At 70.0% G+C, this 55,233-nt stretch carries 60 protein-coding genes and 1 pseudogene (2 of these 61 only partly in view); 45 read left to right on the top strand and 16 right to left on the bottom strand.

The annotated features are described in order from the left end of the window. From rpsP to AB0A63_RS15895, 14 genes and pseudogenes are all read left to right on the top strand, one after another. Positions 1-311 carry the 3' portion of a 30S ribosomal protein S16 gene (gene rpsP / locus AB0A63_RS15960; protein WP_360390990.1) on the top strand. It extends 133 nt beyond the left edge of the window, so only the last 311 of its 444 coding nucleotides appear in the window; the start codon falls outside the window, past its left edge; the stop codon is at positions 309-311. Next, complete coding sequence (locus AB0A63_RS15955; RefSeq protein WP_030468017.1) at positions 308-547, top strand: RNA-binding protein; 240 nt, start codon at positions 308-310, stop codon at positions 545-547. Before rpsP ends, AB0A63_RS15955 begins: the two co-directional genes overlap by 4 nt. Positions 548-564: 17 nt before the next feature. Beyond that, a complete protein-coding gene (gene rimM, locus AB0A63_RS15950) occupies positions 565-1,080 on the top strand; it encodes a ribosome maturation factor RimM (protein ID WP_360390988.1) in 516 nt (171 codons plus the stop codon). Next, positions 1,070-1,816, top strand: coding sequence for a tRNA (guanosine(37)-N1)-methyltransferase TrmD (gene trmD / locus AB0A63_RS15945; RefSeq protein ID WP_360390985.1), 747 nt, complete (start codon positions 1,070-1,072; stop codon positions 1,814-1,816). Before rimM ends, trmD begins: the two co-directional genes overlap by 11 nt. A 153-nt stretch (positions 1,817-1,969) precedes the next feature. Next, entirely contained in the window at positions 1,970-2,329 is a 360-nt protein-coding gene (gene rplS / locus AB0A63_RS15940; protein ID WP_360390982.1) for a 50S ribosomal protein L19, read from the top strand. Between the two features lie 3 nt (positions 2,330-2,332). Beyond that, positions 2,333-3,064 (top strand): annotated as a pseudogene (gene lepB, locus AB0A63_RS15935) (signal peptidase I); the annotation flags it as partial. Between the two features lie 16 nt (positions 3,065-3,080). Continuing rightward, the gene (gene lepB, locus AB0A63_RS15930; RefSeq protein WP_360390980.1) at positions 3,081-3,947 is read left to right on the top strand and encodes a signal peptidase I; all 867 of its coding nucleotides are present in this window, start codon (positions 3,081-3,083) and stop codon (positions 3,945-3,947) included. Continuing rightward, complete coding sequence (locus tag AB0A63_RS15925; RefSeq protein ID WP_360390977.1) at positions 3,944-4,735, top strand: ribonuclease HII; 792 nt, start codon at positions 3,944-3,946, stop codon at positions 4,733-4,735. The genes lepB (AB0A63_RS15930) and AB0A63_RS15925 overlap by 4 nt, the downstream gene beginning before the upstream one ends. Then, positions 4,735-5,058, top strand: a complete 324-nt coding sequence (locus AB0A63_RS15920) for a DUF2469 domain-containing protein (RefSeq protein ID WP_030468024.1) — start codon at positions 4,735-4,737, stop codon at positions 5,056-5,058. The genes AB0A63_RS15925 and AB0A63_RS15920 overlap by 1 nt, the downstream gene beginning before the upstream one ends. Positions 5,059-5,209: 151 nt before the next feature. Beyond that, complete coding sequence (locus AB0A63_RS15915; RefSeq protein WP_360390974.1) at positions 5,210-5,587, top strand: YraN family protein; 378 nt, start codon at positions 5,210-5,212, stop codon at positions 5,585-5,587. Between the two features lies 1 nt (position 5,588). Further along, positions 5,589-7,103 carry a YifB family Mg chelatase-like AAA ATPase gene (locus tag AB0A63_RS15910; RefSeq protein WP_360390972.1) on the top strand — a complete coding sequence of 505 codons (1,515 nt, stop codon included), beginning with the start codon at positions 5,589-5,591 and terminating at the stop codon, positions 7,101-7,103. A 1,035-nt stretch (positions 7,104-8,138) separates the two neighbouring features. After that, positions 8,139-9,287 carry a DNA-processing protein DprA gene (gene dprA, locus AB0A63_RS15905; RefSeq protein ID WP_360390969.1) on the top strand — a complete coding sequence of 383 codons (1,149 nt, stop codon included), beginning with the start codon at positions 8,139-8,141 and terminating at the stop codon, positions 9,285-9,287. 303 nt (positions 9,288-9,590) lie between these two features. Then, positions 9,591-10,568: a tyrosine recombinase XerC gene (locus AB0A63_RS15900; protein WP_360390966.1), complete on the top strand. Its 978-nt coding sequence runs from the start codon at positions 9,591-9,593 to the stop codon at positions 10,566-10,568. Continuing rightward, on the top strand, positions 10,543-11,550 hold the full coding sequence (locus AB0A63_RS15895; RefSeq protein WP_360390963.1) for a FliA/WhiG family RNA polymerase sigma factor: 1,008 nt from the start codon (positions 10,543-10,545) through the stop codon (positions 11,548-11,550). The genes AB0A63_RS15900 and AB0A63_RS15895 overlap by 26 nt, the downstream gene beginning before the upstream one ends. Positions 11,551-12,133: 583 nt before the next feature. On the opposite strand, the gene AB0A63_RS15890 is transcribed toward AB0A63_RS15895, so the two are convergent. Further along, positions 12,134-12,610, bottom strand: coding sequence for a M23 family metallopeptidase (locus AB0A63_RS15890; protein ID WP_360390960.1), 477 nt, complete (start codon positions 12,608-12,610; stop codon positions 12,134-12,136). A 368-nt stretch (positions 12,611-12,978) separates the two neighbouring features. On the opposite strand from AB0A63_RS15890, the gene rpsB reads away from it, so the two are divergent. The 5 genes from rpsB (at position 12,979) to AB0A63_RS15865 (ending at position 17,098) form a co-directional block, all read left to right on the top strand. Then, complete coding sequence (gene rpsB / locus AB0A63_RS15885; RefSeq protein ID WP_360390957.1) at positions 12,979-13,842, top strand: 30S ribosomal protein S2; 864 nt, start codon at positions 12,979-12,981, stop codon at positions 13,840-13,842. Positions 13,843-13,912: 70 nt separating this feature from the next. Further along, positions 13,913-14,728 (top strand): translation elongation factor Ts, encoded by an 816-nt coding sequence (tsf, locus tag AB0A63_RS15880; protein WP_360390954.1) that lies wholly within the window; start codon positions 13,913-13,915, stop codon positions 14,726-14,728. Positions 14,729-14,810: 82 nt separating this feature from the next. Then, the gene (pyrH, locus tag AB0A63_RS15875; RefSeq protein ID WP_360390951.1) at positions 14,811-15,557 is read left to right on the top strand and encodes a UMP kinase; all 747 of its coding nucleotides are present in this window, start codon (positions 14,811-14,813) and stop codon (positions 15,555-15,557) included. Positions 15,558-15,618: 61 nt separating this feature from the next. Next, positions 15,619-16,176 carry a ribosome recycling factor gene (gene frr, locus AB0A63_RS15870; protein WP_360390948.1) on the top strand — a complete coding sequence of 186 codons (558 nt, stop codon included), beginning with the start codon at positions 15,619-15,621 and terminating at the stop codon, positions 16,174-16,176. Between the two features lie 67 nt (positions 16,177-16,243). Continuing rightward, on the top strand, positions 16,244-17,098 hold the full coding sequence (locus AB0A63_RS15865; RefSeq protein ID WP_360390946.1) for a phosphatidate cytidylyltransferase: 855 nt from the start codon (positions 16,244-16,246) through the stop codon (positions 17,096-17,098). A gap of 7 nt (positions 17,099-17,105) precedes the next feature. On the opposite strand, the gene AB0A63_RS15860 is transcribed toward AB0A63_RS15865, so the two are convergent. Continuing rightward, the gene (locus AB0A63_RS15860) at positions 17,106-17,924 is read right to left on the bottom strand and encodes a VOC family protein (RefSeq protein ID WP_360390943.1); all 819 of its coding nucleotides are present in this window, start codon (positions 17,922-17,924) and stop codon (positions 17,106-17,108) included. Between the two features lie 94 nt (positions 17,925-18,018). On the opposite strand from AB0A63_RS15860, the gene AB0A63_RS15855 reads away from it, so the two are divergent. From AB0A63_RS15855 to AB0A63_RS15845, 3 genes are read left to right on the top strand one after another with little or no spacing between them, the layout of a single operon-like run. Then, complete coding sequence (locus AB0A63_RS15855; protein WP_360390940.1) at positions 18,019-18,762, top strand: class I SAM-dependent methyltransferase; 744 nt, start codon at positions 18,019-18,021, stop codon at positions 18,760-18,762. Positions 18,763-18,796: 34 nt separating this feature from the next. Further along, a complete protein-coding gene (locus AB0A63_RS15850; protein ID WP_360390937.1) occupies positions 18,797-19,036 on the top strand; it encodes a hypothetical protein in 240 nt (79 codons plus the stop codon). Between the two features lie 10 nt (positions 19,037-19,046). Beyond that, positions 19,047-20,024 (top strand): aldo/keto reductase, encoded by a 978-nt coding sequence (locus AB0A63_RS15845; RefSeq protein WP_360390935.1) that lies wholly within the window; start codon positions 19,047-19,049, stop codon positions 20,022-20,024. A 1-nt stretch (position 20,025) separates the two neighbouring features. Here the strand turns inward: AB0A63_RS15845 and AB0A63_RS15840 are convergent, their stop codons facing one another. Then, the gene (locus tag AB0A63_RS15840) at positions 20,026-20,421 is read right to left on the bottom strand and encodes a PadR family transcriptional regulator (protein ID WP_360390932.1); all 396 of its coding nucleotides are present in this window, start codon (positions 20,419-20,421) and stop codon (positions 20,026-20,028) included. A 185-nt stretch (positions 20,422-20,606) separates the two neighbouring features. Between AB0A63_RS15840 and rlmN the strand changes: the two genes are divergently transcribed. The 3 genes from rlmN to AB0A63_RS15825 all read left to right on the top strand — a co-directional run bounded on the left by rlmN (position 20,607) and on the right by AB0A63_RS15825 (position 22,459). Further along, entirely contained in the window at positions 20,607-21,713 is a 1,107-nt protein-coding gene (gene rlmN / locus AB0A63_RS15835; protein WP_360390929.1) for a 23S rRNA (adenine(2503)-C(2))-methyltransferase RlmN, read from the top strand. A 78-nt stretch (positions 21,714-21,791) separates the two neighbouring features. Next, on the top strand, positions 21,792-22,037 hold the full coding sequence (locus AB0A63_RS15830) for a plasmid stabilization protein (protein ID WP_360390927.1): 246 nt from the start codon (positions 21,792-21,794) through the stop codon (positions 22,035-22,037). After that, positions 22,034-22,459, top strand: a complete 426-nt coding sequence (locus AB0A63_RS15825; protein WP_360390925.1) for a type II toxin-antitoxin system VapC family toxin — start codon at positions 22,034-22,036, stop codon at positions 22,457-22,459. Before AB0A63_RS15830 ends, AB0A63_RS15825 begins: the two co-directional genes overlap by 4 nt. A 103-nt stretch (positions 22,460-22,562) precedes the next feature. On the opposite strand, the gene AB0A63_RS15820 is transcribed toward AB0A63_RS15825, so the two are convergent. Together AB0A63_RS15820 and AB0A63_RS15815 are read right to left on the bottom strand one after the other, a co-directional pair. Then, a complete protein-coding gene (locus AB0A63_RS15820) occupies positions 22,563-23,054 on the bottom strand; it encodes a carbonic anhydrase (protein ID WP_360390923.1) in 492 nt (163 codons plus the stop codon). 159 nt (positions 23,055-23,213) lie between these two features. After that, the gene (locus tag AB0A63_RS15815) at positions 23,214-23,600 is read right to left on the bottom strand and encodes a helix-turn-helix domain-containing protein (RefSeq protein ID WP_360390921.1); all 387 of its coding nucleotides are present in this window, start codon (positions 23,598-23,600) and stop codon (positions 23,214-23,216) included. 79 nt (positions 23,601-23,679) lie between these two features. On the opposite strand from AB0A63_RS15815, the gene AB0A63_RS15810 reads away from it, so the two are divergent. Beyond that, positions 23,680-24,582 (top strand): NADP-dependent oxidoreductase, encoded by a 903-nt coding sequence (locus AB0A63_RS15810; protein WP_360390918.1) that lies wholly within the window; start codon positions 23,680-23,682, stop codon positions 24,580-24,582. Positions 24,583-24,589: 7 nt separating this feature from the next. Here the strand turns inward: AB0A63_RS15810 and AB0A63_RS15805 are convergent, their stop codons facing one another. Next, the gene (locus tag AB0A63_RS15805; RefSeq protein ID WP_360390916.1) at positions 24,590-24,847 is read right to left on the bottom strand and encodes a DUF2631 domain-containing protein; all 258 of its coding nucleotides are present in this window, start codon (positions 24,845-24,847) and stop codon (positions 24,590-24,592) included. A 155-nt stretch (positions 24,848-25,002) separates the two neighbouring features. Between AB0A63_RS15805 and AB0A63_RS15800 the strand changes: the two genes are divergently transcribed. Further along, positions 25,003-26,142: an ABC transporter ATP-binding protein gene (locus AB0A63_RS15800; protein ID WP_360390914.1), complete on the top strand. Its 1,140-nt coding sequence runs from the start codon at positions 25,003-25,005 to the stop codon at positions 26,140-26,142. Next, the gene (locus AB0A63_RS15795) at positions 26,135-27,274 is read left to right on the top strand and encodes a spermidine/putrescine ABC transporter substrate-binding protein (protein ID WP_360390911.1); all 1,140 of its coding nucleotides are present in this window, start codon (positions 26,135-26,137) and stop codon (positions 27,272-27,274) included. The genes AB0A63_RS15800 and AB0A63_RS15795 overlap by 8 nt, the downstream gene beginning before the upstream one ends. On the opposite strand, the gene AB0A63_RS15790 is transcribed toward AB0A63_RS15795, so the two are convergent. Beyond that, positions 27,261-28,391: a cytochrome P450 gene (locus AB0A63_RS15790; RefSeq protein ID WP_360390908.1), complete on the bottom strand. Its 1,131-nt coding sequence runs from the start codon at positions 28,389-28,391 to the stop codon at positions 27,261-27,263. The two genes, AB0A63_RS15795 and AB0A63_RS15790, sit on opposite strands and share 14 nt — an antisense overlap. A 98-nt stretch (positions 28,392-28,489) precedes the next feature. Between AB0A63_RS15790 and AB0A63_RS15785 the strand changes: the two genes are divergently transcribed. The 4 genes from AB0A63_RS15785 to AB0A63_RS15770 all read left to right on the top strand — a co-directional run bounded on the left by AB0A63_RS15785 (position 28,490) and on the right by AB0A63_RS15770 (position 32,459). After that, the gene (locus AB0A63_RS15785) at positions 28,490-29,329 is read left to right on the top strand and encodes an ABC transporter permease (protein WP_360390905.1); all 840 of its coding nucleotides are present in this window, start codon (positions 28,490-28,492) and stop codon (positions 29,327-29,329) included. Next, the gene (locus tag AB0A63_RS15780) at positions 29,326-30,132 is read left to right on the top strand and encodes an ABC transporter permease (RefSeq protein ID WP_360390903.1); all 807 of its coding nucleotides are present in this window, start codon (positions 29,326-29,328) and stop codon (positions 30,130-30,132) included. Before AB0A63_RS15785 ends, AB0A63_RS15780 begins: the two co-directional genes overlap by 4 nt. A gap of 75 nt (positions 30,133-30,207) precedes the next feature. Beyond that, on the top strand, positions 30,208-31,812 hold the full coding sequence (locus AB0A63_RS15775; protein ID WP_360390900.1) for a histidine kinase: 1,605 nt from the start codon (positions 30,208-30,210) through the stop codon (positions 31,810-31,812). After that, positions 31,809-32,459: a response regulator transcription factor gene (locus tag AB0A63_RS15770; RefSeq protein ID WP_360390897.1), complete on the top strand. Its 651-nt coding sequence runs from the start codon at positions 31,809-31,811 to the stop codon at positions 32,457-32,459. The genes AB0A63_RS15775 and AB0A63_RS15770 overlap by 4 nt, the downstream gene beginning before the upstream one ends. A gap of 172 nt (positions 32,460-32,631) precedes the next feature. Here AB0A63_RS15770 and AB0A63_RS15765 read toward each other — a convergent pair whose 3' ends face one another. Further along, a complete protein-coding gene (locus AB0A63_RS15765) occupies positions 32,632-32,898 on the bottom strand; it encodes a GlsB/YeaQ/YmgE family stress response membrane protein (protein ID WP_360390895.1) in 267 nt (88 codons plus the stop codon). 135 nt (positions 32,899-33,033) lie between these two features. Here AB0A63_RS15765 and dxr point away from each other — a divergent pair, with 135 nt between their 5' ends. The 6 genes from dxr to map all read left to right on the top strand — a co-directional run bounded on the left by dxr (position 33,034) and on the right by map (position 40,387). After that, positions 33,034-34,164, top strand: a complete 1,131-nt coding sequence (gene dxr / locus AB0A63_RS15760) for a 1-deoxy-D-xylulose-5-phosphate reductoisomerase (protein WP_360390893.1) — start codon at positions 33,034-33,036, stop codon at positions 34,162-34,164. An 8-nt stretch (positions 34,165-34,172) separates the two neighbouring features. Then, positions 34,173-35,381, top strand: a complete 1,209-nt coding sequence (locus AB0A63_RS15755; protein ID WP_360390891.1) for a site-2 protease family protein — start codon at positions 34,173-34,175, stop codon at positions 35,379-35,381. Positions 35,382-35,427: 46 nt separating this feature from the next. Next, positions 35,428-36,558, top strand: coding sequence for a flavodoxin-dependent (E)-4-hydroxy-3-methylbut-2-enyl-diphosphate synthase (ispG, locus tag AB0A63_RS15750; protein WP_360391496.1), 1,131 nt, complete (start codon positions 35,428-35,430; stop codon positions 36,556-36,558). A gap of 198 nt (positions 36,559-36,756) precedes the next feature. Further along, entirely contained in the window at positions 36,757-37,608 is an 852-nt protein-coding gene (locus tag AB0A63_RS15745) for a GNAT family N-acetyltransferase (RefSeq protein WP_360390888.1), read from the top strand. A gap of 19 nt (positions 37,609-37,627) precedes the next feature. After that, positions 37,628-39,412 (top strand): penicillin-binding transpeptidase domain-containing protein, encoded by a 1,785-nt coding sequence (locus AB0A63_RS15740; protein ID WP_360390886.1) that lies wholly within the window; start codon positions 37,628-37,630, stop codon positions 39,410-39,412. A 117-nt stretch (positions 39,413-39,529) separates the two neighbouring features. Next, complete coding sequence (gene map / locus AB0A63_RS15735) at positions 39,530-40,387, top strand: type I methionyl aminopeptidase (protein ID WP_360390883.1); 858 nt, start codon at positions 39,530-39,532, stop codon at positions 40,385-40,387. On the opposite strand, the gene AB0A63_RS15730 is transcribed toward map, so the two are convergent. Continuing rightward, positions 40,374-41,036: a hypothetical protein gene (locus AB0A63_RS15730; protein WP_360390880.1), complete on the bottom strand. Its 663-nt coding sequence runs from the start codon at positions 41,034-41,036 to the stop codon at positions 40,374-40,376. The genes map and AB0A63_RS15730 overlap by 14 nt on opposite strands. A 46-nt stretch (positions 41,037-41,082) precedes the next feature. Between AB0A63_RS15730 and AB0A63_RS15725 the strand changes: the two genes are divergently transcribed. Further along, complete coding sequence (locus AB0A63_RS15725) at positions 41,083-42,582, top strand: cobyric acid synthase (RefSeq protein WP_360391494.1); 1,500 nt, start codon at positions 41,083-41,085, stop codon at positions 42,580-42,582. On the opposite strand, the gene AB0A63_RS15720 is transcribed toward AB0A63_RS15725, so the two are convergent. Beyond that, entirely contained in the window at positions 42,506-43,399 is an 894-nt protein-coding gene (locus AB0A63_RS15720; RefSeq protein WP_360390878.1) for an EamA family transporter, read from the bottom strand. The two genes, AB0A63_RS15725 and AB0A63_RS15720, sit on opposite strands and share 77 nt — an antisense overlap. 73 nt (positions 43,400-43,472) lie before the next feature. Here AB0A63_RS15720 and AB0A63_RS15715 point away from each other — a divergent pair, with 73 nt between their 5' ends. Further along, positions 43,473-44,372, top strand: a complete 900-nt coding sequence (locus AB0A63_RS15715; RefSeq protein ID WP_360390876.1) for a LysR family transcriptional regulator — start codon at positions 43,473-43,475, stop codon at positions 44,370-44,372. On the opposite strand, the gene AB0A63_RS15710 is transcribed toward AB0A63_RS15715, so the two are convergent. Genes AB0A63_RS15710 through AB0A63_RS15700 form a run of 3 tightly spaced genes read right to left on the bottom strand, consistent with a single transcriptional unit; the run spans position 44,347 to position 47,259 of the window. Then, complete coding sequence (locus AB0A63_RS15710) at positions 44,347-45,444, bottom strand: winged helix DNA-binding domain-containing protein (protein ID WP_360390873.1); 1,098 nt, start codon at positions 45,442-45,444, stop codon at positions 44,347-44,349. The genes AB0A63_RS15715 and AB0A63_RS15710 overlap by 26 nt on opposite strands. Beyond that, positions 45,441-46,544 carry an epoxide hydrolase family protein gene (locus AB0A63_RS15705; RefSeq protein ID WP_360390870.1) on the bottom strand — a complete coding sequence of 368 codons (1,104 nt, stop codon included), beginning with the start codon at positions 46,542-46,544 and terminating at the stop codon, positions 45,441-45,443. Before AB0A63_RS15705 ends, AB0A63_RS15710 begins: the two co-directional genes overlap by 4 nt. Before the next feature lie 43 nt (positions 46,545-46,587). Then, a complete protein-coding gene (locus AB0A63_RS15700) occupies positions 46,588-47,259 on the bottom strand; it encodes a FadR/GntR family transcriptional regulator (RefSeq protein ID WP_360390867.1) in 672 nt (223 codons plus the stop codon). A gap of 105 nt (positions 47,260-47,364) precedes the next feature. On the opposite strand from AB0A63_RS15700, the gene AB0A63_RS15695 reads away from it, so the two are divergent. Further along, positions 47,365-48,552: an MFS transporter gene (locus AB0A63_RS15695; RefSeq protein WP_360390865.1), complete on the top strand. Its 1,188-nt coding sequence runs from the start codon at positions 47,365-47,367 to the stop codon at positions 48,550-48,552. 54 nt (positions 48,553-48,606) lie between these two features. Beyond that, positions 48,607-49,011, top strand: coding sequence for a VOC family protein (locus AB0A63_RS15690; protein ID WP_360390862.1), 405 nt, complete (start codon positions 48,607-48,609; stop codon positions 49,009-49,011). Positions 49,012-49,107: 96 nt separating this feature from the next. Here the strand turns inward: AB0A63_RS15690 and AB0A63_RS15685 are convergent, their stop codons facing one another. After that, entirely contained in the window at positions 49,108-50,478 is a 1,371-nt protein-coding gene (locus tag AB0A63_RS15685) for a mycothione reductase (RefSeq protein ID WP_360390859.1), read from the bottom strand. A 104-nt stretch (positions 50,479-50,582) separates the two neighbouring features. Beyond that, the gene (locus AB0A63_RS15680; protein WP_360390856.1) at positions 50,583-51,110 is read right to left on the bottom strand and encodes a YbhB/YbcL family Raf kinase inhibitor-like protein; all 528 of its coding nucleotides are present in this window, start codon (positions 51,108-51,110) and stop codon (positions 50,583-50,585) included. A gap of 89 nt (positions 51,111-51,199) precedes the next feature. Here AB0A63_RS15680 and AB0A63_RS15675 point away from each other — a divergent pair, with 89 nt between their 5' ends. Together AB0A63_RS15675 and AB0A63_RS15670 are read left to right on the top strand one after the other, a co-directional pair. Beyond that, positions 51,200-51,967 carry a polysaccharide deacetylase family protein gene (locus tag AB0A63_RS15675; protein WP_360391492.1) on the top strand — a complete coding sequence of 256 codons (768 nt, stop codon included), beginning with the start codon at positions 51,200-51,202 and terminating at the stop codon, positions 51,965-51,967. Positions 51,968-52,073: 106 nt separating this feature from the next. Beyond that, complete coding sequence (locus AB0A63_RS15670) at positions 52,074-52,541, top strand: hypothetical protein (RefSeq protein WP_360390854.1); 468 nt, start codon at positions 52,074-52,076, stop codon at positions 52,539-52,541. A 59-nt stretch (positions 52,542-52,600) separates the two neighbouring features. Here the strand turns inward: AB0A63_RS15670 and lon are convergent, their stop codons facing one another. Beyond that, positions 52,601-54,952 carry an endopeptidase La gene (lon, locus tag AB0A63_RS15665; protein ID WP_360390851.1) on the bottom strand — a complete coding sequence of 784 codons (2,352 nt, stop codon included), beginning with the start codon at positions 54,950-54,952 and terminating at the stop codon, positions 52,601-52,603. A 162-nt stretch (positions 54,953-55,114) separates the two neighbouring features. Between lon and AB0A63_RS15660 the strand changes: the two genes are divergently transcribed. Next, positions 55,115-55,233, top strand: partial view of an SAM-dependent methyltransferase gene (locus AB0A63_RS15660; RefSeq protein WP_360390848.1) — the start only. Its footprint extends 679 nt past the window's final position; only the first 119 of its 798 coding nucleotides appear in the window; it begins with the start codon at positions 55,115-55,117; its stop codon lies off the right edge, out of view.

Below are 55,233 nucleotides of genomic sequence, written 5' to 3'. Positions count from 1 at the left end.
AGCCGTCGTTCATCGCGGTCGACTCCGAGCGCGCGCAGTACTGGCTGGGTGTCGGCGCGCAGCCGACCGAGTCGGTCCAGCGCCTGCTGGAGATCACCGGTGACTGGCAGAAGTTCAAGGGCCTGCCGGGCACCGAGGGCACCCTGAAGGTCAAGGAGCCGAAGCCGTCGAAGGCCGACCTGTTCGCCGCCGCGCTCGCCGCCGCGAACGAGGAGCCGATGACCGAGGCCACCACGCCGAAGGCGAAGAAGGCCAAGAAGGCCGACGAGGCCCCCAAGGCTGACGCCGAGGCCACCAAGGACGAGGCGTGAGTTTGTTGGCTGACGCCCTCGAACACCTCGTTCGCGGCATCGTCGACCACCCGGACGACGTCCGGGTGAACCTCGTCACGACCCGCCGCGGCCGCACCCTCGAGGTCCACGTCCACCCGGACGACCTCGGCAAGGTGATCGGTCGCGGCGGTCGCACCGCGACGGCTCTGCGCACCGTGATGGCCGGCATCGGCGGTCGTGGTGTGCGGGTCGACGTCGTCGACACCGACCGCTGAACGAACTTCAAGGGCAAATGGACGTCGTTGTCGGCCGTGTGGCCAAGGCGCACGGGATCACCGGCGAGCTCGCCGTTGACGTGCGCACTGATTCACCCGAACTGCGGTTCGCGCTCGGAGCCACGCTCCAGGCCAAGCTGCGTGACGGCACGTCCCGAAGCCTCACCGTGTCAGCCGCCCGGCCTCATGCCGGGCGGCTGCTCGTGCGTTTCGCCGAGGTCGTCACCCGCGACGTCGCCGAGGCGTTGCGCGGCACGTTGCTGCTGGGCAGCACCGACGACCTGCCGCCGAACGACGACCCCGACGAGTTCTACGACCACGAGCTCGAAGGGCTCGCGGCGGAGCTCGTCGACGGCACGAAGCTCGGCACGGTCAAGGAGGTCCTGCACGGACCCGGCGGTGAGCTGCTCGTCGTGCTCCGCGACAGCGGTGAGGCGCTGATCCCGTTCGTGCGCGAGATCGTGCCCACCGTGGACGTGCGCGGCGGCCGTGTCGTGATCGACCCGCCAGAGGGCCTGCTCGATGCAGATTGACGTCGTCACGATCTTCCCGGAGTACCTGGCGCCGCTGCGTGCCGCGTTGCTCGGGAAGGCGATCGACAAGGGCCTGATCAGCGTCGGCGTGCACGACCTGCGCGACTGGACCCAGGACGTGCACAAGGCTGTCGACGACAGCCCGTACGGCGGTGGGCCCGGCATGGTCATGAAGCCGGACATCTGGGGCCACGCGCTCGATGACGTGTGCACGGACTCCACGCGCCTCATCGTCCCGACGCCGGCCGGACGCCCGTTCACGCAGGCGCTCGCCCACGAGTACGCGAGCGAATCGCACCTCGTGTTCGCGTGCGGCCGTTACGAAGGCATCGACCAGCGTGTCGTCGATGACGCCGCACGGCGCGTGCGCGTCGATGAGGTGTCCATCGGGGACTACGTGCTGGTGGGCGGTGAGGTGGCGGTGCTCGCGATCGTGGAAGCGGTCGCACGGCTGCTGCCCGGCGTGCTCGGCAACCCGAAGTCGCACGCCGAGGACTCGTTCCAGGACGGCCTGCTGGAGGGCCCGAGCTACACGCGGCCCGAGGTGTGGCGCGAGCTGGCGGTACCGGACGTGCTGCGCTCCGGCAACCACCGGCTGATCCACCGCTGGCGGCGTGACCAATCGCTCGCCAGGACCCTCGAAAGGCGTCCTGACCTGCTGGAGGCGTTGCCGGCGGACGCGTTCGACAAGCACGACCGGGCCCTGCTCGCACGCCTGCGCGAGGGCGGGGAGTAGCCCGATTTCGTCCCGGAGTGCCTGGTCTGGCACACTGGACCAGTTGCCGCAGCCGGTGTCACATCGGCGTGCGCACCAAGCCGACCCCCATCATGTCGTGCACAGCCATGGAACATGCTCTGGGGAGTTCACAGACACACGTGAGGACCACCGATGAACATCCTGGACGCACTTGACGCCCAGTCGCTGCGCTCCGACGTCCCGGCCTTCCGCGCCGGCGACACGCTGAAGGTCCACGTCCGCGTCATCGAAGGCCAGCGCGAGCGCGTCCAGGTCTTCCAGGGCGTCGTGATCCGTCGCCAGGGCGGCGGCATCCGCGAGACCTTCACCGTCCGCAAGGTCTCCTTCGGCGTCGGTGTCGAGCGCACCTTCCCGGTGCACTCCCCGAACATCTCGGAGATCGAGGTCGTCACCCGCGGTGACGTGCGGCGCGCCAAGCTGTACTACCTGCGCGAGCTGCGCGGCAAGGCCGCCAAGATCAAGGAGAAGCGCGAGGCCCGTCCGGTCTCCTGATCGGTGGCTTCAGGCCCAGAAGACTTCGAGGACGCCTCCGCACCGGATGAACCGGGGCGGGGGCGTGCTCTTGTCTGGAGGGATGTTCTCCACGTCGTCGTGACGGCGGTCGTGCTGACAGTGCTGATCCAGGCGTTCGTGGCGCGGGTCTACGTGATCCCCTCGGCGTCGATGGAACGCACGCTGCACGGCTGCTCCGGGTGCGAGAACGACCGCGTGCTGGTCGACAAGCTCACCTACCGGTTCAGCGACATCGAGCCGGGCGAGGTGATCGTGTTCCGCGGCCCCGAGGCGTGGGGGACGAACGACTTCCGCGGCGCCCCGCCGTCGACGAACCCGATCGCGCGCGCTGTGCGCAACGTCGGTTCGCTGGTGGGCATCGCGCCCGCGAACGAACGCGACTTCGTCAAGCGCGTCATCGCGTTGCCTGGTCAGACCGTGGAGTGCTGCGACGCGCAGCACCGCGTGGTGGTCGACGGCAAACCGCTCGATGAGCCCTATGTGCATTGGCAGGCGGGCACGTCGCCGGCCGACCACGAACCGTTCGCGCCGATACGAGTTCCGGATGGGCGCCTGTTCGTAATGGGCGACAACCGCATGAACTCCACCGATTCGCGCAAACAGGGCGGCGGGGGCGTAGCGGGCACAGTGCCCGTCGAGAACGTCATCGGCAAGGCGCGGTACGTCGTTTTCCCGAAAGAACGGTGGCGTGCGGTGTCCGACCACAACCCTCAGCCCCTAGGCTGATCTCGTGGTTGACGTCGATCCAGAGCACACGCCGTCCAGTGACGAGCCGACTTCGGACGCTTCGGGCGAAACCTCGAAGAAGAAGAAGAAAAAGGGCAACTTCTGGAAGGAACTGCCGGTTCTCATCCTGGTCGCGTTCGGTCTCGCGATCGGCATCCAGGTCTTCCTCGGCCGCGTCTACATGATCCCGTCGGAGTCGATGGAGACGACGCTGCACGGGTGCACCGACTGCTACGGCGACCGGGTGCTCGTCGACAAGGTCACCTACCGCTTCAGCGAGCCAGCGCCCGGCGACGTGATCGTGTTCCGCGGGCCGCCTGCCTGGCAGAACGACTTCCTCGTCGACGAGCCGGGCAACCCGGTCTCGGAGGGCCTGTCGTGGCTCGGGTCGCTGGTCGGCCTGCCGTCGGCCAACGAGGAGGACTTCGTCAAGCGCGTGATCGCCGTGGGCGGGCAGACGGTGAAGTGCTGCGACGAGCAGAACCGGGTGCTCGTGGACGGCAAACCGCTCGACGAGCCGTACAAGCACTTCGACGAGGGCACCGAGGCGGTGCAGGAGTCGTTCGAGGAGCTCAAGATCCCCGAGGGCAAGCTGTTCGTGCTCGGCGACAACCGCAACCACTCGTGCGACTCGCGCTGCCAGGGGCAGGGTGGCCTGAACGGCCTGGTCCCGGTGGACGACGTGATCGGCAAGGCGCGCGTGATCGTGCTGCCCCCGTCGCGGTGGCAGGGCGTGTCGGACCACAACCCGCAGGTCGTGTCGATGGGTGCGCCGGGATGGCAGGAAACCGTCCCGATGGGCCTGGGTATCGTCGCCGCGTGGCCGCTTCTGTTGCTCGGACGCCGACTGCGGGACCGATTCCGCCGATGACGATGCTGATGCCGCCCCGTGCGGTCGTACGCGGCTCGTCGGGGAACTGGGCGCTGCAGAGCACGCTGGAACGCCGTGGCCTCGGTCCGGTCGCCGGTGTCGACGAGGCGGGGCGCGGGTCGTGCGCGGGGCCGCTGGTGATCGCGGCGTGCGTGCTGCGGCCGGGTGACGCGGCGCGGTTCGAGGGCCTGAACGACTCGAAGCTCATGACCGCGGCGGCGCGCGACCGGATGTACGACCTGGTGCGCAAGCGTGCTTTGGATCACTCCGTCGTCGTGGTGTCGCCGGCCGAGATCGACGCGTTCGGCATCCACGTCATGAACATCGAGGGCATGCGCCGGGCCGTGGCGCAGCTGTCGACGCAGCCCGGGTACGTGCTCACCGACGGTTTCAAGGTGCCGGGGATGCCCGCGCCGAGCGTCGCGGTGATCAAGGGCGACCAGGCGGCAGCGTGCGTGGCGGCGGCATCGGTGCTGGCCAAGGTCACGCGGGACCGCATCATGGCCGAGCTGCACGAGCGGTGTCCGGAGTACGCGTTCAACGTGCACAAGGGCTACTGCACGGCCGAGCACACGGCTGCGTTGATGGAGCACGGGCCGTGCGCGGAGCACCGCTGGTCATGGGTGAACGTGGCCGCCGCGGCACAGAAGCACGGTCTCGCCGCGCCGCACAGGGTGGCGCGCAGCATGGCCGCGACGGCCGTGGTCCAGAATGGGGCTTCCCCGGAGAACATCGGGGAGCTCGCGACGAGGGAGGGCGCGGAGCAGATGAACCGCGCGGAGGCGTAATGAGTGCAGAGGATCTCGAGAAGTACGAGACCGAGATGGAGTTGTCGCTGTACAAGGAGTACCGCGACATCGTCAGCCAGTTCTCGTTCGTCGTGGAGACCGAACGGCGGTTCTACCTGGCCAACTCGGTGGACGTGCAGGTGCGCAACGCCGACGGCGAGGTGTACTTCGAGGTGCGCATGTCGGACGCGTGGGTGTGGGACATGTACCGGCCCGCGAGGTTCGTCAAGAACGTTCGTGTCATCACTTTCAAGGACGTGAACGTGGAGGAGCTGGACAAGCCGGACCTGCGCCTGCCGGAGAGCGGGCCGTTCCCCACGTAGCACACCCCACCGACAACTCCGCCGTTTCAAGATCCACAACGGCCGACTTGTCCACAGCCACCGAGTTGTCCACAGATTCCCCTCGGCCCCACCACCCGCCCCGCCCCACCCTGCAAGGTCGTACCCAACGACCCGCAGGGAGGCGAAGGCGATGGAAGCACCGGTACTGGTCCGCAGGCGGCCGCAGCAGGACCTGGCCCGCAGGGGTGAGGACCTGGCGTGCAGGTACCTGGAGCAGCAGGGCCTGGTGGTCCTGTCGAGGAACTGGACGTGCCGCGACGGAGAGCTCGACGTCGTCGCGGTCGACAGCGGCCAGCTGGTGGTCGTCGAGGTCAAGACGCGCACGGCGCCGGCCTGGGGGCGTCCGGACGAGGCGGTCGACGAACGCAAGCTGAGCCGCTTGCGGCGCACAGCGCTGCGCTGGCTCGGCGCGCACCAGGTCGGGTGGTGCCCCGTGCGGGTGGACCTGATCTCGGTGCTCTGGCCACCGGGCGGCGAACCGCAGGTGCAGCACCTGCGAGGGGCCTGACGTGGGCCTCGCGCAGGCGTGGTCGGTGTCGCTGTACGGCGTCGACGGCCTCGTGGTCGAGATCGAGGCGGACGTGGGGGTCGGCCAGCCGCGCACCCACCTGCTCGGGCTGCCCGACGCCGCGTTGCACGAGTCCAAGGAGCGGGTGAAGGCCGCCGTCCGCAACACGCGGGAGGAGTGGCCCAAGCAGCGCATCGTGCTGGGCCTGTCCCCGGCGGCGCTGCCGAAGGGCGGCAGCAGCTACGACCTCGCGATCGCCTGCGCCACCCTGTCGGCCGCCGGCTCGGTCCCGCCCGACCGCCTCGGCAGCACCGTGCTGCTGGGCGAGCTGGCGCTCGACGGCCGGGTCCGCGCGGTCCGCGGCGTCCTGCCCGCCCTGCTGGCCGCCCGCCGCGCCGGCCTGCGCACCGCCGTGGTGCCGGTGGACGCGCTGCCGGAGGCCGCCCTGGTCGACGGCGTGGAGGTGCACGGCGCGCAGACGCTGGGCGAGGTGCTCACGTGGCTGCGCGGCGACGTCCCGGCGCTGGCACCCGTCCCCGAGCTGGCCGACCCGCCACCGCCGCAGGTCCCCGACCTGACCGACGTCGTGGGCCAGCCCGAGGCGCGCTGGGCCCTGGAGGTCGCCGCCGCGGGCGCCCACCACCTGCTGCTGACCGGCCCGCCGGGCACCGGCAAGACGATGCTCGCCGAACGCCTCGCCGGCCTGCTGCCACCCCTGAGCCGCCAGGACGCGCTGGCCGTCACCGCCGTCCACTCGGTGGCGGGCGTGCTGTCGAGCAACGCGCCGCTGGTGTCCAGCCCGCCGTTCGTGACGCTGCACCACACGACCTCCATCGCCGCCCTGGTCGGCGGCGGCAGCGGCCTGGCGAAACCCGGCGCCGCCTCCCGCGCGCACCGCGGCGTCCTGTTCCTCGACGAGGCCTGCGAATGGGGCCAGAAGGCCATCGAGTCCCTGCGCACCGCCCTGGAGGACGGCGAGATCCGCATCGCCCGCCGCGACGGCACCGCCCGCTACCCGGCCCGCTTCCAGCTGGTGCTCGCCACGAACCCCTGCCCCTGCGCCCCGCCGAAGGAGATCGACTGCTGCTGCACCCCGGCCGTGCGCCGCCGCTACCGGTCGCGCCTCTCCGGCCCCCTGCTCGACCGCGTCGACCTGCGCGTCCGCATGCGCCCGATGACCGCGATGTCGAACGCCGACGCCACCCCACCCGAACCCACCGCCACAGTGCGAGCCCGCGTCCTCGCCGCCCGCACCCGAGCCGCCGCCCGCTGGTCCGCCCACGGCCACCCCTGGCAGACCAACGCCGACGTCCCCGGCCCCTCCCTCCGCCGCGAGTTCGCCCTCCCACGCCCCGTGACCGCCCTCCTGGACCGCGCCCTGGCCACCGGCGCCCTGACCGGCCGCGGCGCCGACCGCTGCCTCCGCGTCGCCTGGACCCTCGCCGACCTCTCCGAGTCCGCCCGCCCGACCTCCGACCACGTGGCCGCAGCCCTCTCCTTCCGCGACCGCTCCTAACCCACCCCCCAACCCCACCCGCCCACGACCCACCCGCCCACAACCCACCCACGGTCCACAACCCACCTCGCCCGCGCGGGCAACCAGCCCCAGCAACGCCACCGCCCGCCCCACTGCGGCGACCGCCGCCCCACCTCCCACCCCACGGCCACCGCTGCCACACCGCTGCTGCCACACCGCTGCCCCACCACACGACCACCGCCGCCCCACGGCCACCGCCCCACGGCCACCGCCCCACCGCCACCGCTCCAGCACGGTTATCACCGCACATCGAGGGCGGCGCCTGCCGAAGCCAAAGCAGCGTCCGCCAGGCCCAAGGCGGCGTCCGGCAAGCCCAAGCCCTCTGTCCTGATCCGCCCAGCTCAATCAGCTCAGTCCCGCCCGACCCCGTCCGGCCGAATCCCGCCCGGCCGAGTCCCTCCCCGACCCAGCCCGACCGGGCTCGCCCGCCGCCCAGGACCGACACATCCCCGGCCCGAACTACGCCGTTCGACCCGCCCCGTTCGACCCGCCCCGTTCGGCCCGACCCGTTCAACCCGCCCCGACCCGCCCCAACCCGACCCGGCGCTGGCCGCTGCCCACTTCCCGCCGCATTCCGCCACCACCAGACCGCTGGGCGCGGAGCCCACTCCCACTCCGCGCCCGGCCCCACCCCCCGCCCCTCCGAAACCGCACAACCCCCAGACAGCCGGACGCAGAGCGTTCGAGCCCCGGCTCTGCGTCCGGCCCCACAGGCGGGACGCCCGCCCCTCCCCGGCGGGCGTCCCGCTCTCCCCGCAACGCCGCCCACGCGCCTCCAGTCCTCCTCAGCCCGTCCTCTCCCGAACCGATCAACTCACCCACCTCAGACATCTCAGACAGGAGCCCGACCGTGAACCTGTTCTCCGCCTCGCCCGCCCTGGCCATCGCCGCCTCGCCGACCGCAGGCCTGCCATCCCTCCGGCTGCCCTCGGTGGTCCGCGGCCGGACTCCTGCCACCAGTCCGCCGTGGTGGCCACATCCCTGGCAGCGGTGGCTTCCCTGGTGGTGGTTCCAGTGAGCGGCACCGCGCCCGACGACGTTCGTCTTGCCAGGGCATACCTCTCGCGTGTTGCTGAACCGCATGCCGGGGCGCTGGCCGGGCTGGTGTCGGAGGTGGGGCCGGTGGAGGCGGCGCGGTTGGTGCGAAGCGGCGAAGTTTCGCCGTCGGTGGTCAGTCAGACGTCCGCGCGCAGGGCCGAGGAGCGGGCGCATGAAGACCTCGAGCGCATCGCTGGGCGGGGCGGGCGGTTGGTGGTGCCCGAGGACGCGGAGTGGCCGGGGTGGCCGTTCATCGCGTTGACGATGGGGCAGGCGCGGCGGTTGCGGTGTGGTGGTGAGCCGTTGGCGTTGTGGGTTCGGGGGCCGTACGACCTGGGGGAGGTCACCGAGAAAGCGGTGGCCGTCGTCGGGTCGCGGGCTGCCAGCGGGTACGGCGAGCACGTTGCCGCCGAGTTCGGGTACGGGCTGGCGCAGGCCGGGGTGACCGTTGTTTCCGGTGCGGCGTACGGGATCGACGGTGCGGCTCACCGGGGTGCGCTCGGCGGTGGCGGGGTGACGGTCGCGGTGCTGGCCTGCGGGGTGGACATCGCCTACCCGGCCGGGCACCAGGGGTTGCTCGGGAAGATCGCGAAGGAAGGACTGGTGATCAGCGAGTACCCGCCGGGGGTGACGCCGGCGCGGCACCGGTTCCTGACGCGCAACCGGCTCATCGCGGCGTTGGGGGTCGGGACCGTCGTGGTCGAGGCGGGGCGGCGCAGCGGGGCCAAGAACACGGCGGCGATCACGGTGGCGTTGGGGCGGGTGCTCATGGTCGTGCCGGGGCCGGTGACGTCCGCGAGCTCTGCCGGGTGCCACGAGCTGCTCAGGGACCGGCAGGCGGAACCGGTCAGTTCCGTTGCGGAGGTCGTGGAGTCGGTGGGGCGGTTCGGGGACGATCTCGCCACCCAGCCCGCGCAGAAGCAGAGCGAGATCGGCGCACCGCAGGGCGAGGCGATGCGGGTGTACGAGGCGCTCGGGAAGCGCAGCGCGGTCAGTGCCGAGGTCGCGTCGGTCGAGTCCGGGGTGGCGTTGGAACGGGTGCGGGCGTTGTTGCCCGAGCTGGAGCTGGCCGGGTTGGCGCTGCAGGCCGACGGCGGCTGGCAGCGGGTGGAGGTGCCGCGGTGATCAGGCGACCGATGACCTGCGCTTCTCATCTGTCCATTGTGGAGTCAAAATGAATCTGTCAGCGGTTCTGGTGTTAGGGCTTCATTCCACGTCGAGAGGGAAGAAGGTGGGCCTTCGGCCGATTGGGCGGTCGTGGTGGCCGTGAACGCTACTCCGAAAGGTGATCCGTGGCCGTTGTTGTGCCGATTGTCGTCACGGGGAGTGGGAACGTTACCGGCTGAACGATCATGAGAGCGCTCCCAGACGGCGTGGGGGTGTGGCGAGACTTGACCAAACGCCCCGACTGGCGCAGCGTCTTGGCCTATGTCCCCGCCGCCGCATGGTCGGACACGCCGTGTCGATCTCGTTCGCCTGCGCGAAAAACTGCCGACCAACGTCGCGGAGGCGTTGCGGCAGTACGAACGGCACCTCACGTTGGAGCGTGATCTCTCGCCGCACACGGTGCGCGCGTACATGGGAGATGTCGTCGCGCTGCTCGGACACGTCGCGGGGGACACGCCGGAGAACGCCGACGTGGGCCGGATCGACCTGACCGGGCTGCGGTCGTGGCTCGCTGCTCAACGCGCGGAAGGGTCGAGTCGCACGACCCTCGCGCGGCGTGCGGCGGCGGCGCGGACGTTCACGGCCTGGGCGCACCGGGCCGGGCACCTCGCCGCAGACCCCGGTCCGCGGCTCGCCGCGCCGCGGCCGCACCGCACGTTGCCGGCGGTGTTGCGGGTGGATCAGGCGAAGGACGCGATGGAGGCCGTATCCTCTGGCGCTTCCGAGGGCGATCCGGTTGCGCTGCGTGATCAGGCCGTGGTGGAGTTGCTGTACGCCACAGGTGTCCGCGTGGCTGAGCTCTGCGGGCTTGACCTCGACGACGTCGACTACTCCCTAAGGGTGATTCGAGTTCTTGGCAAAGGTGGACGCGAGCGCACCGCACCGTTCGGCGTTCCGGCCGAGCGAGCGTTGCGGCGTTGGCTCGACCAAGGCCGGAATGCCCTGGTAGCAGCCGATTCACCGCCGGCGCTGTTCCTCGGCGCCCGCGGCGGCAGGCTCAACCAGCGGGCCGTTCGCCAGCTGGTGCACGAGGTCGTCGCCGTGGTGCCGGACGCACCGGACATCGGGCCGCACGGGTTGCGCCACTCCGCTGCGACCCATTTGCTGGAAGGAGGAGCGGACCTGCGCACCGTCCAAGAACTGCTCGGTCACGCTACGCTCGCAACGACTCAGCTTTACACACACGTCACTGTCGAACGGCTGAAGGCGATCCATGACCGAACCCACCCCCGTTCCTGACGCCGCAGGGGGAGGATCGCGTACGGCGACCGTGCCCCCTGAACCCATCGTGCCCGCAACCGCCATCAAGCAGGCGAGCAACGGTCACCGTCAGAACGGCGCGCCGCGCACTGAGGTGAGCACCGGGTCGGCCCCAGAACCCGGTGCGGACACGCACGTCAACGGCACGCCCGTGGCCGCTCCGACCGCGGTGACGCGCGCGGACGTGCGGTCCGGTGACGACGTCGAGGCCGGCATCGTCGCGCTGTGGCGCAGCTACGGCGGGTCGCGCGACCAGAACGAGCGCGACCGCCTCGTCCTGCACTACGCGCCGCTGGTCAAGTACGTCGCCGGTCGCGTCGGAACCGGCCTGCCCGCGCACGTGGACGTGGCCGACCTGATCCAGTCCGGCATCTTCGGCCTCGTCGACGCCATCGAGAAGTTCGAGCCGGAACGCGGCCTCAAGTTCGAGACCTACGCCATGCAGCGCATCCGCGGTGCGATCCTCGACGACCTGCGCTCGCAGGACTGGGTGCCGCGCTCGGTCCGCAGCCGCGCCCGCGACGTCGAACGCGCCCTCGAACGCCTCGGCGCCAAGCTCCAGCGCACGCCCACCGACCGCGAGCTCGCCGCAGAGCTCAAGATCGGGCTGGCCGAACTGCGCGAGCTCTACGGCCAGCTGCAGCTCACCAGCGTCGTCGCCCTCGACGAGCTGATCGCGCCGAACAAGGGCGGCTCCTCGCTCGCCGAGTCGCTGCCCGACGACGCCGCGGAGGACCCGGTCGCGAGCCTCGTCGACCAGGACAGCCGCCGGCAGCTCGCCGACGCCATCGCCCAGCTCGCCGAACGCGACCGCGTGGTCGTCACCCTGTACTACTTCGAGAACCTGACGCTTGCCGAGATCGGCAAGGTCCTCGGCGTGACCGAGTCTCGCGTCTGCCAGCTGCACACCCGCGCCGTCCTGCGCCTGCGCACGAAGCTCAACGAGCAGTCCGAGGCCTAGACCGCCTCCTTTACGTCGCAACCTGGTCCGCACCGGGCTGCTGCTGACGCGCACCTGTGGTCTCGCCGCCAGAACACGACCGCTAGACCAGGGTTGATCGATTGGGGTGGGTGGTGGCCTGAGGCCGCCTGACCGGGCTGGTGGACTGAGCCTGGTGGGCCTGAGGCTCGTAGACCCGAAGCCGCTGGACCGGGCTGGAGGAGCTGGGGTTGCGGACAGGGTGGGCCGGGGCTGGTGGACAGGCTGGTCCACCAGGGACTGTCGGACCGAGCTGTGGTTCGTGCTGCGCACCCGCCGCCCGAACGGGGCATCTCGCCGCTGCCCGATCGGGGCCGTGGCTCACCACCCCTCGCCCGGAACGTGCCCGAGTCGTGGTCCCCCTGTCGTGTCGGAGGGCGCCACGAAGGGGCGGCTTGAGGTCTCGAAGAGGTGAGTGGGGCTCGGAAACGAGGGTGAATCGAGCCTCCCGGAGGGGTGTCTGGGGCAATTCACTCGATCGAGTGGCGATCGGTTGCGCAGTGAAATCGGGGTGCGCGAGCGGCCCGTGCGGGCGGTGAGCGGAGGGCGGGTCACGTGCTGCGGATCACGGGCTGCGGGCCGTGGACGGCGGGGGTGTGGGGAGCAGGCGGACGCGGCCGGAGGAGAGCAGGCGGAGCGGGTCGACGTAGTCGTGGCCGCGGCGGGCGCCCCAGTGCAGGCACGCGGCCGGGCAGTGGCCGGGCTGGAGGTGGCCGATCACCTCACCGCGGCGAACGGTGCTCCCGGCGGTGACCGCGGGCGTGATCGGTTCGTAGGTCGTGCGCAGGGGGCCGCGGTGCTGGAGCGAGACCAGGGTCCTGGCGGCGACCGCGCCCGCGTGGGCGACGGTGCCGTCGGCGGCTGCCAGCACCGGTGTGCCGGCGGGGGCGGCCAGGTCGACGCCGCGGTGGCCGGGGCCGAACGGTGTGGCGGGGGCGGTGAACGCGCGCACCACGGGGTGCGGCGGGGGCAGGGGCCACGAGCAGCGCGTGGTGGCCGGGGTCAGGAGGGTCGCCAGGAGCAGGGTGGTGGGGAGGAGCATGGGGACAGCTTCGGGTGGGGGATGTCCCGGGGACCACCGGCGAGCTGGGAACTGTGGACAACTCGGGGGTTGTGGACAAGTGCTCCCTCCGGCTACCTGCCGATTGGAGGTTTGTCGGGGGTGGGGCGTAGACTGTCGGGCGCGTCCCGTCTGTGCGGGACGACTTCGCGTGCCAACGCAGATCCGACCTGCTGTCGCTAGCTGGGTCGAGTCACGACGTCCGACGGTCCTGACGGTGCAGAGATGCTCCGCGGGTGCGGGCGACGGCTACGGCACCAGGGCCGACGGCCACCCCGGCCGGAGGCGTCAACCGAACCGACGCGCAAGGTGAGACCTGGCGCGTCCGACAGATGAGGTGCGAACCGGCCATGGCCGTCGTAACCATGAAGCAGCTGCTCGACAGCGGCGTGCACTTCGGGCACCAGACCCGCCGCTGGAACCCGAAGATGAAGCGCTACATCTTCACCGAGCGCAACGGCATCTACATCATCGACCTGCAGCAGACGCTGACCTACATCGACCGGGCTTTCGAGTTCGTCAAGGAGACGGTCGCGCACGGCGGGTCGATCCTGTTCATCGGCACCAAGAAGCAGGCGCAGGAGGCCATCGCCAACGAGGCGCTCCGCGTCGGCATGCCCTACGTGAACCAGCGCTGGCTGGGCGGCATGCTCACCAACTTCTCGACGGTCCACAAGAGGCTCCAGCGCCTCAAGGAGCTCGAGTCGATGGAGCAGACCGGCGGTTTCCAGGGTTTCACCAAGAAGGAAATCCTGATGATGAACCGCGAGAAGGACAAGCTGGAGCGCACGCTCGGCGGTATCCGCGACATGTCCAAGGTGCCCAGCGCCGTGTGGATCGTGGACACCAAGAAGGAGCACATCGCGGTCGGTGAGGCTCGCAAGCTGAACATCCCGATCGTGGCGATCCTCGACACGAACTGCGACCCGGACGAGGTCGACTACCCGATTCCGGGCAACGACGACGCGATCCGTTCCGCCGCCCTGCTGACCAAGGTCGTGGCCGAGGCCGCCGCCGCTGGTCTCATGCAGCGCTCCGGTGCCCGTCGCGACGCCGCCGAGGGCCAGGACAAGCCCGAGGTCGCTGTCGACGAGCCGCTGGCGGAGTGGGAGCAGGAGCTCCTCACCAACACCTCCGCCGAGGCCAGCACTTCTGCCGAGGCCAGCACCTCCGCCGAGGCCCCGGCCGCGGCAGAGCAGCCCGTCCAGTCCTGATCTCCCACGCGGCGCCCGCACACCAGCGGGCGCCGCGTGACTCAAGCGCGTACATCGCAGAAGGAAAACGATGGCGAACTACACCACCGCGGACGTCAAGAAGCTCCGCGAGCTCACCGCCGCCGGCATGATGGACTGCAAGAAGGCCCTGGACGAGGCTGACGGCGACTTCGAGAAGGCCGTCGAGATCCTGCGCATCAAGGGCGCCAAGGACGTCGGCAAGCGCGCCGAGCGCACCACGTCCAACGGCCTCGTCGCCGTCAAGGACGGTGCCATGGTCGAGCTGCGCTGCGAGACGGACTTCGTCGCCAAGAACGCCGACTTCATCGCGCTGGCGGACGAGATCGTCGCGATCGCCAAGGCCAACAAGGTCGCGGACGTCGAGGCCCTCAAGGCCGTCGAGGTCGACGGCAAGACCGTGGACGCGCTGGTCCAGGAGTTCTCCGCCAAGATCGGCGAGAAGCTCGAGCTGGCCAAGGCCGTCGACTTCGACGGTGCCGTCTCGACCTACCTGCACAAGCGCGCCGCCGACCTGCCGCCCGCCGTGGGCGTCCTGGTCGAGTACACCGGCGACAACGCCGAGGCCGCCAAGGGTGCCGCGATGCAGATCGCCGCGATGCGCCCGAAGTTCGTCACCCGTGACGAGGTCCCCGAGGACCTGGTCGCCAACGAGCGCCGCATCGCCGAGGAGACCGCTCGCGAGGAGGGCAAGCCCGAGGGCGCGCTCCCCAAGATCGTCGAGGGTCGCGTCAACGGCTTCTTCAAGGACGTCGTGCTCCTGGAGCAGGCTTCCGTGACGGACAGCAAGAAGACGGTCAAGGCCCTGCTGGACGAGGCCGGCGTGACGGTCACCCGTTTCGCTCGGTTCGAGGTCGGCCAGAGCTGATCACGGTGAGGGCGGGGTTGCGAGAAGACGGCGACCCCGCCCTTGCTATGTCCTGACCAATGGCGCTGAGGAGGACTGACCTGTGAGCGAAGAAGGTAGCCACGGCTACAACCGGGTGATGCTCAAGCTCGGTGGCGAGATGTTCGGCGGTGGTGGCGTCGGGGTTGATCCCGATGTCGTCCAGACAGTCGCCCGGCAGATCGCTGCGGTAGTCCGGTCCGGCGTGCAGGTGGCCGTCGTCATCGGTGGTGGCAACTTCTTCCGCGGCGCGGAGCTGCAGCAGCGCGGCATGGACCGCTCGCGCGCCGACTACATGGGCATGCTCGGCACGGTCATGAACTGCCTGGCGCTGCAGGACTTCCTCGAGCGCGAGCACGGCATCGACACCCGCGTGCAGACCTCCATCCAGATGACGCAGGTCGCCGAGTCCTACATCCCCCGCCGCGCGATGCGCCACCTGGACAAGGGCCGCGTCGTGATCTTCGGTGGCGGCGCGGGTCTGCCGTACTTCTCCACCGACACCACCGCCGCCCAGCGCGCGCTGGAGATCGGCTGCGAGATCGTGCTGATGGCCAAGGCCGTCGACGGCGTCTACACGGCCGACCCCAAGATCGACCCGGACGCGCTGATGTTCGACAACATCACCCACCGCGAGGTGCTGGAGCGCGGCCTCAACGTCGCCGACGCCACGGCGTTCAGCCTCTGCATGGACAACAACATGCCGATCCTCGTCTTCAACCTCCTCACCGAGGGGAACATCGCGCGCGCGGTCCGTGGTGAGAAGATCGGCACCCTGGTCAACACCCCCGGTGGCCGGCCCGCCTTCTAGACCTGGTGGGATCAGACCTGGACCGGGACAAGGGCACGAACACGCAGAGCAAGGAGCAGTCGTGATCGACGAGACCCTCCTCGACGCCGAGGAGAAGATGGAAAAGGCGGTTTCGGTGGCGAAGGAGAACCTCGCCTCCGTGCGGACCGGTCGAGCGACTCCCTCGATGTTCAACCGCATCAACATCGACTACTACGGCTCGATGACGCCGCTGAACCAGATGGCCAGCATCTCGGTCCCCGAGGCGCGCATGGCGGTCGTCAAGCCGTACGACGCGAGCCAGCTGAACGCGATCGAGAAGGCGATCCGGGACTCCGACCTGGGCGTCAACCCGAGCAACGACGGCACCGTCATCCGCATCGTCATCCCGCAGCTCTCCGAGGAGCGCCGCCGGGACATGGTGAAGGTCGCCAAGCAGAAGGGCGAGGACGCGCGCGTCTCCGTCCGCGGTGTCCGCCGCAAGGCGAAGGAAGAGATCGACAAGCTCGTCAAGGACGGCGAGGTCGGCGAGGACGACGGCGCACGTGGTGAGAAGGAGCTCGACGCTCTGACCCACAAGTACACCGCGCAGGTCGACGAGCTCGTGAAGCACAAGGAAGCCGAGCTCCTCGAAGTCTGATTCCCCCTGATGGTTCGCCCGGCCGAGTCGCGGCAGGCGTGATTGCCCTGGCCGGGCGGAGGTCGTGATGGGAGCACAGGTGGCAGGCGGTCCCGCGGACGTGCCCGCGTCGAAGCCGTCGCGGGCGGGACGTGACCTGAGGTCGGCGGTCCTGGTCGGCGTCGGCCTCGGCGCGGTGATCATCGCGTCGCTGCTGACCGTCAAGGAGACCTTCATCGGCATCGTCGCGGCCGCCGCGGCGGTGTCGACGTGGGAGCTCGCGAACGCCTTCAAGAAGGGCGGCATCAACGTCGCCCTGTGGCCCGCTCTCATCGGCGGCCAGGCGATCATCTGGCTGTCCTGGCCGCTGGGCCGCGACGGCATGATGACCACGCTCGTGGTCACCGTGCTGGTCTGCATGTTCTGGCGGTTCCGCGGCGGTTCCGACGGTTACCTGCGCGACCTGAGCGCGTCGGTGTTCACCGTCGTCTACGTGCCGCTGTTCGCGGCGTTCGCGGCCATGCTCGTCGTCCCCGACGACGGTGCGGGCCGCGCGTTCGCGTTCATCATCGGCGTGGTGCTGTCCGACGTGGGCGGGTACGCGGCCGGTGTGTTCCTCGGCAAGCACCCGATGGCGCCGACGATCAGCCCGAAGAAGTCCTGGGAGGGCTTCGCCGGTTCACTGGTCGCCGGCGTGGTCGGTGGCGCGATCACCGTCACCACGCTGCTGGACGGCCAGTGGTGGCACGGCGCGCTGTTCGGTGCCGCGATCGTCGTCACGTCCACCGCGGGCGACCTGGTCGAGTCGCTGATCAAGCGCGACCTCGGCATCAAGGACATGGGCACGCTGCTGCCCGGCCACGGCGGCATCATGGACCGGATGGACTCGCTGCTGCCGTCCGCCGTCGCCTCCTGGCTGCTGCTGCACCTGTTCGTGCAGTGACGCCCCACTAGTCGTCGAACGGATCGTCCACCGCGGTGCGCGGCTCGGCCTCGACGACGCGGGACGGGTCGATCACGGAGAACGCCATTCCCGCGTGGTCCTCGACCACGGTGATGCGCCCGAACGGCGTGTCGTAAGGCTCCACGGTGACCCGTCCGCCGAGCTCCAGCACGCGGTAGGCCACGGAGTCCGTGCCGATCTCCGGCGCGGCGTTGAAGTACACCATCCAGTGCGAACGCTCGCCGTAGGGGAACTCGCGGCCCATCTTCTGTCGGCCGAAGACCTCGACGCCCTCGATGGACCACGACGCGTAGTCCAGCCGCTGCCCGTCGCCGATCTGCGTGATGTCGAAGCCGCACAGCTCGCCGAAGAACTCGTCGGCCGCCGCGCCGTCGCGGGTGTTGAGCTCGGCCCACGCGTAGGCGCCGTGCCCGTTCATGCCGAACCGCCAGTCCTCCGGTACGTGCCGGAACCCGACGACGGCGCCGGTCGGGTCGCTGATCACGGCGCTCTGGGTGTGGTCCGCCCCGTCCTCGGGGTCGCGCAGCACCGAGCCGCCGAGCAGGAGGGCCTTCTCCGCTGTGGCCCGCGCGTGCGGCGTGACCAGGTACAACCGCCACGGCTCCGGTTCACCCTGCGGTAAGCCGGCGACGGGGACGCCGTCGACCATCGCCACCGTGCAGCCGTTGTCGTCGGCGTAGTGCCAGCCGAACAGTCCGGTGTAGAACTCGATCGTCGCCCGGAGGTCGTCGACGGAGCGTTCGACCCAGCACGGGCTGCCTCCGAGTAAAGGCGCGAGCTGGGGTGTGTTGGGCGCGATCGACACTGCCGCCTCCTGCAGGGAAGGAATGCGGTCACGCTACGCCGTAAGTGGACGAATTCGTACGGTCACCGGCAAATAGAGGTCTTACAGTGGCTGCGTGAGGGGATTCGTGCGGGCGGCGCTGGCGGCGGTGCGCCCGGTGGACGTGGTGCCGAGCCCGAACATCTGGCATTGGCCCGAGGTCTACGAGGTCGAGAACCGCGCGCAGGACGTGCACGGCGCGATCTGGGCCGCGTTGCGCGAGGAGTGCCCGTTCGACGCGGCCGACGTGGTCGACGTCGGCTGCGGTGACGGTTTCCACCTGCCGATCTTCGCCGCGTCCGCGCGTTCGGTCGTCGGCGTGGAACCCCACCCGCCGCTCGTCGCGCGGGCTGGCCGACGGGTGGCCGGGCTGCCGAACGCCCGCGTCGTGTCCGGGCCCGCCCAGCGGTTGCCGCTCGACGACGCCTCGGCCGACCTGGTGCACGCGCGGACGGCGTACTTCTTCGGTCCCGGATGTGAACCGGGGCTGCGGGAGGCGGACCGCGTGCTGCGGCCGGGTGGCGCAATCGCGATCGTCGACCTCGACGGGTCGGCCGCGCCGTACGGGCCGTGGTTGTGCGCGGACGAGCCGCGGTACGACCCGGCCGCCGTGGAGAAGTTCTTCACGGACAACGGGTTCTCGTTGCGCCGGGTCGTCGCCGAATGGCGGTTCGAGTCGCGCGAGGCCCTGGAGTCGGTGTTGCGCATCGAGTTCTCCGCCGGGGTCGCCGAGCGGGCGATCGCGTCCGTTGAGGGGGTGAGCTTTCCGGTGGGGTATCGGCTGCACGTGCGGCGCAAGCCGACCGGGCTGATCGTGTGAGCTGGGGAGCGTGGCTCCCCTGGGACAGGTGATCATGGCCAAGTTCAAGTGCAAGTGCGGCACCGTCACTCGGGATGACGACCCCGACCACGGCTTGCTGATGTTCCGGTCGCGTGACTACGAGGACGACGCGGTTGCCGGGCTGGGTGACTTGTTGGGGAGGTGCATGCAGGTCATCGACTGTCCGACATGCGGTCGACTGTGGGTCTGGTGGGAGCGCCGGGGAGACGCTCCGCCGACGCAGTACACGAGGCAGCCGCCGGATCCGGACTAGGCTTCGGTTCGTGGAGAAGCGAAACGCAGGCAGGTTGAACCGCCAGGTCGGCGTCGTCGGGCTGGGGTGCTGGCAGCTCGGCGCCGACTGGGGCGAGGTGGACGAGAGCGAGGCGCTCGCGCTGCTGCACGCCGCCGCCGACACGGGGGTCGACTTCTTCGACACCGCGGACGTGTACGGCGACGGGCGCAGCGAGACGCTCGTCGGGCGGTTCCTCAAGGAGCGCAAGGACGACGGCGTCTTCGTGGCCACCAAGATGGGGCGGCGGCTGCCGGCGCAGACCACGGAGGGGTACAACCGCGAGAACTTCCTCGCGTGGAACGACCGCAGCCGCCGCAACCTCGGGGTGGACACGCTCGACCTGGTGCAGCTGCACTGCCCGCCGACGCCGGTGTACGGCCGGGACGAGGTGTACGACACGCTCGACGAGATGGTGGAGCAGCAGCGGATCGCTGCTTACGGCGTGTCGGTGGAGAAGGTCGAGGAAGCGCTCGAGGCGATCAAGCGGCCGAACGTGGCCAGCGTGCAGATCATCCTGAACGCGTTCCGGCTCAAGCCGCTCGAAGAGGTGCTGCCCAGGGCGGCCGAGGCGGGGGTCGCGATCATCGCGCGGGTGCCGCTGGCGTCCGGGTTGTTGTCCGGCAAGTACAGCAAGGACACGCAGTTCGGCGCGGACGACCACCGCAACTACAACCGCAACGGTGAGGCGTTCGACGTCGGCGAGACCTTCTCCGGGGTGCCGTTCGAGGTGGGGCTGGAGGCCGTGGAACGGCTCCGGCCGCTGGTGCCCCAGGGCGCGTCCATGGCGCAGTTCGCGCTGCGGTGGATCGTGGACCAGGCCGGTGTCACCGTGGTGATCCCGGGTGCGCGCAACGTGGGGCAGGCGCGGTCCAACGCGGCGGCGGCTGAGTTGACCGGAGTGGACCAGAAGGCGGTCGAAGCGGTGTACGACGAGCTGATCAGGCCGCACGTGCACGACCGGTGGTAGGTCACTCCTCGGCGAGGATGGCGTAGAGCTTGCGCCGCAGCTCGTTGTAGAGCTCGACGGCACGGGCCTTCTGCTCGGGCGTGCCCGCGTGGGAGATCTGCTCCATCGCGCTGCCGAGCAGCCGGATCGCGGTGCGCAGCTCGCCGTCGACCGGGTCGAGCTGGAAGTTGATGTCGCGCCAGGGCGGGGCCGTGTGCTCCGTCCTGCCGTGCTCGGTGAGGGTGAACAGCTTCTTGCCTCCTTCTTCTGCGGAGGAGATCAGGCCCTCGTCGGCCAGCATCTGCAGTGTCGGGTAGACCGAGCCGGGGCTCGGGCTCCAGCCGCCGCCGGTGCGCCGGGCGATCTCCTGGATGATCTCGTAGCCGTGCATCGGGCGTTCTGCCAGCAAGGACAGCACAGCCGCACGGACGTTGCCGCGCCGTTGGCGGCCGCCCCTGCCACCGCCTCCGAACGGGCCGTGGCGGTGCCTGTGAACGCGGTTCCTGTGGTGTGGTCTCATCATCATGTCGTTAACGATATATCGGAAGCTATCGCGATGCAACGGTCTTGTGTTGGCGAAGTTCGTGGGACACTGGATGTGCTATGACCTCGCTTCCCCTCGTCTTCGACGCGCCCAAGCGCGGCCTGCCGCCGCGCCACCTGGTCGACCTCACGCCCGCGCAACGCGCCGAGGCGGTGTCCGCCCTCGGTGAGAAGCCGTTCCGCGCCAAGCAGCTGTCGAACCACTACTTCAGCCGCCTGACCGTGGACCCGGCCGAGATGACCGACATCCCGGCCGCCACGCGCGACAAGCTCGTCGCCGACCTGATGCCGCCGCTGTTCACGGTCGTGCGCAAGGTCACCACCGACGAAGGCACGACCGCGAAGACGCTCCTGCGCGCGCACGACGGCACGCTCATCGAGAGCGTCCTCATGCGTTACCCGGACCGCGCGACGCTGTGCATCTCCTCGCAGGCCGGCTGCGGCATGGCCTGCCCGTTCTGCGCGACCGGTCAGGGCGGTCTGCAGCGCAACCTGTCGACCGCGGAGATCGTGGACCAGGTGCGCCTGGGTGCCGCGGCGATGCGCGACGGCGAGCTGCCCGGTGGGCCCGGCCGGCTGTCGAACATCGTGTTCATGGGCATGGGTGAGCCGCTCGCGAACTACAAGCGCGTGATCGAGGCCGTGCACCGCATCACCGCGCCGGCGCCGGACGGGCTGGGCATCTCGCAGCGCACCGTCACCGTGTCGACGGTCGGACTGGTGCCCGCGATCAAGAAGCTGACCGAGGAGAAGCTGCAGGTCAGGCTTGCGGTGTCGCTGCACACGCCGGACGACGAGCTGCGCAACACGCTGGTGCCGGTCAACACCCGCTGGGACGTGGCCGAGGTCCTGGAGGCAGCCCGCGGGTACGCCGACCAGACCGGGCGCCGGGTCAGCATCGAGTACGCGCTGATCCGCGACATCAACGACCAGGGCTGGCGGGCCGACCTGCTCGGCAAGAAGCTGCGCAAGCACCTCGGGCAGCTCGTGCACGTGAACCTGATCCCGCTGAACCCGACGCCGGGCTCGAAGTGGGACGCCTCGCCGAAGCCGGTGGAGCGGGAGTTCGTGCGGCGGGTGCGGGAGCAGGGTGTCGAGTGCACCGTGCGGGACACGCGCGGGCAGGAGATCGCGGCGGCCTGCGGTCAGCTCGCCGCTGAAGGCTGACCTGTCGGGCGGGCATGACCACAACTACGAGCCTTTGAGTGCTAGCATTGACTGCAATGACAGCATTGGAGGTGGGTCATGGCGGTCCTCACGATCCGTGACTTCGACGAGAGCCTGAAGGCGAAGCTGAGAATTCGTGCGGCTGAACACGGCCGATCGATGGAAGCTGAGGTGCGTGCGATCCTCGCCGCTGTGTTGACCAAGTCCGACTCGGGGCCTGGTATGGGAACGAGGATTCGGCAACGCTTCACCGATATCGATGAAGTCTCGTTCGAACTGCCCCGGCGTGCTGAGTCGGCGCGAGCGGCGGAGTTTCCCGAGTGATCGTTCTTGACACCAACGTCGTTTCCGAACTCATGCGGCAGGTTCCGAACGACGAGGTGGTCCGCTGGGTGGATCGGTACCCGGCCGACGAAGTCTTCATCACCGCCGTCACAGCTGCCGAGCTCGCGTACGGCGTTGAGCGAATGCCGGACGGTCAACGTAAATCCGCGCTCGCGGTCAAGGTCTCAGAACTCCTGGCTGAGGATTTCCAGGGGCAGATCCTGCCGTTCGACGGCGTGGCGGCCACGTACTACGGCGAGATCGCAGCGGAACGCGAGGAACAAGGCTCCCCGATCAGCATGGCGGATGCGCAGATCGCCGCGATCTGCCGCCGCTTTGCGGCGTGCTTGGCCACCCGCAACATCAAGGACTTCGCAGACACGGGGATCACCTTGCTGAACCCGTGGCGCGACGCCGACTGACCGTGCGAGACACGCGGGCAGGAGATCGCCGCGGCCTGCGGCCCGCACGCCGCTCGGCCCGGACCGAGGTCTCGGCCAGGGCCTGGCCGGCAGCGTCGGAGGTCTACGGTTCCACCTCGGTCAAGGCCCCGGTGGCCACGTCGAACACGAAGCCTCGTACGGAGTCCTTGACCGGCACGAACGGATTGCCGGTGATGCGCGCGATCGACTGGCGGACGTCCTCCTCCAGGTCGGCGAACGCCTCGGCGGCCCAGGGCGGCTTCACGCCGACGTCCTGCTGGATCGAGCGCTTGAAGTCGTCGTCCGTGAACGTCAGCATGCCGCAGTCGGTGTGGTGGATGAGGATGATCTCCCTGGTTCCGAGCAGCCGCTGGCTGATCGCGAGCGAGCGGATCTCGTCCTCGGTCACGACGCCGCCGGCGTTGCGGATCACGTGCGCCTCGCCCTCGTTCAGCCCGAGCACGCGGTAGACGTCGAGGCGCGCGTCCATGCACGCCACCACGGCGACCTGCTTCGAGGGCGGTAGGGGCAGAGGGCCGGAGAACTGGGCGGCGTAGGTGGCGTTGTGGGCGAGCAACTCGTCGGTCACCGACATGATCTGGTCCTTTCACCTGGACGTATGTCGATGAGCCAACTGCCGCATGCGCATACCTGCAACAGTGCCCATGGGCTGGGAATGGCTCCGCAGCAGAAAGAGCGGAGACCGATCAGGTCGGGGACAGACCACCTCGCGGACGCGACGGCTGCTGACCCCTCAACGGGTGGTGGCGGGCTCCAGGCCGACGGGCGCGGTGTTGTCGAACGTCTCGCGCGCCTCGGCGACCGAGTCGTAGTTCTGCTGCGCCCACACCCGCAGCGCCGCGAGCGGTTCGATCACGCTGCGGCCCAGTTCGGTGAGCTCGTACTCCACGCGCAACGGCACCGTGGGGTACACCGTGCGCGTGACGAGCCCGTCGCGTTCGAGCGCGCGCAACGTCTGCGTGAGCATCTTCTGGCTGATGCCCTCCAGTTCGCGCTTCATCTCGCCGAAGCGCACCGGTCCGTTCTCCATCGCGCCGATCGCCAGGGCCGTCCACTTCGACGCGACCATGTCCAGCAGGTCGCGGCACGGGCACATCTTCGAGTAAACGTTCCTGATCACGGCTAGTTTCTATCAGGTACCCAGTGCACAAACTAGTGCCTGATTGCGAACGGTGACCAGGTCACGCAAGCTTGTGCACATGCGAGCGATCAGCCAGACCGAGTTCGGCGGACCAGAGGTCCTGACCCTCATCGACCTGCCCAAGCCCACGCCCGTTCCGACGGAGGTGCTGGTCAGGGTGCACGCGGCCGGCATCAACCCGGTCGACTGGAAGACCCGCGCCGGCGGTGGCATGGCCGGGTTGCAGACGTTCCCGCTCGTGCTGGGCTGGGACGTGTCCGGCGTGGTCGAGGAGGTCGGCTTCGGCGTCACGACCCTCAAGCCCGGTGACGAGGTCTACGGCATGCCGCGCTTCCCGCACGCCGCGAGCGCCTACGCCGAGTACGTCACCGCCCCGTCGCGCCACTTCGCGCGCAAGCCGCAGGGCCTCACCCACGTCGAGGCGGCCGCGCTGCCGCTCGCCGCGCTCACCGCGTGGCAGGTCCTGGCCGACACCGCCGACGTCCAGCCGGGGCAGAAGGTGCTGGTCACCGCGGCGGCCGGGGGAGTGGGGCACCTCGCGGTGCAGATCGCGAAGGCCCGCGGCGCGCACGTGATCGGGACGGCACGGGCGCAGAAGCACGCGTTCCTGAAGGACCTCGGCGTGGACGAGGTGGTCGACTACACGGTCGCCGAGTACGGGGGCCGCGACGTCGACGTGCTCGTCGACCTGGTCGGCGGCAGCTCGTCGGCACCGGTCAAGCCCGGTGGGCTCTTCGTCGGCGTGCCGTCGGGGGTCGCCGTCGGCCACCGCGACGACATCAGGACCAGCCCGATCCTCGTCGAGCCGGACCGCGCGGGCCTGGAGGCGATCACCGCGCTGGTCGAGTCCGGTGCGCTGCGGGTGCACGTCGACGCGACGTTCCCGCTGGAGGAGGCCGGACAAGCGCATGCCCTGGGCGAGAAGGGTCGCACCCGGGGCAAGCTCGTGCTGGAGGTCTGACGGGGGACTAGCGCCGCCAGGACGTCTTGCGGCGCGCCATGTCCCACACCAGCAGGGCGATGATCACCACGCCGGTGGCGACGAGGTAGATGTTCTCGATGCGACCGTGGTGGTTGCCGATCAGCATCAGGAAGCAGAAGATCGCGGAGAGCCAGCCGGCGATCCGGGTGCCCTTGGGCAGCGTGCCGTGCCAGCCCCACTCGTGCGACGGCTCCTCGTGAGGGTCGACGGCAGGACGCTTGTCCAGTTCCGAGGACGAAGCCACGGTTTCCTCCACTGCTCATCCGGTTACCTGGTCATCGTCGCACACGGGGACGCGCGCGGATGTGTGAGGTCGCGCGCGCACGCCTTATCAGCGGGGTCGTGCACCGTTACCGTTAGCGCGGCCCACCCGTCCCACCCTGCGAAGGCGCCACCGACTTGACCGGCTTCTCCCCCGCCGAGGGCTCCACCCCGGACACGTCCGCCCCCGTCGAGATCGGCCTGCACGGGGTGCGCAAGCGCTTCTCCGACCAGGTGGCGGTCGACGGGATCTCGCTCGACGTCCACGAGGGCGAGTTCTTCTCCGTGCTCGGCCCGTCCGGCTGCGGCAAGACCACGGTGCTGCGCATGATCGCCGGATTCGTCGACCCGGACGAGGGCCGCATCGAGCTCGACGGCAACGACATGGTGGGCGTCCCCCCGTACCGGCGGGACGTCAACACCGTCTTCCAGTCGTACGCGCTGTTCCCGCACATGTCCGTGTGGGACAACGTCGCCTACGGCCTCAAGCGCAAGAAGCTGCGCGGCGAGGAGCTGCGCAAGCGCGTCGGCGAGCACCTGGAGCTCGTGCGGCTGTCGCAGTTCGCGCAGCGCAGGCCCGCCCAGCTCTCCGGCGGCCAGCAGCAGCGCGTCGCCATCGCGCGGGCGCTGGCGGCCGGTCCGCAGCTGCTCCTGCTCGACGAACCGCTCGGCGCGCTCGACGCGAAGCTGCGCAAGGAGCTGCAGATCGAGCTGATGCGCATCCAGCGCGAGGTCGGCACGACGTTCCTCTACGTCACGCACGACCAGGAGGAGGCGCTGGTCCTCTCGCACCGCATCGCCGTGATGAACGCCGGCAAGATCGAGCAGGTCGGCTACCCCGAGGACGTCTACGAACGCCCCGCCACCCGGTTCGTCGCCGGGTTCATCGGCACGTCCAACATCCTGGACGCCGAGGTGTCCGGAGTGGACGGCGGCTTCGCCGAGCTGACCGCTCCCGGCGCCACCCGGTTGCGCGCGCGGCTGACCGGCAGCGCCGCCCACGGGCAGAAGGTCGCCGCGACCGTGCGCCCGGAGAAGGTGCACCTGTTCAACGAGACCGCGGAACCGCCCACGGGCTGGTGCGTGCTCCAGGGCGTGGTGCACGACGTCGTCTACACGGGCGTGTCGACCCAGTTCGTCGTGGACACCCCGGTGGGAGAGCTGGTGGCGTTCGTGCAGAACGCCCAGCGCATCGACGACGCGGGCGCGCCGGGACAACCGGTGCGGATGGCGTGGGACCCCGAGTTCACCGTGCTGCTGGAGAAGGCTGATGACTGACAAGAACGTCCGGATCGCCCGTCTGTGGGACAACGACTCAGCGCGGGTGACCCGGCGCACGATGCTGGGCTCGATGACGTTCTTCGCGCTGGCCGCCTGCGGTGTCGGTGAGGCGCCGACGACCGGCGGTGCCACCTCGGCCGCGGCGAAGGCCAAGAACCTGAAGGACGAGCTCAAGCTCAACTTCTACAACTGGACCGACTACATCGCGAAGGACACCCTGCCGGGCTTCCAGACCGCGACCGGCATCCAGGTCACCTACGACAACTTCTCCACCAACGACGAGATGGAAGCCAAGATCGCTTCCGGCTCCGCGGGCTACGACCTGGTGGTGCCGTCGGACAACTTCCTGCGCCGGTTCCTGCGCTCGGGCCTGCTGCAGCCGCTGGACCACTCGTCGCTGCCGAACCTGAAGAACCTGGAGAAGCGGTTCGTCGAGGCCGACTACGACGCCGGCAACAGGTACTCGGTGCCGTGGGCGTGGGGCACGACCGGTCTCGCGTACTCGAAGTCGCAGATCGGCGGCGACGTCACCGGGTTCTCCGCCTACGACCTGCCGAACGCGCAGGGCCGCAGCACGATCCTCGACGAGGCGCGCGACGGCATGGCGCTGGGCCTGCTGGGGCTCGGTCACGACCCGAACACCACCGACGCGAAGCAGATCGACGACGCGGCGAACTTCTTGCTGTCGTTGAAGAAGAAGCTCGGTCAGATCACCTCCGACGTGATCGAGCCGCTCACCTCCGGCCAGGTGCGGCTGGCGCAGGCCTACTCCGGTGACGCGTTCCAGGCGCGTGAGACCAGCGAGGACGTGGCGTACGCCATCCCGTCCGAGGGCGGACTGTCCTACGTGGACCTGCTGGTCATCCCGAAGGACGCGCCGCACGCCGAGAACGCGCACCGGTTCATCGACTACATCCTCGGTGCCGAGACCGGCGCCGCGCTGTCCAACGCCGTGCGCTACGGCAGCCCGAACGCGGCCGCCAAGCCGTTGATCGACAAGGAGCTGCTGGACGACCCGCTGGTCTACCCGTCGGAGGAGCAGCTGAAGAAGCTGCCGTTCACCAAGGACCTCGGTGGTGACGTCGAGGCGCGGTACGCCGACGCCTGGACGAAGGTCAAGACCGGCTGACCGGCTGGCTCAGCATCCCCCTGATCAGCACCGACTCGCGGAACGTCGCCGGACCCGCCAGCCGCAGGTCCGGCGCCGCACGCGCGATCGCGCGGAACGCGACCTCGCCCTCCAGCCGCGCGAGCGCCGCGCCCAGGCAGTAGTGGAGGCCGCTGGAGAACGCCAGGTGCTCCGGCTGCTGCACCCGCATCACGTCGAAGCGGTGCGGCTCCGGGTAGACCCGCGGGTCCCGGTTCGCGGCGGCGAGGAGCAGGTGGACACCCTCGTCCACGCCGATCTCCTCACCCGACAACGTGACCGGCTCGTGCGCGAGCCGGGTGGTGAACTGCACGGGCGGCGCCCAGCGCAGCGTCTCCTCGACCACGTCGGGCGCGATGCCGGGGTGCGCTGTGAAGAACGCCCACTGCGCCGGGTGGTCGAGCAACGCGCGCACGCCGTTGCCGATCAGGTTGACCGTCGTCTCGAAGCCCGCGATGAGCAACAGCGCCAGCGTGCTCAGCAACTCCGGCACGGTGAGCTCCTGCTCCGCCTCCGCGGCCACGAGCGCGCTGATCACGTCGTCGCCGGGCCGCGTCCTGCGTTCGGCGATGAGCCGCTCGAACAACGCGAAGACCCGGTCGTCGGCCTTGTCCTTCTCGGGGGAGACCCTGCCGTCGAACGACTCCGCGACGAGACGGCCGTAGTGCGCGAAGTCGCCGGTGTCGGCGTCCGGGATGCCGAGCAGCTCGCTGATCACCGCGATCGGCAGCGGTTGCGCGAAGTCGCTCATCAGGTCGAACTCGGCACCGGCCCGGTCGAGCAGCGCGCCGGCGACCTCCTCGACCCGCGGCCGGTACCCGTCGATCTTCTTCGGGCTGAACGCGGGCGCGGCCAGCCTGCGCAACCGGGTGTGGTCGGGCGGGTCCAGCTCCAGGAACGACCCGGACAGCACGTTCGGCGTGCCCGGATAGGTGCCGTTGGCGTATCGCACGCCGAAGCGGCGGTCGCGCAGGATCTTGTTCACCAGCGAGTGGCTGGTCGTGGTCCACAGGCCGCCGTCGCGCGTCAGCGGTCCCCGTGCGCGGATCCGTTCGTAGATCGGATGTGGGTCTTCATGGCCGTTCAGCTGCTCCAGCACCGCTTACCCCCTTGCCGGGAAGCGACTGCGGCATGTGGTCCTGCCGACAACCTTGACCACCACGGTACGGGAGCGGGCACGTGGCAGGATGTGCGCTCGTGCTCCGACGCTGGCTGAAGGCCAACGCCCTGCTCACGCCCACCGGGCTGTGGCTGGGGATTTTCCTGATCGCACCGCTCGCGCTCGTCGTCCAGTTCAGCTTCGCGACGCGGGACACCGGCGTGGCCCGCGCGGTGCTGCCGTGGACGACGCAGGCCTACCTGACGGCGCTGGACCCGGCGTTCCTGCCGATCTTCGGGCGGACGCTGGTCTACGCGGTGGCGACGACGGTCGCGTGCCTGCTGCTCGGGTTCCCGCTGGCGTGGTTCATCGCGCGGCACGGCGGCCGATACCGGACGGCGTTGCTGGCGGCGGTGCTGATCCCGTTCTGGTCGAGTTACCTCGCGCGGATCTACGCGTGGAAGGCGCTGCTCGACGGGGAGGGCTTGGTCAACACCGTGCTCGGCTGGGTGGGGCTCGACCGCGACGGCGGCTTCCTGCTCACGCACGGCGCGGTGGTCCTCGGGCTCACGTACGGGTTTCTGCCGTTCATGGTGCTGCCGCTCTACGTGGCGTGCGAGCGGTTCGACTTCCGGCTGGTGGAGGCGTCGTACGACCTCGGGCACGGGCGGGTGTCGACGTTCTTCCGGATCGTGCTGCCGGGCGTGCTCACCGGCGTGCTGGCCGGGTCGTTGCTGGTCCTGGTGCCCTCGGCGGGTGACTTCGTCACGCCGAAGCTGCTCGGCGGGGTCGACCAGTCGACGTTCGGGTCGGTGATCGACGACCAGTTCCGCGGCGGCAACAACTGGCCGCTGGGGTCGGCGATGGCGGTGCTGCTGCTCGTGCTGGTGGTGCTCGTGCTCGTGTTGCGCGGGCGGCGTGGGGAGGACGTGCTGTGAACCGTCGGCCGTGGGCGCTCGGTGCGGTCGCTCTGCTCGTGTTCGTGTTCCTGTACGCGCCGATCGTGTGGCTCGCCATCGCGTCGTTCAACTCCTCGCGGTCGTTGTCGCGCATCAGCGGCGTGTCGACGCGGTGGTACGAGGAGCTGTTCCGCGACACCCGCGTGTTGGAGTCGTTGCAGCTGACGCTCCAGCTGGCGTTGGCGTCCGCGGTGATCTCGACGGTCATCGGCACGTTGGCGGCCTTCGGGTTGCGGCGCGCGTTCCCCGGTCGTGGGCTGTGGACGGTCTTGCTGTCGTTGCCGCTCGTGGTGCCCGAGGTCGTCATGGGTGTGGCGATGCTGGGGTTCTTCGTGAAGCTTGCCGGAATCCCGCTCGGGTTCGGGGCGTTGCTGCTCGCGCACGTGGCGTTCTCGCTCAGCTTCGTCGTCGTCGTGGTGCGGTCGCGGGTGTCCGGGATGGACGTCCGGCTGGAGGAGGCCGCGGCCGACCTCGGGGCGTCGCCGTTCGTGGCGTTCCGGACCGTGACGCTGCCGCTGGTCGCGCCCGCGGTGGTGGCGGGTGCGGCGTTCGCGTTCCTGCTGTCGTTCGACGACGTGGTGATCTCGTCGTACCTGACCGGTGTCGGGTCGACGACGCTGCCGGTGTTCGTCTACGCGCAGGCCTCGAAGCGGGGCATCTCGCCGGAGGTCGTGGCGCTGTCGACGTTGATGGTGGCGGCCACGGCCCTGCTGCTGATCATCGGTGTGGTGCTCGCGTCGTGGCGGGCGCGGAGGGCCGGGTCCACCGCGCAGCTGGTCTGAGGGTCAACTTTCGTCGCGGGAAACCGATACTCCAGCGTGCCGCGCGGTGGTGGGACGTCTCGTAGCTTGGACCGCGTGACTACTGCTGTGCGGGCCAGGGCCGAGGCGTTCGTCGCCGACAACCTGGCGCGGTTCAGGGCGCTGACGCCCGTGCGGGTCGCCGGGGACGTGCTCGTCGCGGTCGCCGTCGTCCTGCTGGACCTCTGGCCCGGCCCGTGGGCCGAGCAGCGGGTGACGGGCTGGCTGCTCGCCGCCTACTTCGCCGTCTACCTGGTGCTCCTGCCGCTGCGGCACGCGCTGCCCGCGACGGTGATGATCGCGGCCGCGGCGATCCCGTTCATCGGGGCGGCGCTGATGGTGGTGCTGAGCTACACGGCCGGCCGCCGGATCGAGTCGTGGGTCAAGGCGGTGGTGTCGACGGCGATCACGTTCGTCGTCGTGGTGCTGCTGTGGGACTGGGACGCGCGGCCGCTGGAGATCGAACCCGTCTACGGCATGCTCATCCTGATCACGATCTTCGGCGTGGCCGTGGCGCTGCCGTTCCTCGTCGGCCGCTACCTCGCCCAGCGCGAGGCGCTCGTGCAGGCCATGCAGGACCGCGAGGCGCGGATGCGCGGCGAACACCGGCTGCTGTCGCGGCAGGTGCGCCTGCGCGAACGCAGCCGCATCGCCCAGGACATGCACGACAGCCTCGGCCACCGCCTGTCGCTGATCTCCGTGCACGCCGGCGCGCTGGCGCTGGACCCGTCGCTGGGGGAGAAGCAGCGCGAGGCGATCGGCGTGCTGCGCTCGGCGGCGTTGACCGGAATGGGCGAGCTGCGGTCGATCATCGGGGTGCTGCGCGCGGAAGACGGCCCCGACGACGACCCCGCGACACGCACAGCGGAGTCCATCGACTCGTTGGTGGCCGACGCGCGCAAGGCAGGCGTGCTCGTCAGCCTGGTCCGTGGCGGGCAAGCGCACCCGTTGCCGTCCCGTGTCTCTCACGCCGCCTATCGCGTCGCACAGGAAGGCCTCACGAACGCGGCCAAGCACGCGCCTGGAGCGGCCGTGCAGGTGACGGTGAAGTACGAGCCGGACGCACTCGTCGTGGAGGTGCGCAACAACCCGTCCCGCAACGGTTCATCGACCGGTGAGCCGGGCGTCGGCCTGATCGGTCTCAGCGAACGCGTGCGCGTTGCCGGCGGCATCTTGCACGTGGGCGCGCTACCGTCCGGTGGCTTCCGCATCGCCGCCGTGCTGCCGTACGAGGAAGCCCCGCTCCCCGACGACCCCGAGGACGAGCAGGAGGAGACCCAGTCACCCGGCCGCCTGCGCAAGTGGGCCGGCATCGGCTCCATCGCGGGCGCGTCCCTGGTGCTGTCCGTCATCATCGGCGGCTTCACCTACCTCGGCGCGCAGCCGGTCACCGAGGTCGTGTCGGGGCAGACCCTCGACAGCATCTCGGTGGGCCAGCCGGAGCCCGAGGTGATGGCCCTGCTGCCCGCGGGTGACGAACCCCTGGTCGGCGACGGTGAACGCCGTTCCCAGGCCACCCCCGAGCCACCCGGCTCCCGGTGCGTCTACCACATCACCGACGAGCAGTCGTACCTCGCGAAGGGCACCCGGGTGGTGCGTTTCTGCTTCAAGGACGGCAAGCTGGTCGAGAAGAAGATCCACGTCCAGAGGAACGAGCCATGATCCGGGTGCTCATCGCCGACGACGAGCCGTTGATGCGCTCGGGCATCAAGGCCATCCTCGGCACCGCCGACGACATCGAGCTGGTGGCGGAGGCCGGCGACGGCCGCGAGGCCGTGCAGATCGTGCGCGAACGCCGCGTCGACGTGGCCGTGCTCGACATCCGCATGCCCCGCATGGACGGCCTTGCCTGCGCGCGCGAACTGCGCGTCGTGGCACCGTCCGTGCGCGTCGTCATGCTGACGACCTTCGGCGAGGACGAGAACATCGTGCGCGCGCTGTCCGACGGCGCGGCTGGGTTCCTCTTGAAGGACTCGGCGCCCGAGGAGCTGTTGCGCGCCGTGCGCGCGGTGCACAACGGCGAGGCCTATCTGTCACCCATGGTCACGTCACGGGTCGTCGGCATGGTCGCGACCTCCGGGCAGCCGAAGCGGCAGGAGGCGCAGAAGGCCGTCGCGGGGCTGACCGAGCGCGAGGTCGAGGTGCTGGCGCTGCTGGGGCAGGGGATGTCCAACGCGGACGTCGGGGCCAAGCTGCACATGTCCGAGGCGACGGTGAAGACGTACGTGTCGCGGTTGCTGGCCAAGCTGGGGCTGACGAACCGGGTGCAGGCGGCACTGCTGGCACGCGATGCGGGCCTGGCGGGCTAGTCCGCTCCCGGCACGCCGCGCAAGCGGGCGCAAGCGATTGCGGCTGAGTCCGGCCTGGTTGCGGGTTCGCGACCAGCTTCCCGGCGAACCCGCCGCGCGAGCGAAGCGAGCGCCAAACAACACGAAGGGGCCGTTCGGGTGTCACCCGAACGGCCCCAAACGTCATGTGCGCCTACACGCGGCTTCGTCGCCCCGTCACGAGGCGGTAGATGCCGAGCAGGATCAACGATCCGACGATGGCGAGCAGCCACGTGCGCAGATCGAAGAACGTACCGAGGTCGGTCCCGAAGAGCGCCGATCCGATGAATCCACCGAGGATCGCGCCCACGATGCCGAGCAGCATCGTGATGATGATTCCGCCGGGGTCCTTCCCCGGCATGACGGCCTTCGCGATGGCTCCGGCCAACAGGCCGAGCACGATCCATCCAAGGATGCCCACGGAAAGTCTCCTTCCATCTGCCTGACGCGGACGGAATGCCCCCGAACTGGCGACTTCACACCTCCAAAACCACTCCGTTATCAAAGTAGCGGGCTGTGCCGGGCTCTCAGGCACTCTCCGGAACAATGAGGGGCGATGAGTACTCCACGCACTGTCCTGATCCTGGGCTCGACCGGCTCCGTCGGCACCCAGGCGCTCGACGTCATCCGCCGCAACCGCGACCAGTTCAGGGTGGTCGGGCTCGGTGCGGGTGGACGTCAGCTTGACCTGCTCGCGGAGCAGGCAGCCGAGTTCGGCGTGCCCGTCGTGGCGGTGGCCAGCGGTGCCCAGGTGCCCGGTGTCAAGACGTTGACCAGCATGGTCGACCTGATCGAGGCGTGCCCCGCGGACGTCGTCCTCAACGGGATGGACGGGTCGCGCGGGCTCGAGCCGTCGCTGAAGGCGCTGGAGTCCGGCGCGACGCTGGCGCTCGCGAACAAGGAGTCGCTCATCGCGGGCGGGCCCCTCGTGCTGAAGGCGGCCAAGCCGGACCAGATCGTCCCCGTCGACTCCGAGCACTCGGCCCTGGCCCAGTGCCTGCGCGGTGGCGCGGCGCACGAGGTGCACAAGCTGGTGCTGACGGCGTCCGGCGGGCCGTTCCGCGGGAAGACCCGCGCCGAGCTCGCGGACGTCAGCGTCGGGCAGGCGATGGCGCACCCGACATGGTCGATGGGCCAGGTCGTCACGATCAACTCGGCGAACCTCGTCAACAAGGGGCTGGAGCTGATCGAGGCGCACCTGCTGTTCAAGGTGCCCTACGACCGCATCGACGTGGTGGTGCACCCGCAGTCGGTGATTCACTCGATGGTGACGTTCACAGACGGCTCTACACTCGCGCAGGCCTCGCCGCCTGACATGCGGCTTCCCATCTCGCTCGGTCTCAGTTGGCCCGACCGCGTGGCCGGTGCCGCACCCGCCTGTACCTTTGACAACGCCACCTCGTGGACGTTCGAGCCGCTGGACGACGTCACGTTCCCGGCGGTCGAGCTCGCGCGGCAGGCGGGCGGTGCGGGCGGGTGTCTGCCCGCGATCTACAACGCAGCGAACGAGGAGGCCCTCGCAGCTTTCGTCGCGGGTGCGACGTCGTTCCTGTCCATCGTCGACACCATCGGCCAAGTCGTCGGCGAGGCGGGCGACTGGCAGAGTGACCCCGCCGATGTGGCGGAGGTCCTCGCCGCCGAGGACTGGGCACGCGCACGCGCCCGCGAGCTGGTCGGAAGGAACTGAACGTCACCGTGAACACATTCATCAACATCCTCGGGGTGCTGTTGTTCGCGTTCGGCATCGCGGTCTCGATCGCGCTGCACGAGTTCGGGCACCTGCTGACCGCCAAGGCCTTCGGCATGAAGGTCACGCGCTACTTCATCGGGTTCGGCCCGAAGCTCTTCTCGTTCCGCAAGGGCGAGACCGAGTACGGCCTGAAGGCGATCCCGGCCGGTGGCTTCTGCGAAATCACCGGCATGACGGCGCTGGAGGAGGTGCACCCGGACGACCGCAAGCGCGCGTTCTACAACCAGAAGGTGTGGAAGCGCGTCGTCGTGCTGTCGGCGGGCTCCATCACGCACTTCATCCTCGGCTTCATCATCCTGCTGGTCCTCGCGATGTCGCTGGGCCTGCCGAACAACAAGGGCCTCCCGGTGCTGCAGGAGGTCACGCCGTGCGTGCCGGTCGCGAACGTCACCGACGGCTCGTGCCCGTCCGGCTCGCCCGCGCCCGCCAGGAACGCCGGCCTGCAGCCCGGTGACGAGATCGTCGCGATCGCCGGCCAGCAGACGCCGACGTGGCCGGACATGCAGCGGGTCACCCGCGAGCGCACCGGCCCGACCGAGTTCAAGATCCTGCGCGACGGCAAGGAGATGACGGTCACCGTCGACGTGGCCAAGGTCACCCGCACCCTCACCGACGGCAAGGGCGGCAAGGAGACCAAGGAGATCGGCGCGATCGGCGTGCTGCCGAAGGAGTCGTTCACCTACGGGCCGGTCGAGGCCGTCCCCGCGGCCGTGGCGTTCACCGGCGACATGTTCGTGAACACCTGGAAGGGCCTCATGCGCTTCCCCGAGCGCATCCCGGCCGTGGTCAAGGCCATCGGCGGCGGCGAACGCGACCTGGACACCCCCATCTCCGTCGTCGGTGCCTCCCGCCTGGGCGGTGACGCGGCCGAGCGCGGGCTGTGGGCGTTCTTCGTGCTCATGCTCGCGGGCCTGAACTTCTTCGTGGGTGTGTTCAACCTCCTGCCGCTGCTGCCGCTTGACGGTGGTCACATCGCCGTCAACCTCTACGAACGGGTGCGAGACTGGGTGAGGAAGCTGCGCGGGAAACCCGCCGGCGCCCCGGTCAACTACATGCGCCTGCTGCCGCTCACCTACGTGGTCATCTTCCTCGGCGGCGCCATCACGCTGCTGACCGTGACCGCCGACATCGTCAACCCGATCAGGTTGCAGTGACTTACGGAAAGGTGCACAACCCATGAGTGACGGCGTGATGCTCGGAATGCCGGCACTGCCGCCGCCGGTGCTGTCGGAACGTCGCAAGACCAGGCAGCTGATGGTGGGCAACGTCGGTGTCGGCAGCGAGTTCCCCGTCTCCGTCCAGTCGATGACGACGACGCTCACGTCGGACGTGAACGCGACGCTCCAGCAGATCGCTGAGCTCACCGCGGCCGGCTGTGACATCGTGCGCGTCGCCTGCCCGTCTCAGGACGACGCGGACGCGCTGCCCGCCATCGCCAGGAAGTCGCAGATCCCGGTGATCGCGGACATCCACTTCCAGCCGAAGTACGTGTTCGCCGCCATCGAGGCCGGGTGCGCCGCCGTGCGCGTCAACCCCGGCAACATCCGCAAGTTCGACGACCAGGTGAAGGAGATCGCGGCCGCCGCCAAGGACCACGGCACCCCGATCCGCATCGGCGTCAACGCGGGTTCGCTCGACCCGCGGCTGCTGCAGAAGTACGGCAAGGCGACCCCGGAGGCGCTGGCCGAGTCGGCGATGTGGGAGGCCTCGCTCTTCGCGGAGCACGACTTCCACGACATCAAGATCTCGGTCAAGCACAACGACCCGGTCGTCATGATCCGCGCCTACGAGCTGCTGGCCGAGCAGTGCGACTACCCCCTGCACCTCGGCGTGACGGAGGCCGGTCCCGCGTTCCAGGGCACCATCAAGTCGGCCGTGGCCTTCGGCGCGCTGCTGCGGCAGGGCATCGGCGACACGATCCGGGTGTCGCTGAGCGCACCGCCGGTCGAGGAGATCAAGGTCGGCCACCAGATCCTCCAGTCGCTCAACCTGCGCCCGCGCAAGCTGGAGATCGTGTCCTGCCCGTCCTGCGGCCGCGCCCAGGTCGACGTCTACACCCTCGCCGAGCAGGTCACGGCCGGTCTCGAGGGCATGGAGGTCCCCCTGCGCGTCGCCGTCATGGGCTGCGTCGTGAACGGCCCCGGTGAGGCCCGCGAGGCCGACCTGGGCGTCGCGTCGGGCAACGGCAAGGGCCAGATCTTCGTCAAGGGCAAGGTCATCAAGACCGTGCCCGAGCACGCGATCGTGGAGACGCTGATCGAGGAGGCGATGCGCCTCGCCGAGGAGATGGAGCCCGTCGAGGGCGGCACTCCGGCGGTCACGGTCGGCTGACGGCGTCTGCGAGTACCCCCAACTCAACATCAACAGGCTCGTAACCGCACCCAACCAGTTCGGCGATCGTCGAACTAGTTGGGTGTGGTCATGAGCGGAATGATCATGAGTTGGGGGTACTCGCAGTGCGGTCAGTCACGATCAGGCCGCACTGTTGGCTGATCCCACGCGCGCGGCAAATCTGGCACGCTGGATGACGTGCTGAGGCTGGCCGGAGCGCGCGTGCTCGACGAGCGCGACCTGATCGACGTGCGCGGGGTGCTCGACAGCGACCCCGTGGCCGCGTGCATGGTCGCGGCAAGGGTGGAGACCGCCGGTCTCGACCCGTGGCGCCTCGGGGGCGAGATGTGGGGGTCGGACGCCCGGCCGATGCGCGGCAAGGTCGACGGCCTGTGCTTCTCCGGGCCGAACCTCATCCCGCTGCGGGGCAGCCCCAGCGCCATCCGCATGTTCGCGGACCGGGCGCGCAGGAGGGGCCGCATGTGCTCCAGCCTGGTCGGACCGGCCGAGCAGGTGCTGACGCTGTGGGACGAGCTGCAGGGCGACTGGGGACCGGCCCGCGAGGTGCGCGGTGACCAGCCGCTGATGGCGCTCAGCCGGACCCCCGACGTCGCGCCGGACCCGATGGTGCGGCAGGTCAGGCCCAGCGAGCTCAACCGGTACCTGCCGGCCGCGATCGCCATGTTCATCGAAGAGGTCGGCATCGACCCGTGCGCGGAGGACGGCGGCGCGGGCTACCGGGCCCGCGTGAGCGAGCTGATCGCGGCGGGGAGGGCGTTCGCCCGGTTCGAGGGCGGCGAGGTCGTCTTCAAGGCCGAGATCGGGGCCATGTCGAAGCGGGTCGGGCAGATCCAGGGGGTCTGGGTGCGACCGGAACGGCGGGGTGAGGGGCTCGGAACGGCGGGAACGGCGGCGGTGGCCAGCCGGCTCGTGCACCACCTGGACCGCACGGCGAGCCTCTACGTCAACGGCTACAACCACGTGGCGCAGGCCGCCTACCGGCGGATCGGGTTCGAACAGGTCGGGCAGTACGCCACGGTCCTCTTCTGAAACGGGCATACTCGCGGCCGTGCGACTTCTGGCGATGACCACGGCGGTCCTGGTGGCGGTGAGCGGCTGCGGGCTGTTCGAGGACGAACCCGGCGCTCCGGAGATCACCGGCGACTTCCTGGGCAAGCTCGCCTCCGGTGACGTGCAGGGCGCGGCGAACCTGACCGACAACCCCGCCGACGCCAAGGAGACCCTGGAGAAGTTCCGCGGTGCGCTCAAGCCGGAGAAGCTGACCAGCAAGGTCGACCAGATCCGCAACAACGGCGACACGGCGGCCGAGGCGTCGGTCTCGCTCGACTGGGACCTCGGCAAGGGGCGGCACTGGTCGTACCCGACGAAGTTCGAGGTCCGGCGGGAGGGCGACGCCTGGAAGGTGCGCTGGGCCACGTCGGTGCCGCATCCCAAGCTCGCTCCACAGCAGACCGTCAAGCTCACCGAGCTCAGGCCCGACCCCGCGCCGGTGCTCGACCGCGACGGGACGCCGCTGCTCTCGCCGGAACGGGTCGTGTCGGTGCTGCTGGTGCCCAAGGAGGCCGGTGACGTCGCCGCCGTCGCGAGGGCGCTGGGGGAGGCGCTGAACCCGCTCGACAAGGCGATCACCCAGCAGTCCATCACCGACGGCGCAGCCAAGACGCCGGAGGGGCAGGCCTACCAGGTCGCGGCGCTGCGGGACCCGGACTACCAGTCCGTGAAGCCGAAGATCTACGAGCTGCCCGGCGTGCGGTTCAGCTCGCAGACCTCACTGCTCGCACCCAGCCGCACGTTCGGTTCGCAGGTGCTGCCCGCGATCCGCAAGGCCGTCGAGGACGAGATCGCGGGCCACACCGGCTTCCGCGTCGCCACGGTCAACGCGCAGGGCGCCGAGGTCGACGAGCTGCACCAGCAGGCACCCGAGCCGGCGAAGGCGATCGGCACCGCGCTGTCGCGGATCGTGCAGACCGCCGCGGAGGACGCCGTCGAGCCGCTGCAGCAGCCCACGATGCTCGTCGCGCTCCAGCCGTCCACCGGTGACGTCCTGGCCGTCGCGCAGAACGAGGCCGCCGACGCGCAGGGGGCGCTGGCGCTGACCGGCCGCTTCCCGCCGGGGTCGACGTTCAAGGCCGTGACGGCGCTCGCCGCTGTCCAGTCCGGTCAGGCCACCGCCGACACCCCGCTGCCGTGCCCCGGCAAGACCACCATCGCGGGCCGCCGGGTCGTGCCGAACTCGAACGAGTTCGAGAAGGGCACCATCCCGCTGCGCTCGGCGTTCGCGTTCTCCTGCAACACCACTTTCGCGCAGCTCGCCGTCGACATGCCGGCCGACCTGCTCACGAACACCGCGCTGTCGCTCGGCCTGGGCGTCGACTTCGACATCCAGGGCCTCACCACGATCACCGGGTCGCTGCCGCCGGCGCAGGACGTCGTGGAACGCGCGGAGGACGCGTTCGGCCAGGGCAAGGTGCTGGCCTCGCCGTTCGGCATGGCGCTGGTGTCCGCGTCCATCGTGAAGGGGTCCATGCCGACGCCGCAGCTGGTGCGCGGCAAGGAGACGAAGGCCGACAAGCAGCCCGCCCCGCCCACGGCGCTCGACCCGGTGCGGCAGATGATGCGCGAGGTCGTCGACTACGGCACCGCACCACAGCTCAAGCCGTACGGGGACGTGCGGGGCAAGACCGGTACCGCCCAGTTCGGCGACGGCGTGCACTCACACGGGTGGTTCATGGGATACCGGGGTGATCTCGCGTTCGCGACCCTGGTGCTCAGCGGGGAGACCTCCACCCCGGCGGTGGACGTCGCTGCGCGGTTCCTCAAGGCTGTGCCGTGATGAGCCCTGACGACCTCTCCGCGCTGCGGGAACGCCTGCTCCACGCGGAACGGCTGAGGCCGCACGTGCAGGACCAGGTCCGAGGCGGTTCCGTCGTCGCCCAGTAGGGTGGAGACCATGGCTGTTCGTGCTCCGCTGCAACCCGGTGTGCAATCTCCACGTCGTCCGGTGCCGTCGCGCATCGTGCGCCCCGAGTACGTCGACAAGCCCGCGCCGACGCGCGGCAACGACCCGTGGGTGCAGACGCCGGAGATCATCGAGGCCATGCGGGTCGCGGGCAGGCTCGCCGCCCAGGCGCTGCAGGAGGCCGGCAAGGTCGTCGTCCCCGGCGTCACGACGGACGAGATCGACGCGGTGGCGCACGAGTTCCTGTGCGACAACGGCGCGTACCCCTCGACGCTGGGCTACCGGGGCTTCCCGAAGTCGTGCTGCACCTCGCTGAACGAGGTCATCTGCCACGGCATCCCGGACTCGACGGTGGTCGAGGACGGCGACATCGTGAACATCGACGTGACGGCGTTCATCGGCGGCGTGCACGGCGACACGAACGCGACCTTCCTCGCGGGCGACGTCTCCGAGGAGGCCAAGCTGCTCGTCGAGCGCACGCACGAGGCGACCATGCGCGCGATCAAGGCCGTGAAGCCGGGCCGGGAGATCAACGTCATCGGCCGCGTCATCGAGGCGTACGCGAACCGCTTCGGCTACGGCGTGGTCCGCGACTTCACCGGCCACGGCATCGGCCGCGACTTCCACAGCGGCCTCGTGGTGCTGCACTACGACGAGCCGTCGATGAAGACCGTGCTCGAACCGGGCATGACGTTCACGATCGAGCCGATGATCACGCTCGGCGGCTTCGAGCACGACATGTGGGACGACGGCTGGACCGTCACCACCCAGGACAAGAGCTGGACCGCCCAGTTCGAGCACACCATCGTCGTCACCGAGACCGGCTCGGAGATCCTCACAGTCTGCTGAGGACGGCCTTGAGCGCGGCCGCGACCGCCGAGGGCGACGTCGCGGCCGCCAGGTGGTGCGACTCGACGCGCTCGACCGGCCAGCCGAGCTTCTCGGCCGCGTCCGCCGCGTCCTCGTAGACCGCCGACAGCAGCACGTACCCGCACGGTCCGTCCCACTCCACGACCGGCCGCTGCTCCTTCAGGAACTCCCACGCCACCTCGGGCGCCTCGTCACGCATCTCCCCGCGCAGCTCAGCGGGCACCAGCGTCAGCGGGTCGGTGTCGAACCAGCGGTCCCAGCGGGGCAGCTTGCCGTCGCGCACCGACGCCTTGACCTGGCTGACCAGCGCCGGGTCGACGGTGTCGCGCCACGCCCTGCCCGGCGTCGGCAGGTCGGAGTCGAGGAACACCAGGCCCGCCACCTCGGTCTCCAGCGCGTCGGCGAACCCCGGCAGCAACGGCCCTGCGCCGCTGTGCCCGACCAGCACCAGCGGTCCGGCGACGCCCGAGTCCTCCAGCGCGTCCGCGAACGCGCCGATCAGCCGCTGGTGCACCGGGGCCTCGTTCACCGTCATCTGCAGGTCCACCAGGAGCACCGCCACCCCGTCTGAGGCCAGTTCGTCGGCGAGCGGACGCATGCTCGACGGGCCTAGGAAAGGGCTGTGCATGAGCACGACGGTGACCATGCTCGTGATGATGGCAGCATTGGCGTCCATGCGGGGTGCGATGTTGATCTGTGGGACGACCTCGGACGCGGGCAAGAGCGTCCTGGTCGCCGGACTGTGCCGGTTCCTGGCGCGGCAGGGGGTCGACGTCGTGCCGTTCAAGGCGCAGAACATGTCCAACAACTCGTTCGTCACGCTCGACGGCGGCGAGATCGGCCGTGCGCAGGCGGTGCAGGCGCGGGCGGCGTTCAAGGAGCCGAGCGTGCGCTTCAACCCCGTGCTGCTGAAGCCGGGCAGCGACCGCACGTCCCAGGTGGTGGTGCTCGGCGAGGCGCGGGGCGAGGTCTCGGCGCTGAGCTACCGGGAGCGCAAGCAGGAGCTGCTCGGCACCGTGCTGTCCACTTTGGACGGACTGCGGCGCGACCACGAGGTCGTGGTCTGCGAGGGCGCGGGCTCACCGGCCGAGATCAACCTGCGCCGCAACGACATCGCGAACATGGGCCTGGCCACCCGCGCCGGGCTGCCCGTGCTCGTCGTCGGTGACATCGACCGCGGTGGTGTCCTCGCTCACCTCTTCGGCACGGTGGCGGTGCTGGACGCGGCGGACCAGGCGCTGGTCGCGGGGTTCGTGGTGAACAAGTTCCGCGGCGACCCGCGCCTGCTCGAACCCGGGCTGCACCAGCTCCGCCACCTCACCGGGCGGCCGGTGCTGGGCGTGCTGCCGTGGCGGGAGGAGCTGTGGCTCGACGCGGAGGACTCGCTGTCCTACACCGCGGACGGCGTGATCGGCCGGCCGCTGCCACCGGTGCGCGACTGGCTGCGGGTCGCGGTGGTCAGGCTGCCGCGCATCTCGAACGCCACCGACGTCGAAGCGCTGGCCTGCGAACCCGGTGTGTCCGTGCGGTTCGTCACCGAGCCGTCCCGGCTGGCGGACGCGGACCTGGTGGTGCTGCCCGGTTCCAAGGCGACCGTGTCGGACCTGCGCTGGTTGCGGGAAACGGGCCTGGCCGAGGCGGTCTCGCGGTTCGACGGCCCGGTCCTCGGCATCTGCGGCGGGTTCCAGATGCTGTCCCGGCGCATCGAGGACGACGTCGAGTCCGGTGACGGTGCGGTCGACGGGCTCGGCCTGCTCGACGTCGACGTCCGCTTCGCCGCGCGCAAGACCCTGGCCAGGCCGTCGGACGTGGCGTGGGGCGAGCTGGTCACGGGCTACGAGATCCACCACGGCCAGGTCGTGCGCAGCGGGGAACGCCCGCTCGTCGGTGACGAGGGCGCCGAGACCGACCGCGTCCTGGGCACGCACTGGCACGGCCTGCTGGAGAACGACGGGTTCCGCCGCCGGTTCCTGCGGTGGGCGGCGGAACGCTCCGGGCGCGACTTCGTGCCGGGCGAGGTGAGCTTCCAGGCCGCCCGCGAGGCCCAGCTCGACCTGCTGGGCGACCTGGTCGCCGACCACCTCGACACGAAGGCCGTCACCGACCTGCTGGAACGAGGGGTTCCGGCGGGACTGCCGTTCGTGCCGCCCGGCGCCCCACCAGCTGCGGGATAGCGAGCCCCGCCAGCACCAGCCCACCGGCCGCCGCGCGGACGGCCGTCAGGTCCTCGCCCAGGAACGCCCACGCCGAGAACATCCCGAACACCGGCACCAGCAACGAGAACGGCGCGACGACGGACGACTCGTAGCGGCGCAGCAGGAACCCCCAGATCCCGAACCCGAGCAGCGTCGAGACCCACGCGACGTACCCGATCGCGCCCACGCCCGCCCAGTCCATGCGGCCCAGCGCGCTCATGTCCTCGGTGAGCGCCGACAGCGCGAACAGCGGCAGCACCGCCACCGCGCTCACCCACACCATGAACCGCAACGTGTCCGCGGGCCGCGCGTAGCGCATCAGCACGTTGGACACGCCCCAGCACGCCGCGGCCGCGATCACCAGCACGAACCCGAGCAGCGGTGACGACAGCCCGTAGTCCCACGCGATGATCCCCATGCCCGCCACCGCGAGCGCGATGCCGGTGACCTGCACGGGTCTGGGCCGCTCGCGCAGCACGACCGCCGCGAACACCGCCGTGAAGATCACCTGGCTCTGCAGCACCAGGCTCGACAACCCGCCGGGCATGCCCGCGTGCAGGCCGATGAACAGGAAGCTGAACTTCGCGACGCCGAGCACAAGCCCGACCGCCACCACCCACTTCCACGCGACGCTCGGCCGGCCCACGAAGAAGATCGCCGGCACCGCCGCGGCGAGGAAGCGCAGCGCGGAGAACAGGATCGGCGGGAACTCGTCGAGACCCACCTTGAGCACGACGAAGTTGAAGCCCCAGATGGCGGCGACCAGCACGGCGAGCAGGACGTGGCGTGGGTTCACGCTGCCCAGCGTGCGCCGCACGACTGTTTAGCACCAGTTCCAAGTCGTGGGGTATTGGGTTTAGCATCGCTACATGCTCGATCTCGGACGCCTGCGGGCCCTGCACGCCGTCGCGACCTACGGGACCGTCGGCGAGGCCGCCGACGTGCTCGGCTACACGCCGTCCGCGGTCTCCCAGCAGATCGCGAAGCTCGAACGCGAGACGCGCACGACGTTGCTCGAACGGCGTGGCCGCGGGGTGGCGCTGACGGACGCCGCGCTGCTGCTGGCCGACACGGCCGGGCAGGTGCTGAAGCTCGTCGAAGAGGCCGAGGTGGCGCTGGAGGAGCACCGCGGTGCCGCGGTCGGCCGGCTGTGCATCGGCGCGTTCGCCACGGCGGCGCGCGGGGTGCTGCCGGACGTCCTGGTCGGTCTCGCCGAGCAGCACCCCGCGCTGGACGTGCGGATGAAGGAGATCGACCCGCCGCTCGCGACCGAGGCCGTGGCACGCGGAGAGCTCGACCTGGCGGTCGTGCACGACTGGGAGAACACGCCGCTGCCGGTGCCGGACTCGTTGTCGCGGGTGGCGCTGTGCGAAGACCTCGCCGAGGTGCTGGTGCCGGCGTCGAACCCGTTGGCGGACAAGGAGTTCCTGGAGCCCGCCGACCTGGCGGGCGAGCGGTGGATGTGCCAGCCGGAGGGGGCGATCTGCTTCGACTGGCTGGTGCGGACGTTCCACGGCGCGGGCATCGAACCGGAGCTGGCCTACCGGGTCAGCGAGTACCAGACGCAGTTCGCGTTGCTGAGCAAGGGGATCGGGGTCGCGCTGATCCCGCGGCTGGGCAGGGGGGTCGTGCCGGAGAACGTGCGGGCGGTCCCGATGCGGCCCGCCCCCACCCGCACGCTCTACGCGATCTGGCGCACGCAGGCCTCGCGCCGCCCGGCGATCACCGCGGCGCTCGACGTGCTCAGGCAGGTTGCCGCTGCTCGATGACGTGCTCCTTCCCTGGCGCCATCACCTTCAGCACCGCCTTCGCCTCCCGCTCCACGCCGGCCAGGTCCTTCTTGGTGGTCCTGAAGTACGGCTCGATCGTCAGCGTCGCGGTGTCCCTGGTCTCCACCACGTTCCACGTGCCGCGCAGGAACCCGTCGACCAGGAACGTCGGCGGGAACACCCCGTTGCGCACCGCGCCCCAGCGGGAGCGGGCCTCCTCGCTCATGATCCGGGTGCGGTCGGCGTGGCCCAGCAGGACGTTGTCGAACGCGGGCAGCAGCCGGGCGGGTGCGGGGGTGTCCGCGGGGACGATCACGCCGTCCGGCACGTCGTAGAGGACCTTGCCGTCCTCGTTCTCGTACTCCACGAGGTCGAGGCCGGCGGCGTGCGCCTTGAGCCCGATCAGCCGCGACCACGCCTGCACGTCCGCGAGCGTCGCCGGGCCGAACGCGCGCAGGTAGCGCTTGATCAGCTCGGGCACGTTGGCCGACGAGGGCAGCTCCCGGCCGAGCCAGGTGGCCATCGCGACGTTCTGCGGCACCCCGCCGACGCCCCAGATGCCGCGCGGGGGCACCTGGACCATCGGCACCAGCATCTGCGCCTGGGTGGACAGCTCGCGCGCCCTGGCCTCGGGGAAGTGCTCCTCCAGGTGGGCACCGATCTCCGCGACCGTGCGCGGTTCGGTGTCGATGTACTCGCGGGTGATGCGGGCCAGCTTCTCGAGGTCGATCTCGACGCGGGTGGCGGGCGGCATCACGATCTTCGCCCACTTGTTCAGCTCCGGCTGCAACGCCGTGCGCATGAGGTGGACGTCATCCGCCGAGATCAGGTGCAATGTGCCGCGCCACAACGTCATCCGCACCAGCGAGCGGTCGATGATGAGCTTGCTCAGCGCGTCGACCCTGTACGGCTTGAGCCGGGTCCACAGGGCGAGGTAGGGCGGGATCGGGGCCTGGGCCTGCAGTCCGCCGAGGTGCTCGACGGCGGCCACGATCGGCATGTCGGTGCGTTCCAGCAGCAGCTGCCGCTGGAGCAGCGTCCGGTTGAGCGTGCGGTTCGAAAGAGTGGTCACAGTGAGCCGAAGAACTTCCTGATGTCTTGGACCAGCAGGTCCGGTTCCTCCATCGCGGCGAAGTGCCCGCCGCGGTCGAACTCGGTCCAGTGCACGATCGTCGGGATCATCTTCTCCGCGAGCGACCGCACCGGCCGGCTGATGTCGTGAGGGAAGACGGCCACGCCGGTCGGCACCGTGGTGGGTTGCTGGTTGCCCCAGGACGCGGCCTGCTCCTTGTAGAGGGCGGCGGAGCTGCCGGCCGTGCGGGAGAACCAGTAGAGCGAGACGTTCGTGAGGACGTGGTCGCGCGCGACGGCGCTCTCGGGCGTGCCGTCGTTGTCGGTCCAGTCGTGGAACTTCTCGGCGATCCACGCCAGCTGGCCGACGGGGGAGTCGGTCAGGCCGTAGGCCAGCGTCCGCGGGCGGGTGCGCTGCTGGTGCATGTAGCCGGAAAGCTCCTTCTGGTAGTGGTCGAGCGACTCCAGCGCCCCGAGCTCCTCCGGTGAGAGGTCGTTGACGCCCTGCGGCCGGAAGGTCTGCAGCATGTTCACGTGCACGCCGACGACCTGCTCGGGGAAGACGCGGCCGATCTCCTGCGCGATGCCGGAGCCCCAGTCGCCGCCCTGGGTGCCGTAGCGGTCGTAGCCGAGGCCCTCCATGAGCTTCGCGAACGCCCACGAGATGCGCAGCACGTTCCAGCCGGGCTTCTTCACCGGCCCGGAGCAGCCGAAGCCGGGGATGGAGGGGATGACCAGGTGGAAGTCCCGCGAGAGCGGCTCGATGACGTCCAGGAACTCGACGAACGAGCCGGGCCAGCCGTGCACCAGCAGCAGCGGCAGCGCGTCCGGGTTCTGCGAGCGGACGTGCAGGAAGTGGATGCGCTGCCCGCTGATCTCCGTCGTGAACTGCGGGTGGGCGTTGATCCGCGCCTCCTGCGCACGCCAGTCGAACCCGTCGGCCCAGTAGTCGGCGAGCGGTCGCAGGTAGCTCAGCGGGATGCCGTAGGACCAGCCGACGCCCGGCAGGTCGTCCTCCGGCCAGCGGGTGTTCGCCAGCCGGGAGCGGAGGTCGTCGACCTCGGCCTGCGGGATCTCGAGTCGGAACGGCGCGATCTCCATGGCCCCCACGCTATGAGCTCGTGCGGACAGGTGCTGTCCGCGTTCAGCAGAACTTCTCGATCAGCTCCTCGAAGAACCCGCCCGCCTCGATCGCCGCCTTCTCCTGGTCACCGTCGCGGACCGCGTGCAGCAGCCCGGTGTGCGACACCTGGTCACGACCGGGCTGGCTGGTGTCCACAGAGGCCGCCACCGAAGCTTTGACCGCCTCGGTCAAGCCCTGGTAGAGCTCGGCTAGAAGCGTGTTGTGCGAGCACCGCACGAGCAGCACGTGGAACGCGGTGTCGTGCTCGACGACCTCCGCCCACTCCTGCGCCTCCATCGCCGCGTCGCGCCGGCGCAGCAGCTCGGTGAGCTGTGCCAGCTCGGCGTCGGTGCGGTGCTTGGCGGCCAGTCGTGCGCCCTCGACCTCCAGCGTCCTGCGGACCTGGAGGACCTCCTTCAGCTCCGTTCCGCACATCCGGCGCACGGCGCCGGAGATCTCGCTGGTGGCGCGGACGAACGTGCCGTCGCCCTGCCGCACCTCCAGCAGGCCTGCGTGCGACAGCGCCCGCACGGCCTCGCGAACCGTGTTCCGACCCACCCCGAGCGCCGTGACCAGCTCGGGCTCGGGCGGGATGCGCTGCCCGACGGGCCATTCGCCGCTGGTGATCGCACCTCTCATCTGCTCGATCACCTGGTCGACGAGGCCCGTCCGTCGGGTAGTGGCCAACGGCACAGCGTCATCCTTTCATCCGAACATCCCATGTCTGCGATAGTGGTGCGCGTGACGATCCAGCAGACGACTAGTGCCGCACAGACTGCCACCGATCGGGGTCGCAGGGTGACGGTCGTCAAGAATCGTCACGTTCCGCTGGTCGGGTCCACGCTCCTCGCGGTCGGGGTCGCCCTCGCGGCGGCGAATCTCCGCCCAGCGGTCACCAGTCTGGCCTCGGTACTCGGCGACGTCCGCGCCGCCCTCGGCGTTTCCGCCGCGTGGACCAGCGCGCTGACGGCCGTTCCGGCGCTGTGCTTCGGCTTCGCGGCGTTCGCGGCGCCGTGGCTCAGCCGCCGCCTCGGCATGGCCCGCGCGATCGGGCTGTCACTGGGGGTGCTCACGCTCGGCCTGGTGCTGCGCGTGGTCGACGGCCCGTGGGTCGTGCTGGGTGGCACCTTCATCGCGTGCGCGGGCATCGCGGTCTCCAACGTGCTGATCCCCGTGGTGGTGAAGGCGTCGTTCCCGGACCGCGTCGGCCTGCTCACCGGCGTGTACACCGGAACGCTCGCCGCGGGTGCCGCACTCGCCGCGGCGCTCACGCCCCGGCTGGAGGACCTCCTCGGCTCGTGGCGCCTCGCGGTCGGCTCGTGGGCGCTGCTGTCGCTGGGCGCGGTGCTCGTCTGGTCCGCCGCGGCCCGGCACGGTTCCTCCGCCACGGTCGTGAAGCCGGCGACCCCGGCGGAGAAGCGCTCGTTGCTGCGCAGCCCGCTCGCGTGGGTCATCACCGTGTTCTTCGGCCTGCAGTCGCTGTTCGCCTACACCGTCATGGGCTGGCTGCCCGCGATGCTCGTCGACGCCGGCGTGGACCGGAACACCGCCGGCCTGCTGCTCGCGGTCTCGATGCTGCTGAGCGTGCCGGTGAGCCTGTTCGTGCCGCCGATCGCCGCCCGGTTCTCCAGCCAGGGCCCGATGGTGCTGGTGCTGGGCGTGCTGTCGTTCGCGGGAATCCTCGGGATGCTCGTGGCACCGGCCGCCGCCCCCGGCCTGTGGATGGTGCTGATCGGGTTCGGCATGGGCATGTTCCCGTTGGCGCTGCTGATGATGTCGCTGCGCACGAAGTCAACGACGGACACCGCGCGGCTGTCGGCGATGGCCCAGAGCCTCGGCTACCTCATCGCGGCCTCCGGGCCGTTCGCGTTCGGCCTGCTGCGCGACGCCACGGGGTCGTGGACGGTGTCGCTGGTGCTGCAGCTCGTCCTGCTCGCCGCGCTGACGGCGCTCGGCTGGGTCGCCGGCCGTCCCCGTTACGTCTAGCTTCGGTCAGGAATCGAGAAGCACGGCGTTCGCGCTGCTCATAGCGTTGCCAGCATGGACATCACCATTCACGCCACGTTCCTGCCGCACACCGACCCGGACGCCTCGCTCGCGTTCTACCGCGACCTGCTCGGCTGGGAGGTCCGCCTGGACGTCGGTCAGGGCGCGCACCGCTGGATCACCGTCGCACCCGCCGGTTCCGCGTCGTCGGTCGTGCTCGAACCGCCCGCCATGGCCGACGGCCTCACCGACGCCCACCGCACCGCGATCGCGGAGATGATGGCGGCGGGGAGCTACGCGTACATCACGCTCGCGACCCCGGACCTGGACGGCGTGTTCGACAAGCTCCAGGCGGGCGGCGCAGACGTGGTGCAGGAACCGACCTCGCAGCCCTGGGGCGCCCGTGACTGCGTGTTCCGCGACCCGGCCGGCAACACCGTGCGCGTCCAACAGTCCTAACCCCTTGCTCCGCTGGCATCTGCAAGTACTGGTACTTGCAGATGCCGTTAGCAGCAGGGGAGTCGGCGTGGCGTGGCGCCGTTGGAAGGGCTTGCTTCAGTCCAGAGGCAGGTTGAGGAGTGCGTTTTCCACGAGCTCCGGCATCGCCGGGTGGATCCAGTACTGCCCGCGCGCCATGGTCTTCGCGTCCAGGCCGAAGCTCATCGCCTGGATGAGCGGCTGGATCACCGTCGAGGCCTGCGGCCCGATGATGTGCGCGCCGAGCAACTGCCCGGTGGCCGGGTCGGCGAGCAGCTTCGCGAAGCCCGTCCGGTCCTCCATCGCCCACCCGTACGCGATGCTCGCGTAGGCCTGGCTCGCGGTGACGTACCGGATGCCCTGGGCCTTGGCCTGCTCCTCGGTGAGCCCGACGCTCGCGATCTGCGGGCTGGAGAACACCGCGGCCGGCACGAACCGGTGGTCGCTCGCGATCGGCTCGTCCGGGTGCAGCAGGTTGTGCTGCACGACCTTCGCCTCGTGGTTGGCGACGTGCTTGAGCTGGTAGTCCGAGCTGATGTCGCCCAGCGCCAGGATGTGCGGCTGGCTGGTGCGCTGGAACTCGTCGACCTTGACCCGGCCGTCCTCGTGCAGCTCGACCGCCTTGCCCGCGTCGAGCAGGTCGGTGTTGGGCTGCCGGCCGACCGCGACGAGGAGCTGCTGCGCCTCCACGGTCTCCTCGCCGTCGGGTCCTTCGAGGTGCAGCCGCACCCCGGTGGCGGTCTTCTCGGCGCGCGTGGTCTTGCGCTGCAACCGCACGTCCCACTTGGTCTTCGCGACCTCGGTGAACCGCTCGGCGACCTCCAGGTCCTCGTGCCGCAGCAGCAGGTTGCTCCGCGCGATCACCGTGACCCGCACGCCGAAGCTGCTGAAGACGTGCGCGAACTCGGAGGCGATGAACCCGCTGCCCACGATGATGAGGCTCTCGGGCAGCTCGTCCAGCCGCATGACGGTGTCGCTGGTGTGGAACCCGGTCGTGTCGAGGTCCGCGATGTCGGGGGTGGTGGGCCGCGACCCCGCCGCGATGACGATCCGGTCGGCGGTGATGGTCTCGCCGGTGCCGGTGTCGATCGTGTGCGCGTCGATGAACCGCGCCGTGCCCTCGTAGACGGTGACGTTGGCGTTCTCGTTGGCCCGCCAGTTCCGGCCGCCCTGCGAGATCGGGTCGATCCGGCCGAAGATCCGGTCGCGGATCTCCGGCCAGTGCACGGCGTCCAGGTGCGCGTCCACGCCGAGCTTCTTCGCGTTGGCAGGCGCCGCGGCCTGGTCGGCGGTGTGGACGAACATCTTCGTCGGGATGCAGCCGACGTTCAGGCAGGTGCCGCCGAACGTGCCCTTTTCGAGGATGGCGATCTGCCAGTCCGCCATGGCGTCGTTCGGGATCGAGTTGCCGGAGCCGGTGCCGATGATGACCAGGTCGAAGTGCCTCACGTGACGATCCAACCATTGTTCGGGGACCGGTGTTCCCGAGACGGGGCCCGCCGCACGACGGTGCCCGGCCCGCCCGCGGGCGCACCGGGCACGGCCGGACCAGGTCAGTGCTGGTAGGTGGGCGTGATGATCGCGCGCGCCAGCGTGTGGAACGCGAGGTTGAAGCTCACCACCGCGGGGGAGGCGTCGGAGTCCACGTCGAGGGCGTCGACGTCGACCGCGTGCACCACGAAGAAGTAGCGGTGCGGGTGGTCGCCCTTGGGCGGGGCGGCACCGCCGAACGCGCGGGTGCCGTAGTCGGAGCGGACGTGGAACGCGTCACCGGGCAGCGTGGCGTCGGACTCGCCGGCGCCGGTGTCCAGCGAGGTGGTCGAGGCCGGGAGGTTGACGGCCACCCAGTGCCAGAAACCCGACGGGGTCGGGGCGTCCGGGTCGAAGCAGGTGACGACGAAGCTGCGGGTCTCGGCCGGGAAACCGGACCAGGAGAGCTGCGGCGAGGTGTTGCCGCCCTCGAACACCTGGGCGTCGGGGAGCTGTTCGCCGTCGCGGACGTCTGCGGACGTGACGGAGAACGTGCCGACCGCGGGGAGCAGGGCGTAGGGGTCGGGAGCGACTGGACGCTCAAGGCTCATCGGAACTCCTCCTCTTTGTGATCATTTCGACCTTATCCCCGTGCAACCATGAGTGCCTGCGCGGCGTCTTCCGCGTGGAGGGGGAAATGATGTCCAAGTTGCGGCTTTGTGCTGCCTTTGTGCTGGTCGTGGTGTTGGTCGCATGTGCGCGGCAACCCGACGCGCAGCCGGGTGGGCCGGTGCTCACGACGGCGCCGCAGACGACCACCGCCACGACCGAGCAGCCGAAGCGGATGTTCGAGCCGCCGTACACGTACGGCACGGTGCAGGCGCACGCGCCGGCGGTCCACGACGGCATGGTGCCCGTCGTCACGCGCATCGAAACCGCCAAGCCGTACGTGTTCATCACGATCGACGACGGCGCGGTGCAGCACCCGAAGGCGCGCGAGCTGATGGAGAACGCGGGCGTGTGGCCGTCGCTGTTCCTCAACACCAAGTACGCCGAGGGGCACAAGGACTACTTCAAGCACATGCCCGTCACGGTCCACAGCCACACCACGAACCACCCGAACCTGCAGGGCAAGGGCTACGAGTTCCAGCGGCAGGAGATCTGCGGCAACGCCGACTTCCTCGCGGCCGAGTACGGCAAGCGGCCCACGTTGTTCCGCCCGCCGTTCGGCAACTACGACGCGAACACCCGCAGGGCGGCTGCCGGCTGCGGGTTCAAGGCGCTGGTCAACTGGACCGCCGCGGTCAACGACGGCCGGGTGCAGTTCCAGGTGGGCGACCGGCTGCGGCCGGGGGACATCGTGCTCATGCACTTCCGCACCACGTTCGTGGAGGACTTCACCGCGTTCCTGGAGCGGGCGAAGCACGACGGGCTGACGCCGGTGCCGCTGGAGGACTTCCTCGCCTGACCGCGCACCCGCGGTCGTCATCGACATCCACCCGCGGCGGCGACGCAACTGTGGCCCGGCTCACACGTCTTCAGGTCATCGAACGAGCCTTGAGAGGGGGCCGAAGATGAACACACGTCTCACCGCGGTGCTGGTGGCGGTGCTCGCGGTCGGCACAGTCGTCCCGACGGCGTCGGCGCAGAGCACACCGACGCTGTCCGACATCAGGACCGGCCGCAACACCGGGTTCGACCGGGTGGTGCTGGACCTGTCCGGCCTGCCGGCCGAGCACCGGGTCCGCGAGGTCACCGCTGTTTCGAACTGCGGGTCGGGGCTGCCGGTCGCCGTTCCCGGGAACGAGGTCCTGGAGGTCACGCTGATCGGTGCGGCCGCGCACGACGACGCCGGGAACCCGACCTACACCGGGTCGCGCAACTTCCCGACGCCCGGTCTGGAGAACGTCCGCGGGGTCGCGCTCACCTGTGACTTCGAGGCCACGCTGGGCATCGCCGTCGGGTACGGCGACGCCGCGTCGTGGCACCGGGTGTTCACGCTGACGGGTCCGAACCGGCTCGTCATCGACATCGGTCACTGAAAAGCCCCGCGGGGGCAGCAGTCGCCGCTGCTGCCCCCGCGGGGGGCTACCGGAGACCGTTACGCCGCAACGGTCTCCTGGGCCGTCTCCGCCGACAGCGCGTGCCGCAGCACCTCGGACACGTCCGAGACGAAGTGCACGGTCAGCTGCTCGCGCACCGACTCCGGCACGTCGTCCAGGTCCGGCTCGTTGCGCTGGGGCAGCAGCACGGTCGTGATGCCGGCGCGGTGGGCGGCGAGCAGCTTCTGCTTCACGCCGCCGATCGGCAGCACCCGGCCGGTCAGCGAGATCTCACCGGTCATCGCCACGTCCGAGCGCACCGGGCGGCCGGACAGCAGCGAGGCCAGCGCCGTCGTCATCGTCACGCCCGCGGACGGCCCGTCCTTCGGCACCGCACCCGCCGGGACGTGGACGTGCACACCCCGGTCGGCCAGCGCCGCGGCCTTGTCGTCGTGCGAACGCAGGTAGGACAACGCGATCTGCGCCGACTCCTTCATCACGTCGCCGAGCTGGCCGGTGAGCGTGACGCCGGTCGACCCGGTGTCCTTCGGGGCCAGCGAGGCCTCGATGAACAGCACGTCACCGCCGACGCCCGTGACGGCCAGACCCGTTGCCACACCGGGCACCGAGGTCCGCTCCGCCGACTCGGGCGTGTTCTTCGGGCTGCCCAGGTACGACTTGAGCGACGGCCGGTCGACCTCGATCGGCAGCTCCCGCTCGCCCAGCGCGACCTTCGCGGTCACCTTGCGCAGAATCCGCGCGAGGGACCGTTCCAGCTGCCGCACACCGGCTTCCCGCGTGTACTCGCTCGCGAGCTGGTGCAGGGCGGCTTCGTCGATCGCGACGTCCTCCGCCGTGAGACCGGCCCGGTCGAGCTGGCGCGGCAGCAGGTGGTCGCGGGCGATCGTGACCTTCTCGTCCTCGGTGTAGCCGTCGAGCTGCACGAGCTCCATGCGGTCGAGCAGCGGCGCCGGGATCGACTCCAGCACGTTCGCGGTCGCGAGGAACACCACGTCCGAGAGGTCGAGCTCGACCTCCAGGTAGTGGTCGCGGAACGTGTGGTTCTGCGCCGGGTCCAGCACCTCCAGCAACGCCGCCGTCGGGTCGCCGCGGTAGTCGGAGCCGACCTTGTCGATCTCGTCGAGCAGCACGACCGGGTTCATCGAACCGGCCTCGCTGATCGCGCGGACGATCCGGCCCGGCAACGCGCCGACGTACGTGCGGCGGTGACCGCGGATCTCGGCCTCGTCGCGCACGCCGCCCAGTGCGACCCGCACGAACTTCCGCCCCATGGCGCGCGCCACGGACTCGCCCAGCGACGTCTTGCCGACACCGGGGGGACCGACGAGCGCGAGCACCGCACCGGAACGACGACCGCCCACGACACCAAGACCGCGATCGGCCCGGCGCTTGCGCACGGCCAGGTACTCGGTGATGCGCTGCTTCACGTCGTCCAGACCCGCGTGATCGGCGTCGAGCACCTCACGCGCGGCCTTGATGTCGTACGAGTCCTCGGTCCGCTCGTTCCACGGCAGTTCGAGGACGGTGTCGAGCCACGTCCGGATCCAGCCCACCTCCGGCGACTGCTCCGAGGTGCGCTCCATCTTCTCGACCTCGGCGAGCGCCGCCTTCTCGACCTTCTCCGGCAGGCTCGCGGCCTCGACGCGGGCCCGGTAGTCGGCCTCCTCGGACGCCGGCTTGCCGTCGAGCTCGGCCAGCTCCTTGCGGATCGCGGCCATCTGCTGGCGCAGCAAGAACTCCCGCTGCTGCTTCTCGACGCCTTCCTTGACGTCCTTCGCGATCGTCTCGTTGACGTCGAGCTCGGTCAGGTGCGCCTGTCCCCACTCGACCAGCTTCTCCAGCCGCGCGGTGACGTCGCTCGTCTCCAGCAGCCAGATCTTCTGCTTCTCGTCGAGGTAGGGCGCGTAGCCGGCGAGGTCGGCGAGCGCGGACGGGTCGGTGATCTGCTGCACCGAGTCGACCATCTGCCACGCACCCCGCGTCTGCAGGACGTTCGTGACGATGGCCCGGTACTCGCGGGCCAGCTCCCGCGTCCGGTCGGTGACCGGCGACTCGTCGGTGACGGTCGCGTTCACCCACAGCGCCGCACCCGGTCCCGTGGTCCCCGTCCCGATCCGCACGCGCTTGGTACCGCGCACGACCGCCGCGCGCTCACCGCCCGGCAGACGTCCCACCTGCTCGATCTCGGCCAGTGTGCCGACCGCCGCGTACTTCCCGTCCAGCCGTGGTACCAGCAGAACCTGGTGGTTCGCCGCCGTCGTGGCGGCGTCCACGGCGGCACGGGCCTCCGCGCTGGCGTCCGCACCGGAGATGCGGATCGGCACCACCATGCCGGGCAGCACCACAACGTCGTCCAGCGGCAGCACCGGCAGGGCCAACGTCTCGCCCATCTCCATCACCCTCCAAAGTTGAGTCTGTACCGCTCAACCAACTTCAGCGGGGTGGTGTTCCCCCGGTCCGTTCGCTGTGAGCGAGCGGGGAAGCGGGTGACACGGCGGGCGACCGGGCGTGTGGCGGTGGACACCCGTGCGGCGATTAGCGAGGATCTTCGCGTGAAGGAAGAGCTGAAGTGGGTCCCGTCCACGGTCGACGTCACGCGTCCGAGCGTCGCGCGGATGTACGACTACTACCTGGGCGGCTCGCACAACTTCGAAGCCGACCGCGCCGCCGC

The organism is Lentzea sp. NPDC042327, assembly GCF_040647275.1.
Classification (GTDB): domain Bacteria; phylum Actinomycetota; class Actinomycetes; order Mycobacteriales; family Pseudonocardiaceae; genus Lentzea.
Note: the sequence above shows the minus strand (reverse complement) of the source record. Positions and strands in the feature narration are given on the sequence as shown.

Bases quoted from the DNA above. Each gene is read 5' to 3' on its own strand.
- AB0A63_RS15675 (WP_360391492.1), top strand. From the start codon at position 51,200: ATGTCCAAGTTGCGGCTTTGTGCTGCCTTTGTGCTGGTCGTGGTGTTG.
- rimM (WP_360390988.1), top strand. From the start codon at position 565: ATGGACGTCGTTGTCGGCCGTGTGGCCAAGGCGCACGGGATCACCGGC.
- AB0A63_RS15920 (WP_030468024.1), top strand. From the start codon at position 4,735: ATGAGTGCAGAGGATCTCGAGAAGTACGAGACCGAGATGGAGTTGTCG.
- AB0A63_RS15865 (WP_360390946.1), top strand. From the start codon at position 16,244: ATGGGAGCACAGGTGGCAGGCGGTCCCGCGGACGTGCCCGCGTCGAAG.
- ispG (WP_360391496.1), top strand. From the start codon at position 35,428: ATGCCGGCACTGCCGCCGCCGGTGCTGTCGGAACGTCGCAAGACCAGG.
- AB0A63_RS15670 (WP_360390854.1), top strand. From the start codon at position 52,074: ATGAACACACGTCTCACCGCGGTGCTGGTGGCGGTGCTCGCGGTCGGC.
- AB0A63_RS15680 (WP_360390856.1), bottom strand. From the start codon at position 51,110: ATGAGCCTTGAGCGTCCAGTCGCTCCCGACCCCTACGCCCTGCTCCCC.
- dxr (WP_360390893.1), top strand. From the start codon at position 33,034: ATGAGTACTCCACGCACTGTCCTGATCCTGGGCTCGACCGGCTCCGTC.
- AB0A63_RS15915 (WP_360390974.1), top strand. From the start codon at position 5,210: ATGGAAGCACCGGTACTGGTCCGCAGGCGGCCGCAGCAGGACCTGGCC.
- AB0A63_RS15715 (WP_360390876.1), top strand. From the start codon at position 43,473: ATGCTCGATCTCGGACGCCTGCGGGCCCTGCACGCCGTCGCGACCTAC.
- AB0A63_RS15890 (WP_360390960.1), bottom strand. From the start codon at position 12,610: ATGCTCCTCCCCACCACCCTGCTCCTGGCGACCCTCCTGACCCCGGCC.
- AB0A63_RS15725 (WP_360391494.1), top strand. From the start codon at position 41,083: ATGCGGGGTGCGATGTTGATCTGTGGGACGACCTCGGACGCGGGCAAG.
- lon (WP_360390851.1), bottom strand. From the start codon at position 54,952: ATGGGCGAGACGTTGGCCCTGCCGGTGCTGCCGCTGGACGACGTTGTG.
- rpsB (WP_360390957.1), top strand. From the start codon at position 12,979: ATGGCCGTCGTAACCATGAAGCAGCTGCTCGACAGCGGCGTGCACTTC.
- AB0A63_RS15925 (WP_360390977.1), top strand. From the start codon at position 3,944: ATGACGATGCTGATGCCGCCCCGTGCGGTCGTACGCGGCTCGTCGGGG.
- trmD (WP_360390985.1), top strand. From the start codon at position 1,070: ATGCAGATTGACGTCGTCACGATCTTCCCGGAGTACCTGGCGCCGCTG.
- AB0A63_RS15690 (WP_360390862.1), top strand. From the start codon at position 48,607: ATGGACATCACCATTCACGCCACGTTCCTGCCGCACACCGACCCGGAC.
- AB0A63_RS15895 (WP_360390963.1), top strand. From the start codon at position 10,543: ATGACCGAACCCACCCCCGTTCCTGACGCCGCAGGGGGAGGATCGCGT.
- AB0A63_RS15770 (WP_360390897.1), top strand. From the start codon at position 31,809: ATGATCCGGGTGCTCATCGCCGACGACGAGCCGTTGATGCGCTCGGGC.
- AB0A63_RS15850 (WP_360390937.1), top strand. From the start codon at position 18,797: ATGGCCAAGTTCAAGTGCAAGTGCGGCACCGTCACTCGGGATGACGAC.
- AB0A63_RS15830 (WP_360390927.1), top strand. From the start codon at position 21,792: ATGGCGGTCCTCACGATCCGTGACTTCGACGAGAGCCTGAAGGCGAAG.
- AB0A63_RS15730 (WP_360390880.1), bottom strand. From the start codon at position 41,036: ATGCACAGCCCTTTCCTAGGCCCGTCGAGCATGCGTCCGCTCGCCGAC.
- AB0A63_RS15900 (WP_360390966.1), top strand. From the start codon at position 9,591: ATGTCCCCGCCGCCGCATGGTCGGACACGCCGTGTCGATCTCGTTCGC.
- AB0A63_RS15795 (WP_360390911.1), top strand. From the start codon at position 26,135: ATGACTGACAAGAACGTCCGGATCGCCCGTCTGTGGGACAACGACTCA.
- tsf (WP_360390954.1), top strand. From the start codon at position 13,913: ATGGCGAACTACACCACCGCGGACGTCAAGAAGCTCCGCGAGCTCACC.
- rplS (WP_360390982.1), top strand. From the start codon at position 1,970: ATGAACATCCTGGACGCACTTGACGCCCAGTCGCTGCGCTCCGACGTC.
- map (WP_360390883.1), top strand. From the start codon at position 39,530: ATGGCTGTTCGTGCTCCGCTGCAACCCGGTGTGCAATCTCCACGTCGT.
- AB0A63_RS15810 (WP_360390918.1), top strand. From the start codon at position 23,680: ATGCGAGCGATCAGCCAGACCGAGTTCGGCGGACCAGAGGTCCTGACC.
- AB0A63_RS15705 (WP_360390870.1), bottom strand. From the start codon at position 46,544: ATGGAGATCGCGCCGTTCCGACTCGAGATCCCGCAGGCCGAGGTCGAC.
- AB0A63_RS15820 (WP_360390923.1), bottom strand. From the start codon at position 23,054: ATGTCGGTGACCGACGAGTTGCTCGCCCACAACGCCACCTACGCCGCC.
- rlmN (WP_360390929.1), top strand. From the start codon at position 20,607: ATGACCTCGCTTCCCCTCGTCTTCGACGCGCCCAAGCGCGGCCTGCCG.